Annotated in this window: 60 protein-coding genes, 1 tRNA gene and 2 pseudogenes; 22 read left to right on the forward strand and 41 right to left on the reverse strand. The window is 57.4% G+C overall.

The window, feature by feature from the left end:
* The 15 genes from Q0J85_RS15465 to Q0J85_RS08810 all read left to right on the forward strand — a co-directional run.
* Window positions 1-528: hypothetical protein (locus Q0J85_RS15465; protein WP_367274625.1), on the forward strand; the 528-nt coding region annotated here is incomplete at its 5' end.
* Window positions 529-722: 194 nt separating this feature from the next.
* Entirely contained in the window at window positions 723-1,133 is a 411-nt protein-coding gene (gene rpsL / locus Q0J85_RS08745) for a 30S ribosomal protein S12 (protein ID WP_294480447.1), read from the forward strand.
* A gap of 39 nt (window positions 1,134-1,172) precedes the next feature.
* The gene (rpsG, locus tag Q0J85_RS08750; RefSeq protein ID WP_294480448.1) at window positions 1,173-1,643 is read left to right on the forward strand and encodes a 30S ribosomal protein S7; all 471 of its coding nucleotides are present in this window, start codon (window positions 1,173-1,175) and stop codon (window positions 1,641-1,643) included.
* Window positions 1,644-1,661: 18 nt separating this feature from the next.
* A complete protein-coding gene (fusA, locus tag Q0J85_RS08755) occupies window positions 1,662-3,776 on the forward strand; it encodes an elongation factor G (RefSeq protein ID WP_294480452.1) in 2,115 nt (704 codons plus the stop codon).
* Window positions 3,777-3,779: 3 nt separating this feature from the next.
* A complete protein-coding gene (gene rpsJ / locus Q0J85_RS08760) occupies window positions 3,780-4,103 on the forward strand; it encodes a 30S ribosomal protein S10 (RefSeq protein WP_294480455.1) in 324 nt (107 codons plus the stop codon).
* Between the two features lie 80 nt (window positions 4,104-4,183).
* Complete coding sequence (gene rplC / locus Q0J85_RS08765) at window positions 4,184-4,840, forward strand: 50S ribosomal protein L3 (RefSeq protein WP_294480458.1); 657 nt, start codon at window positions 4,184-4,186, stop codon at window positions 4,838-4,840.
* Window positions 4,841-4,852: 12 nt separating this feature from the next.
* Window positions 4,853-5,503, forward strand: coding sequence for a 50S ribosomal protein L4 (rplD, locus tag Q0J85_RS08770; RefSeq protein WP_294480460.1), 651 nt, complete (start codon window positions 4,853-4,855; stop codon window positions 5,501-5,503).
* An 11-nt stretch (window positions 5,504-5,514) separates the two neighbouring features.
* The gene (rplW, locus tag Q0J85_RS08775) at window positions 5,515-5,796 is read left to right on the forward strand and encodes a 50S ribosomal protein L23 (protein WP_294480462.1); all 282 of its coding nucleotides are present in this window, start codon (window positions 5,515-5,517) and stop codon (window positions 5,794-5,796) included.
* Between the two features lie 18 nt (window positions 5,797-5,814).
* A complete protein-coding gene (rplB, locus tag Q0J85_RS08780; protein WP_294480464.1) occupies window positions 5,815-6,645 on the forward strand; it encodes a 50S ribosomal protein L2 in 831 nt (276 codons plus the stop codon).
* A complete protein-coding gene (gene rpsS / locus Q0J85_RS08785) occupies window positions 6,645-6,908 on the forward strand; it encodes a 30S ribosomal protein S19 (protein WP_294480466.1) in 264 nt (87 codons plus the stop codon). Before rplB ends, rpsS begins: the two co-directional genes overlap by 1 nt.
* A 150-nt stretch (window positions 6,909-7,058) precedes the next feature.
* Window positions 7,059-8,456 carry a dihydrolipoyl dehydrogenase gene (gene lpdA / locus Q0J85_RS08790; protein WP_294480469.1) on the forward strand — a complete coding sequence of 466 codons (1,398 nt, stop codon included), beginning with the start codon at window positions 7,059-7,061 and terminating at the stop codon, window positions 8,454-8,456.
* A gap of 14 nt (window positions 8,457-8,470) precedes the next feature.
* Entirely contained in the window at window positions 8,471-9,148 is a 678-nt protein-coding gene (ispD, locus tag Q0J85_RS08795) for a 2-C-methyl-D-erythritol 4-phosphate cytidylyltransferase (protein ID WP_294480471.1), read from the forward strand.
* Window positions 9,149-9,150: 2 nt separating this feature from the next.
* Window positions 9,151-9,555 carry a YraN family protein gene (locus tag Q0J85_RS08800; protein ID WP_294480473.1) on the forward strand — a complete coding sequence of 135 codons (405 nt, stop codon included), beginning with the start codon at window positions 9,151-9,153 and terminating at the stop codon, window positions 9,553-9,555.
* Window positions 9,548-10,261, forward strand: coding sequence for a ComF family protein (locus tag Q0J85_RS08805; protein WP_294480477.1), 714 nt, complete (start codon window positions 9,548-9,550; stop codon window positions 10,259-10,261). Before Q0J85_RS08800 ends, Q0J85_RS08805 begins: the two co-directional genes overlap by 8 nt.
* Window positions 10,262-10,329: 68 nt before the next feature.
* Window positions 10,330-10,406, forward strand: a tRNA-Val gene (locus Q0J85_RS08810).
* An 81-nt stretch (window positions 10,407-10,487) separates the two neighbouring features.
* On the opposite strand, the gene Q0J85_RS08815 is transcribed toward Q0J85_RS08810, so the two are convergent.
* From Q0J85_RS08815 to Q0J85_RS08920, 22 genes and pseudogenes are all read right to left on the reverse strand, one after another.
* Window positions 10,488-11,180 carry a hypothetical protein gene (locus tag Q0J85_RS08815; protein WP_294480484.1) on the reverse strand — a complete coding sequence of 231 codons (693 nt, stop codon included), beginning with the start codon at window positions 11,178-11,180 and terminating at the stop codon, window positions 10,488-10,490.
* 86 nt (window positions 11,181-11,266) lie between these two features.
* On the reverse strand, window positions 11,267-11,500 hold the full coding sequence (locus Q0J85_RS08820) for a hypothetical protein (RefSeq protein ID WP_294480486.1): 234 nt from the start codon (window positions 11,498-11,500) through the stop codon (window positions 11,267-11,269).
* A 3-nt stretch (window positions 11,501-11,503) separates the two neighbouring features.
* Window positions 11,504-12,022 carry a hypothetical protein gene (locus tag Q0J85_RS08825; RefSeq protein ID WP_294480489.1) on the reverse strand — a complete coding sequence of 173 codons (519 nt, stop codon included), beginning with the start codon at window positions 12,020-12,022 and terminating at the stop codon, window positions 11,504-11,506.
* Window positions 11,994-12,203: a hypothetical protein gene (locus tag Q0J85_RS08830; RefSeq protein ID WP_294480490.1), complete on the reverse strand. Its 210-nt coding sequence runs from the start codon at window positions 12,201-12,203 to the stop codon at window positions 11,994-11,996. The genes Q0J85_RS08825 and Q0J85_RS08830 overlap by 29 nt, the downstream gene beginning before the upstream one ends.
* A gap of 636 nt (window positions 12,204-12,839) precedes the next feature.
* A pseudogene (gene nrdD / locus Q0J85_RS15470) lies at window positions 12,840-12,950 on the reverse strand (anaerobic ribonucleoside-triphosphate reductase); the annotation flags it as partial.
* Between the two features lie 11 nt (window positions 12,951-12,961).
* Window positions 12,962-13,219 carry a hypothetical protein gene (locus Q0J85_RS08840; protein WP_294480495.1) on the reverse strand — a complete coding sequence of 86 codons (258 nt, stop codon included), beginning with the start codon at window positions 13,217-13,219 and terminating at the stop codon, window positions 12,962-12,964.
* A complete protein-coding gene (locus tag Q0J85_RS08845; protein ID WP_294480497.1) occupies window positions 13,212-13,616 on the reverse strand; it encodes a hypothetical protein in 405 nt (134 codons plus the stop codon). Before Q0J85_RS08845 ends, Q0J85_RS08840 begins: the two co-directional genes overlap by 8 nt.
* Complete coding sequence (locus tag Q0J85_RS08850; protein ID WP_294480499.1) at window positions 13,600-14,046, reverse strand: hypothetical protein; 447 nt, start codon at window positions 14,044-14,046, stop codon at window positions 13,600-13,602. The genes Q0J85_RS08845 and Q0J85_RS08850 overlap by 17 nt, the downstream gene beginning before the upstream one ends.
* A gap of 10 nt (window positions 14,047-14,056) precedes the next feature.
* Complete coding sequence (locus tag Q0J85_RS08855; protein WP_294480501.1) at window positions 14,057-15,832, reverse strand: hypothetical protein; 1,776 nt, start codon at window positions 15,830-15,832, stop codon at window positions 14,057-14,059.
* Window positions 15,829-16,923: a hypothetical protein gene (locus Q0J85_RS08860; RefSeq protein WP_294480502.1), complete on the reverse strand. Its 1,095-nt coding sequence runs from the start codon at window positions 16,921-16,923 to the stop codon at window positions 15,829-15,831. Before Q0J85_RS08860 ends, Q0J85_RS08855 begins: the two co-directional genes overlap by 4 nt.
* Window positions 16,920-17,459 carry a hypothetical protein gene (locus Q0J85_RS08865; RefSeq protein ID WP_294480503.1) on the reverse strand — a complete coding sequence of 180 codons (540 nt, stop codon included), beginning with the start codon at window positions 17,457-17,459 and terminating at the stop codon, window positions 16,920-16,922. Before Q0J85_RS08865 ends, Q0J85_RS08860 begins: the two co-directional genes overlap by 4 nt.
* Window positions 17,456-18,229 carry a hypothetical protein gene (locus Q0J85_RS08870; RefSeq protein ID WP_294480505.1) on the reverse strand — a complete coding sequence of 258 codons (774 nt, stop codon included), beginning with the start codon at window positions 18,227-18,229 and terminating at the stop codon, window positions 17,456-17,458. The genes Q0J85_RS08865 and Q0J85_RS08870 overlap by 4 nt, the downstream gene beginning before the upstream one ends.
* A gap of 11 nt (window positions 18,230-18,240) precedes the next feature.
* Window positions 18,241-19,755: a hypothetical protein gene (locus Q0J85_RS08875; protein ID WP_294480509.1), complete on the reverse strand. Its 1,515-nt coding sequence runs from the start codon at window positions 19,753-19,755 to the stop codon at window positions 18,241-18,243.
* Window positions 19,739-20,515 (reverse strand): hypothetical protein, encoded by a 777-nt coding sequence (locus Q0J85_RS08880; protein WP_294480511.1) that lies wholly within the window; start codon window positions 20,513-20,515, stop codon window positions 19,739-19,741. The genes Q0J85_RS08875 and Q0J85_RS08880 overlap by 17 nt, the downstream gene beginning before the upstream one ends.
* Before the next feature lie 5 nt (window positions 20,516-20,520).
* Window positions 20,521-20,844, reverse strand: a complete 324-nt coding sequence (locus Q0J85_RS08885) for a hypothetical protein (protein ID WP_294480513.1) — start codon at window positions 20,842-20,844, stop codon at window positions 20,521-20,523.
* Between the two features lie 4 nt (window positions 20,845-20,848).
* The gene (locus Q0J85_RS08890) at window positions 20,849-21,268 is read right to left on the reverse strand and encodes a hypothetical protein (protein ID WP_294480515.1); all 420 of its coding nucleotides are present in this window, start codon (window positions 21,266-21,268) and stop codon (window positions 20,849-20,851) included.
* Window positions 21,265-22,029: a hypothetical protein gene (locus Q0J85_RS08895; protein ID WP_294480517.1), complete on the reverse strand. Its 765-nt coding sequence runs from the start codon at window positions 22,027-22,029 to the stop codon at window positions 21,265-21,267. The genes Q0J85_RS08890 and Q0J85_RS08895 overlap by 4 nt, the downstream gene beginning before the upstream one ends.
* Window positions 22,026-22,343: a hypothetical protein gene (locus Q0J85_RS08900; protein WP_294480518.1), complete on the reverse strand. Its 318-nt coding sequence runs from the start codon at window positions 22,341-22,343 to the stop codon at window positions 22,026-22,028. Before Q0J85_RS08900 ends, Q0J85_RS08895 begins: the two co-directional genes overlap by 4 nt.
* Window positions 22,343-23,308, reverse strand: a complete 966-nt coding sequence (locus Q0J85_RS08905) for a major capsid protein (RefSeq protein ID WP_294480520.1) — start codon at window positions 23,306-23,308, stop codon at window positions 22,343-22,345. The genes Q0J85_RS08900 and Q0J85_RS08905 overlap by 1 nt, the downstream gene beginning before the upstream one ends.
* Before the next feature lie 25 nt (window positions 23,309-23,333).
* The gene (locus Q0J85_RS08910; protein ID WP_294480523.1) at window positions 23,334-24,539 is read right to left on the reverse strand and encodes a S49 family peptidase; all 1,206 of its coding nucleotides are present in this window, start codon (window positions 24,537-24,539) and stop codon (window positions 23,334-23,336) included.
* Window positions 24,523-26,016 carry a phage portal protein gene (locus Q0J85_RS08915; RefSeq protein WP_294480525.1) on the reverse strand — a complete coding sequence of 498 codons (1,494 nt, stop codon included), beginning with the start codon at window positions 26,014-26,016 and terminating at the stop codon, window positions 24,523-24,525. The genes Q0J85_RS08910 and Q0J85_RS08915 overlap by 17 nt, the downstream gene beginning before the upstream one ends.
* A gap of 4 nt (window positions 26,017-26,020) precedes the next feature.
* Window positions 26,021-26,233 (reverse strand): hypothetical protein, encoded by a 213-nt coding sequence (locus tag Q0J85_RS08920; protein WP_294480527.1) that lies wholly within the window; start codon window positions 26,231-26,233, stop codon window positions 26,021-26,023.
* Window positions 26,234-26,518: 285 nt separating this feature from the next.
* Between Q0J85_RS08920 and Q0J85_RS08925 the strand changes: the two genes are divergently transcribed.
* Both Q0J85_RS08925 and Q0J85_RS08930 read left to right on the forward strand, forming a co-directional pair.
* Window positions 26,519-26,710, forward strand: coding sequence for a type II toxin-antitoxin system HicA family toxin (locus tag Q0J85_RS08925; protein WP_294480530.1), 192 nt, complete (start codon window positions 26,519-26,521; stop codon window positions 26,708-26,710).
* A gap of 73 nt (window positions 26,711-26,783) precedes the next feature.
* The gene (locus Q0J85_RS08930; protein ID WP_294480532.1) at window positions 26,784-27,197 is read left to right on the forward strand and encodes a type II toxin-antitoxin system HicB family antitoxin; all 414 of its coding nucleotides are present in this window, start codon (window positions 26,784-26,786) and stop codon (window positions 27,195-27,197) included.
* On the opposite strand, the gene Q0J85_RS08935 is transcribed toward Q0J85_RS08930, so the two are convergent.
* From Q0J85_RS08935 to Q0J85_RS09025, 19 genes are all read right to left on the reverse strand, one after another.
* A complete protein-coding gene (locus Q0J85_RS08935) occupies window positions 27,194-28,195 on the reverse strand; it encodes a glycosyltransferase (protein ID WP_294480535.1) in 1,002 nt (333 codons plus the stop codon). The two genes, Q0J85_RS08930 and Q0J85_RS08935, sit on opposite strands and share 4 nt — an antisense overlap.
* 29 nt (window positions 28,196-28,224) lie before the next feature.
* Window positions 28,225-30,285, reverse strand: a complete 2,061-nt coding sequence (locus tag Q0J85_RS08940) for a terminase gpA endonuclease subunit (RefSeq protein ID WP_294480538.1) — start codon at window positions 30,283-30,285, stop codon at window positions 28,225-28,227.
* A gap of 107 nt (window positions 30,286-30,392) precedes the next feature.
* Window positions 30,393-30,863 carry a RusA family crossover junction endodeoxyribonuclease gene (locus Q0J85_RS08945; RefSeq protein WP_294480541.1) on the reverse strand — a complete coding sequence of 157 codons (471 nt, stop codon included), beginning with the start codon at window positions 30,861-30,863 and terminating at the stop codon, window positions 30,393-30,395.
* 167 nt (window positions 30,864-31,030) lie between these two features.
* Entirely contained in the window at window positions 31,031-33,259 is a 2,229-nt protein-coding gene (locus tag Q0J85_RS08950) for an AAA family ATPase (protein ID WP_294480545.1), read from the reverse strand.
* 340 nt (window positions 33,260-33,599) lie between these two features.
* Complete coding sequence (locus Q0J85_RS08955; RefSeq protein ID WP_294480547.1) at window positions 33,600-33,914, reverse strand: hypothetical protein; 315 nt, start codon at window positions 33,912-33,914, stop codon at window positions 33,600-33,602.
* A complete protein-coding gene (locus tag Q0J85_RS08960; protein WP_294480549.1) occupies window positions 33,911-34,060 on the reverse strand; it encodes a hypothetical protein in 150 nt (49 codons plus the stop codon). Before Q0J85_RS08960 ends, Q0J85_RS08955 begins: the two co-directional genes overlap by 4 nt.
* The gene (locus Q0J85_RS08965) at window positions 34,041-34,238 is read right to left on the reverse strand and encodes a hypothetical protein (protein WP_294480551.1); all 198 of its coding nucleotides are present in this window, start codon (window positions 34,236-34,238) and stop codon (window positions 34,041-34,043) included. The genes Q0J85_RS08960 and Q0J85_RS08965 overlap by 20 nt, the downstream gene beginning before the upstream one ends.
* The gene (locus Q0J85_RS08970; RefSeq protein WP_294480553.1) at window positions 34,238-34,426 is read right to left on the reverse strand and encodes a hypothetical protein; all 189 of its coding nucleotides are present in this window, start codon (window positions 34,424-34,426) and stop codon (window positions 34,238-34,240) included. Before Q0J85_RS08970 ends, Q0J85_RS08965 begins: the two co-directional genes overlap by 1 nt.
* 106 nt (window positions 34,427-34,532) lie before the next feature.
* Entirely contained in the window at window positions 34,533-35,195 is a 663-nt protein-coding gene (locus Q0J85_RS08975) for a hypothetical protein (protein WP_294480554.1), read from the reverse strand.
* A gap of 10 nt (window positions 35,196-35,205) precedes the next feature.
* On the reverse strand, window positions 35,206-36,546 hold the full coding sequence (locus tag Q0J85_RS08980) for a DNA cytosine methyltransferase (protein ID WP_294480556.1): 1,341 nt from the start codon (window positions 36,544-36,546) through the stop codon (window positions 35,206-35,208).
* Window positions 36,546-36,824, reverse strand: a complete 279-nt coding sequence (locus tag Q0J85_RS08985; protein WP_294480558.1) for a hypothetical protein — start codon at window positions 36,822-36,824, stop codon at window positions 36,546-36,548. Before Q0J85_RS08985 ends, Q0J85_RS08980 begins: the two co-directional genes overlap by 1 nt.
* An 11-nt stretch (window positions 36,825-36,835) precedes the next feature.
* Window positions 36,836-37,027 (reverse strand): hypothetical protein, encoded by a 192-nt coding sequence (locus tag Q0J85_RS08990; protein WP_294480559.1) that lies wholly within the window; start codon window positions 37,025-37,027, stop codon window positions 36,836-36,838.
* Between the two features lie 2 nt (window positions 37,028-37,029).
* Window positions 37,030-38,628: a DEAD/DEAH box helicase gene (locus Q0J85_RS08995; RefSeq protein WP_294480560.1), complete on the reverse strand. Its 1,599-nt coding sequence runs from the start codon at window positions 38,626-38,628 to the stop codon at window positions 37,030-37,032.
* Window positions 38,629-38,830: 202 nt separating this feature from the next.
* On the reverse strand, window positions 38,831-39,286 hold the full coding sequence (locus Q0J85_RS09000; RefSeq protein WP_294480562.1) for a hypothetical protein: 456 nt from the start codon (window positions 39,284-39,286) through the stop codon (window positions 38,831-38,833).
* A gap of 3 nt (window positions 39,287-39,289) precedes the next feature.
* Complete coding sequence (locus Q0J85_RS09005) at window positions 39,290-40,324, reverse strand: ATP-binding protein (RefSeq protein ID WP_294480564.1); 1,035 nt, start codon at window positions 40,322-40,324, stop codon at window positions 39,290-39,292.
* Complete coding sequence (locus tag Q0J85_RS09010) at window positions 40,325-41,644, reverse strand: AAA family ATPase (protein ID WP_294480567.1); 1,320 nt, start codon at window positions 41,642-41,644, stop codon at window positions 40,325-40,327.
* 86 nt (window positions 41,645-41,730) lie between these two features.
* A complete protein-coding gene (locus Q0J85_RS09015) occupies window positions 41,731-41,856 on the reverse strand; it encodes a hypothetical protein (RefSeq protein WP_294480569.1) in 126 nt (41 codons plus the stop codon).
* Window positions 41,849-42,007 (reverse strand): hypothetical protein, encoded by a 159-nt coding sequence (locus Q0J85_RS09020; protein ID WP_294480571.1) that lies wholly within the window; start codon window positions 42,005-42,007, stop codon window positions 41,849-41,851. Before Q0J85_RS09020 ends, Q0J85_RS09015 begins: the two co-directional genes overlap by 8 nt.
* A 24-nt stretch (window positions 42,008-42,031) precedes the next feature.
* Complete coding sequence (locus Q0J85_RS09025; RefSeq protein ID WP_294480574.1) at window positions 42,032-42,193, reverse strand: hypothetical protein; 162 nt, start codon at window positions 42,191-42,193, stop codon at window positions 42,032-42,034.
* 173 nt (window positions 42,194-42,366) lie between these two features.
* Between Q0J85_RS09025 and Q0J85_RS15475 the strand changes: the two are divergent.
* The 5 genes and pseudogenes from Q0J85_RS15475 to Q0J85_RS09045 form a co-directional block, all read left to right on the forward strand.
* Window positions 42,367-42,525 (forward strand): annotated as a pseudogene (locus Q0J85_RS15475) (helix-turn-helix transcriptional regulator); the annotation flags it as partial.
* 12 nt (window positions 42,526-42,537) lie between these two features.
* Window positions 42,538-43,491 carry a S24 family peptidase gene (locus Q0J85_RS09030; protein WP_294480576.1) on the forward strand — a complete coding sequence of 318 codons (954 nt, stop codon included), beginning with the start codon at window positions 42,538-42,540 and terminating at the stop codon, window positions 43,489-43,491.
* Between the two features lie 19 nt (window positions 43,492-43,510).
* On the forward strand, window positions 43,511-44,617 hold the full coding sequence (locus Q0J85_RS09035) for a hypothetical protein (protein WP_294480578.1): 1,107 nt from the start codon (window positions 43,511-43,513) through the stop codon (window positions 44,615-44,617).
* Between the two features lie 13 nt (window positions 44,618-44,630).
* The gene (locus Q0J85_RS09040; protein WP_294480581.1) at window positions 44,631-45,068 is read left to right on the forward strand and encodes a thermonuclease family protein; all 438 of its coding nucleotides are present in this window, start codon (window positions 44,631-44,633) and stop codon (window positions 45,066-45,068) included.
* Between the two features lie 47 nt (window positions 45,069-45,115).
* Window positions 45,116-46,165, forward strand: a complete 1,050-nt coding sequence (locus Q0J85_RS09045) for a tyrosine-type recombinase/integrase (protein WP_294480583.1) — start codon at window positions 45,116-45,118, stop codon at window positions 46,163-46,165.
* The last annotated feature ends 336 nt before the right edge of the window (window positions 46,166-46,501 follow it).

Below are 46,501 nucleotides of genomic sequence, written 5' to 3' on the forward strand. Positions count from 1 at the left end.
GACCGGGTCAACCGGGAGGTGATCGAGAAGGGCGGCAAGCCGGCGGAAGCCGAGCCGATCCTGCTGGGTATCACGAAAGCGGCGTTGGAGACGGAGAGCTTTATTTCCGCCGCATCGTTCCAGGATACGACGCGCATTCTGACGGAGGCCGCGACGCTTGGAAAGATCGACAATCTGAACGGCTTCAAGGAGAACGTGATCACCGGGCATCTGATTCCGGCCGGTACCGGTACGGAGCTTATGCAGTCGATTCGCCTGAAGTATCTCGGAACGGAGATCGAGCCGGAGCTGCCGGTGCAGGAGCCGGAGCGTTCCGTGGAGGAGATTGCCGCGGCGTGGCGTGATTCCGATGGGAAGAGCGATGCTGCGATTTTCGCGGATGACGACGAGGATGGTTTGCCGGAGGAGGCGCGTGAGATGGTTGCCGACTTTGACGGTGACGCATTCGCCGATCTGGATGATGCCGGCCTCGACGACGGGTTTGACGCCGGATATGGTGACGGCGCGGACGACGAAGAGAACGATTGAGCGTAATTTGAGAACGGCATGCTCCTGTGCTTGTGAGGTGCGGGGGCGTGCCGGAAGTGGAGTTTTGCAAGAAATTTATCAAAAAAAACGGTAAGTTATTTGCAAAAACCACTTTGCGGTATTATTTTATTAGTCTTTGATGCATGTTAAGTCATTTAAAATTCAAATAGAAATATAAGAAACAGGAATTTGTTATGCCGACAATCAACCAGTTGGTGCGTTTCGGACGCGAAGAAAAGGCGAAGAAAAGTAAATCCAAGGCGTTGAGCGCCTGCCCGCAGCGTCGGGGCGTCTGTCTGCAGGTTACGACCCGTACTCCGAAGAAGCCGAACTCGGCGTTGCGCAAGATTGCGCGTGTCCGGTTGACCAACGGTCAGGAGGTCACGGCGTACGTCGGTGGCGAGGGGCACAATCTGCAGGAGCACTCGGTGGTGCTTGTGAAAGGCGGTCGTGTGCGCGATCTGCCGGGTGTGCGTTATCACATCGTCCGCGGTGCGTTGGACAGCCTCGGCGTTGACAAGCGGCGTCAGGGGCGTTCCAAGTACGGCGCGAAGCGTCCGAAGCCGGGTCAGGAAGCGGCGGCCGCGAAGGGTAAGAAGAAGTAATTGATCACGAATTGAATTCAGAGATAAGGTGCGAAACAGATGAGAAGACGCAGTGCTGTGAAGCGGGAACTGATTCCCGACGTGAAGTACAACAGCGAGCTGGTGGCCCGGTTGATCAACACGATCATGACCCGCGGCAAGAAATCCACCGCTCAGCAGATTGTTTATGGTGCGTTCGATGTGATCCAGGCGAAGAAGCCGGAGATGCAGGCGATCGACGTGTTTCTCCAGGCGTTGGAGAATGTGAAGCCGAAGCTCGAAGTGAAGAGCCGTCGTGTCGGCGGTGCGACCTATCAGGTTCCGATCGAAGTTGATCCGGAGCGTCAGGTTGCGTTGGCGATGCGGTGGATCACGACCTATTCGCGTGGCCGCAAGGGCAAGTCGATGACCGAGTCTCTCGCCGGTGAGCTGCTGGATGCGTTCGAGAATACCGGATCCTCGATCAAGAAGAAAGAAGACACCTTTAAAATGGCGCAGGCGAACAAGGCGTTCGCTCATTATCGCTGGTAAGCGCCGGGAATGATGATTATGAGTACCGAGCAGGACAAAAGCCAATACCATGAGTCGCCGAACCGCAAGCATGCGTTGAAAGACTACCGCAATATCGGCATCATGGCCCACATTGACGCGGGCAAAACCACTTTGACCGAGCGCATTCTTTTTTATTGCGGTGTGAACTACAAGATTGGCGATACCCATGAGGGTACGGCCACCATGGACTGGATGGAGCAGGAACGCGAGCGCGGCATTACGATCACCAGCGCGGCCACGACCTGCTACTGGAAGAATCACCGGATCAACATCATCGACACTCCCGGACACGTGGACTTCACGGCTGAGGTGGAGCGTTCGCTCCGTGTGCTTGACGGAGCCGTTGCGGTGTTTTGCTCGGTCGGCAAGGTGCAGCCTCAGAGTGAGACGGTCTGGCGCCAGGCGCAGAAATATCATGTTCCGATTGTCGCGCTGGTCAACAAGATGGACCGTACCGGAGCGGATTTCGACGGGGTTGTGACGGAAATCCACACGAAACTTGGCGCGACGCCCGTTCCGCTCATGCTGCCGATCGGCCGCGAGGCTGAGTTCAAGGGTGTGGTCGACGTGCTCGAGAACAAGTGCGTTTATTTCAGCGACAAGGACAACGGTCTTACGATGACCGAGGAGGAGCCGACCGGCGATCTCAAGACGCGTCAGGAAGCCGCCTACAAGCATATGGTCGAATGTCTCGCGGAAGTCGATGATGAGATCATGGAGATCTATCTGGCCGATGAGATGCCGGATCATGATCAGATCAAGGCAGCGCTGCGTCGCGCGACCCTTGCCGCCAAGATCGTTCCGGTTGCCTGCTGCACCGCTTTCAAGAACAAAGGTGTGCAGAAACTGCTCGACGTTGTGGTTGACTATCTGCCGAGCCCCGTTGATATCTGGGATATCAAGGGAACCGATCCGACCACGGGCGAGGCGATTACGCGTCACGTCGGCGATCTTCAGCCGTTCGCGGCGCTGGTGTTCAAGATCATGACCGACCCGTTTGTCGGTAAACTTTACTACTTCCGTGTTTACTCCGGTGTGGCTTCGCAGGGGATGAGCGTTTACAATCCGCGCACGAACAAGCGTGAGCGTCTCGGGCGTCTGCTCCAGATGCACGCAAACCAGCGGGTTGAGCAGCAGGAGATCTTCTCCGGCGACATCGCGGCTGCGGTCGGGTTGAAGAACGTGACCACCGGTGATACGATCTGCCTCGAGGAGAAGCCGATTGTGCTCGAGTCGATGGCGTTCCCCGAGCCGGTGATTTCGATTGCGGTTGAGCCGAAATCGTCGGGCGATCGCGACAAGCTTTCCAAGGGTCTGATCGCGTTGGCGGAAGAGGATCCGACTTTCCAGGTTCGTTCTGACGAGGAGACGGGTCAGACGATCATCTCCGGTATGGGTGAGCTGCACCTCGAGATCATTCTGGATCGTCTGGTGCGCGAGTTCAAAGTCGAGGCGAACACGGGTGCTCCTCAGGTTGCGTACCGTGAAGCGCTGTGCGGTTCGGCTGAGTCGAACATGAAGTTCGTGCGTCAGTCCGGCGGTCGCGGTCAGTACGGCCACTGTATCATCAATCTGATTCCGGGCGAACGCGGTTCGGGTATTGTGATTGAGAACAAGGTTGTCGGCGGCAACATTCCGAAAGAGTATATCAAACCGATTGAGCAGGGCATTCGTGAAGCCGCGGCTTCCGGCGTGCTGGCCGGATATTCGCTGATTGATTTCAAGGTTGAGATCATCGACGGTTCGTATCACCCGGTTGACTCCTCGGAAATGGCGTTCAAAGTTGCCGGTTCGATGGCGCTCAAAGATGCGGCGAAGAAAGCCGGGATCATGTTGCTCGAGCCGATTATGAAGGTTGAGCTGACCACGCCGGATGAGAACATGGGTGACCTGATCGGCGATATCACGAGCCGTCGCGGCACGATTGTTGAGATCAACGCCGGTGAGAACAGTTTCACCCGGGTGCATGCGAATGTTCCGCTGTCGGAACTGTTCGGATATGCCACGGCAATTCGTTCGCTCTCCCGCGGCCGTGCGTCCTATTCGATGGAGCCGGCGCACTTTGAAAGAGTTCCGAAACAAGTCCAAGACAAAATTGTGGAGAAGAAATAAGTTATGGCTACGGGCAAAACCCAGCGTATCCGTATCCGGCTGCAGGCGTACGAGCATCGGATTCTGGATCAGTCGGTCAACGAAATTCTTGAAACTGCCAAGCGTACGGGGTCTCTGGTTGCGGGTCCGGTTCCGCTTCCGACCCGGATTGAGCGTTGGACGGTGAACCGTTCCCCCCATGTCGATAAGAAGTCGATGGAGCAGTTTGAGATTCGTACGCACAAGCGTATGATGGACATTATCAACCCGACGGCAAAGACGGTCGATGAGCTGAAAAAGCTCAATCTGCCTGCCGGCGTGGATATCGCGATCAAGATTGGAGTCTAGAACGGTTCTGACTCCATAGATACCAAGGCCCCCGACCGATTGGGGGCACGTATCGAATGTTTCTCACGAAAGGAGAAAGTATGAAAGGATTAATCGGTAAAAAGGTCGGAATGACGCAGGTCTACGACGAGAACGGTGTCCTGATCCCGGTGACGGTGGTTCAGGCCGGTCCTTGTGTTGTGACCGACGTCAAGACCCCGGAGCGCGACGGTTATTCGGCGATCCAGCTGGGTTTCGGTTCGCGCAAGGCGAAGAACGTCACAAAGGCTCGTGCCGGGCATCTCGCGAAAGCGGGTCTGACGGGAGACAAGCTCCCCTCGGTTCTGCGTGAGGTGCGCATCAGCGCGAATGATGCGGCTCCGGCTCTCGGGACGGAGCTGAAAGCTGACATCTTCGAGGCGAACGAGTATCTCGATGTGATCGGCACGACGAAAGGCCGCGGATTCCAGGGCGTCGTCAAGCGTTACCGCTTCGGTGGCGGCCGTGCGAGCCACGGCGGTGCCTGGACTCGTCGTACGGGTTCGATCGGCTGCTGTGAGTGGCCGGGCAACGTGATCAAGGGCAAGCGCATGCCGGGTCACATGGGCAATGTTCCGCGCACGGTTCAGAATCTGAAGATCGTGCGTGTGATGGCGGAAGACAATGTGCTGCTGCTCAAGGGCGCCGTTCCGGGCGCGAACGGCGGCATTCTGTTGATCCGGAGTGCAATCAAGAAGCAGCCGGCCGCGCAGAAGTAAGAGGTGTGTATCATGTCGAATACTTTAGATATCCTTGATTGCAAAGGGACCCGGGTTGGCGAATACGTCATTCCCGAGGGCGTGATGATCGAGTTGGACAAAGAGCCGGAGAAAGGTCTCCAGGCGGTTCACGATACGGTTGTGGCCTATCTTGCCGGGCTGCGCGCAGGTACGGCCTGCACGAAGACGCGCGGAGAGGTGTCTGGAGGCGGTGCGAAGCCGTTCCGCCAGAAGGGTACCGGTCGTGCGCGTTCCGGTTCGAGCCGGAGTCCGGTCTGGGTTGGCGGCGGTACGATTTTCGGGCCCCGTCCGCGTTCGTTTGCGAAGAAAGTGAACAAGAAGGTTCTGCGTCTGGCTCTGCGGCGTGCGTTCACGGAGCGGATCGCTGATGGTGACGTTGTGATCGTCGATCAGGTTCAGCTGCCGGATCACAAGACGAAGAACGTCGTTTCGATTCTGAAGAATCTGAATCTTGCCGACAGCACGGTGATGATGTCGCTCCCGGCTCTGGAGGATCAGGCCGCGGTGGTGTGCGCTACGGGCAATCTGCCGAATCTGGTGCTTCGCAAGTCTGATAATGTCAACGTGTATGAACTGCTTCGCTTCGGCAAGCTCCTTTTCACGAAGGACGGCCTTGATGCGTTCATCCAGCGTCTGGCGTAAGGAGATGGATCATGAGAAGTGCTTTTGATATCATCCTCGCACCGGTTGTCACCGAGAAGAGCAATGCGCAGGCGCAGGCCTCGAAGTATGTGTTCAAGGTGAAGACGGATGCCGAGAAGATCGAGATCGGCCGGGCAATCGAAGAGTTGTTCAAGGTCAAGGTCAAGTCGGTGAATGTTATGAACTGCATGGGCAAGACGCGCCGCGCGGGCCGGACCAACAAGATGGGTCGTCGCGCTGACTGGAAGAAAGCGGTCGTTACGTTGTCCGAAGGCAGCATCGAGATCATTTAACAGAGGGAGAAGATCAGAATGGCGGTTAAGAATTTTAATCCCGTGACTCCCTCCCGGCGTCATATGGCGACGATGGACTATGCGTCCACGATCACCAAGAGCGCGCCGGAGAAGAGTCTCGTCAAGGGGAAGAAATCCACTGGCGGTCGCAACAACATGGGACGGATCACGACCCGTTTCCGCGGAGGCGGCAACAAGCGTCGTTACCGTATGGTCGATTTTATCCGTACGAAAGAGAATGTTCCGGCGAAGGTTCTTTCGATCGAATACGATCCGAATCGTTCGGCTAACATCGCTCTCATCTGCTATGCGGATGGCGAGAAATCGTACATCCTCGCGCCGGTCGGCCTGAAAGTCGGTGATAAGGTTATGAACGGGCCGAAGGCTGAGCTCAAGCCGGGCAACTGGCTGGCTTTGAAAGACATTCCGGTCGGTGTCAACATCTGCTGCATTGAGATGCTGCCGGGTCGCGGAGCGAAAATCGCGCGTTCTGCCGGTCAGGTTGCGACGTTGCGCGGTAAGGAAGAGACCTACGCGCAGATCAAGCTGCCGTCGGGTGAAGTCCGCATGATCCATGTGAACTGCCACGCGATGATCGGTCAGGTCGGCAATCTCGACCGCATGAACGTGAAGATGGGCAAGGCCGGTAAGAAGCGTTATCTCGGCTTCCGGCCGCATGTCCGTGGTGTTGCGATGAACCCGGTTGACCATCCGATGGGTGGTGGCGAGGGTCGTACCTCCGGCGGCGGGCATCCGGTTTCGCCGTGGGGTCAGCTGGCCAAGGGCAAGCGCACCCGCAATCCGAAGAAGACTTCTAAGAACTTCATTGTTGAGCGGAGGAAGAAGTAATGGCCAGATCGATTAAGAAAGGCCCGTTTGTCGACCAGTATCTGATCGACAAAGTTGAGAAGATGGGCAATCAGAAAGCCGCGATCAAGACCTGGTCGCGCCGCTCGATGATTATTCCGGATTTTGTTGGACACACGTTCAACGTGCATAACGGCAAGAGCTTTGTCCCGGTGTTTGTGACCGAAAACATGGTCGGTCACAAACTTGGCGAGTTTGCGCCGACCCGTACCTTCAAGGATCACGGTGTGGTTTCCGGCAAATAATTTCCGGAGATCGTTTGAAGTTTCCCCGCAGTTGGTTGAACCGATTGCGGGGTTTCTTTTTTTATCTGCGTCTTCGGGCTTGAACACCGGAAAATCTGTGCTATTTTTCAATATGCTTCGTAAAGTCCATCATCAGAGGGGAGACGAACCGTGGAAAAATTTGATGTTTGTGTGATCGGAGCCGGTCCCGGGGGGTATGTTGCCGCGATCCGGGCCGGGCAGAGCGGATTCAAGACGGCGATTGTCGAGAAAGCGTTTCCCGGCGGAACCTGTTTGAACGTCGGCTGCATTCCGACCAAGACACTGATTGCGGGAGTCGAGGTTTACGCGACCGCGCGCCGTGCGGCGGAATTCGGAGTCGAAATCTCCGGCGAGATCCGTCCGGACTGGACGAGAATGCTTGCGCGCAAGGACGATGTGATCGGCAAGCTGCGCAATGGAATCTCCTCTCTGCTGAAATCTGCCGGAGTGACGGTTTTCAGCGGGCGCGGGGAGTTTCTCTCCCGGCGGCAGTTGATGGTTGCCGACGGGGAGTCGGCGGGGAGCGTGATTGAGGCCGATCACTTTATCGTTGCGACCGGGTCTGAGCCGCTCGTTCCGGGATTTATCCCGCAGGGGAACCGGATTTTGACCTCCACGGAGCTGCTGAGTCTCCCGAAGCTGCCGAAAAGCCTGCTGATTCTCGGCGGGGGGGTGATCGGTTGTGAGTTCGCCTGCCTTTTCGCGGAACTCGGCGTGAATGTGACGGTTGTTGAGATGCTTCCGCAGATTCTTCCGCAGACTGACGGTGAGTGTGCGAAACTGCTCGCCCGGGAAATGAGCCGCCGGGGAATCCGGATTCTGAACGGGACCCCGCTTTCGGAAATCAAATGCACGGCGCGCGGCGTTTCCGGAAAAGTCGGAGCGGAGACGGTCAAGGCGGATTATCTGCTCATCTCAATCGGGCGCAAGCCCGTGACGGCGGATCTGAATCTCCCGGCAGCGGGAGTGCGGGTCGATAACCGGGGATTTATCGAGATTGACGAGGCGTTTCGTACGAGCGCTCCGAACATCTTTGCGATCGGCGATGCGGTCGGCAAGATCATGCTCGCACACTGGGCGAGCGCTGCCGCAGAAAATGTGGTGAACACTTTGCGCGGCAAATCCGTTGCGTTTCCGGGTGCCGTCACGCCGGGATGTATCTTCACATCTCCCGAGATTGGTACGGTCGGGAAGAGCGAAGAGCAGCTTAAGAGCGAGGGGGTGGATTATGTCGTCGGCAAATTCCCGTTTGCCGCGCTCGGAAAAGCGATGGCGATGAATCAGACCGAGGGATTCGTAAAAATTCTCGCGGATGCGAAGAGCGATCAGGTGCTCGGTGTGCATATTATCGGCCCGCATGCGACCGATCTCATCGCCGAGGCGGTACCAGCGATGTTGATGGAGATCACGGCCCGGGAGCTCGGTCGAGCCATTCACGCGCACCCGACGCTCGGCGAGGCGATGATGGAGGCCGCGCACGCGGTGCATGGCGAGTGTGCTCATCTGCCGACGCGCCGGAAACGTTGAATGGTGGCGCGCGTATGATTCCCGATCTGGCTGTGGTCATTGTTGCGGGTGGATCCGCCCGCCGGTTCGGTGGCGACAAACTGATGGTCAATTTCGGCGGGCTTCCGCTCTTTCTGCACAGTGTGAAAGAGTTTCTGCCGGTGGCGGCGCCCGGTTCTCTTGTGGTGGTGCACCCTGCCGGACGGAAGGAGGAGTTTGCGCGGCAGGCGGAACTGTTTCTGCCGGGGAGCGGCATTGTCTGGGCGGCGGGAGGTGCCTGCCGTTCGGCTTCGGTGCGCTCGGGGCTGGCGCAGATTCCGCTTGAGAACGGGATTGTCGCGGTACATGATGCGGCGCGGCCGCTGGCTTCGGCATCGCTGCTTGAGGAGCTTGTTGCGGCGGCTCGACGTTGTGGCGGGGCGATCCCGGGGAAACCGGTCACCGATACGCTGAAACGATGCGACGAATCCGGGCGGATTGCGGAAACCGTGTCGCGCGCGGGGCTCTGGCGGGTCGAAACCCCGCAGGTGTTCGACTTGGCGAAGCTGCGTGCCGCCTACGCGCAGAATCCGGATGCGGATTTTACGGATGATGCGGCTGTCTATGCGGCGGCGGGTTTCCCCTGTTCGGTGATTCACAACCGGGCCGACAATCTGAAGATCACCTATCCGGCCGATGTCGCTCTGCTTGAGCGTTGCCCGCGCGAGGCGTGAGGATGAAGCGTTTTCGGGCGGCCCATTTGAAGCTCGGGCGTCGCGGGGAGGAGGCTGCGGCGCGGCTGCTGCTGGCCAAAGGATATACGCTTCTCGCGAGAAACTGGCGGGTGAGAGCCGGGGAACTCGACATTGTCGCCCGGGATGGCGCGACGCTGGTGTTCGTCGAGGTCAAGACGTTGCGGCGTATCGGGCTGTATCGTCCGGGAGACAATCTGTCTCCGCGCCAGATGCGTCGAAATTTTCGGGCTGCGCTGCGTTATTACCGGGCGATTGGAAAGCCGGCGCTGCCGGGCCGGTTTGACCTTGTGGAGGTCATTGCGGGGCGTTGGGGGATTCGCAGCATTCGGCATCGGCATGATTATCTGCCGCCGCTCGAGCCGGGCGGGGGGCGCGGTCATGCGTGAATGGTTTCGGGCTGTTGCCGCGGCGTTGAATCTGTTTCCGTGCCCGGTCTGCCGATCCGGGGATGGAGGCGGCATGAACCGGTTCTGCCCCGCATGTGAAGCAAGGATGCACCGGATCACCGGAATCTGCTGCCGGGGATGCGGGGGAGAGCTCGACACCGCGCTCGCGCTCTGCTCGGCATGCCTCGCTGCGGAGAAGCGGCCGTGGATCGGGGCCGCGGCGGTTTACGAGTACCGCGATCTGACCCGTCGGGTGATCCATCGTTTCAAGTTTTACAATCATCCGGAGCTGGCGCGTTCATTCGGCATCGCCGGAGCGGAGTGTATGCGGGGAGTGGAGAATTTCCGGGCGGAGGTGGTTGTCCCGGTTCCGTTGCATTTCACACGGCACTACTGGCGGTCATTCAATCAGGCGGAGCTGTTCGGGGAAGTCGTGGCCGGGGAACTGGGGATTCCGTTGCGCAATGCGCTGGTCCGCATCCGTCGGACGCGCCATCAGTCGCGGCTTTCGCGGGAGGCGAGACGGAAGAATCCTCGCGGGGTATTTGCCGTGCGCAATGTGGAGGCGGTGCGGGGGAAATGCGTCCTCCTGGTCGATGACGTTTTCACGACCGGCGCGACGCTCGCATCGGCGGCGAATGTGCTGCTCAAAGCCGGTTCCGGGCCGGTATTTGTGCTGACCGCCGCTCGAACGCCACGCAACTGACGGGGAATGCGGGATATTTTTCTTTCGCAGCTTGCGAACGGGCGGCAACGGTGATATATTTAGAAACCGGGCGATTAGCTCAGTTGGTTAGAGCGTTTGCTTTACACGCAAAATGTCGGGGGTTCGAGTCCCTCATCGCCCACCATTATTCCACCTCAAACTAACTAATATCGTAGCATGATATTAGATGTTTTTTGCGGGTCTAGTTGTAGCAGTTTTGTAGCAGTCAATCTTCCCACGTCCAGCCTCGCCACTGGTGGATTTTTTTGAGGGCCTTTTCTTGACGCCATGGCGCGAGTTTTTGAAGGTAGTTTGCCGCTGCAGGGGTGGAGTGAGACTCGACTAAATATTCAGGGGGGAAGAGCTCTTTGTGAGATCTGATAAAGTAGTTGAGGTTGCGAAACCGGTACACCGTTCCGTCCGGCGCGCGGAAGCTCCACTCGCGCGCTCGAGCGTTTTCAGGCGTCGAGGCGGTTCGCGGATTCGTCCTGTGACCCTCGCGCATCGCGCTCAAATCCTGCGTGCTTGCGATGCGCGAATGAAGAATCTTGTAGCATTCAGCAGAGCAGGTTTTCGCCTGTTGTGACGCTGGTTTGTAGAACGTTTTACCGCAAACGACACAAGTTTCTGCGTTGCGGCCCCGTGCCCGGTTCGTGCAGCTTCTCGAGCAGTACGTGTGCTCCTGGAATCGCTTGCAGGTGAACTCCCGTCCGCAGATCGGGCAGTTTTTGTGCAGCACATTTCCGTACCGGTCAAGCAAGGTTTTCTTGACCTTGCGCGCAATCTGCTCTTGCTTGCACTTTTGAGAGCAGGTCTTGCGCACGGAATAACCGGTCACGGTAAATTCACGACCGCAGTTTTCGCAGATGCGGACGTGTTTCTGTGCCGGGCGAACCGGCAAGACGGCGTTCCGGCGCATCAGCTCCCGCCAGCATTCCCGGGAGCAGGTCGTCGCCGTGCTCTTTTTTGCGGGCGTGAATTCGCGCCCGCAAACTGCGCATTTCCTCACCATGATGCCGGGCAGACGTCGTAGCTATATTTCCCGTTCATTGCGTGAAGCTCATCCGAGTTTTCCTCAAAGACTTCCTTCGCCTCCCTCGGGCAGTCACCGAGATCCCAGTGATCGAGAACATGCTGCAGCGCAGCGCGCGGATTTTCAGCGTCTACGGTGGCTTCAGTGACTACTTTGTCCTGATATCCCTGCTGATCCCACGTATAAATGTTGACCGCAAACTTCATTTTTCATTCCTCCTTTTTAATTATTTCAACAATCTGACGCAGCTTGCGGGCGGCGGCTCCGGAGCGGAGGCCGCGAACTGCCGCGCGCGCCTCCATTGCCAGCGCAAAGGCGTTTTCCCGGAGCTCTGCCGGGACTTCCTGCCGGTTCCGGTACTTGTACCATGTGACCTCGGCGATGCCGAGGCCCTCGGCCCATGCGGCGGTCGTGAGTCCGGAAAACTTGAACAGGTCAAGCACTGTGATTTCAGGAAGAGATTTCACCGCCTCAAAAGCCCCGCGTCCGTCCTTGATGTAATCCGTGCAGGCGGCGTTTAAAATAAACTCTGCCGGGCCGGAGAGTTTCACGCCGTTCGGCAAAATTGCAACCAGATCCCCCGGTTGCGGCTCGAGCGGGCGGTCATCCTGAAAATCGGATGCCACATCGATGTTTTTTTCTTCATTCATCTTGTCACCTCGAAAAGCCCCGGATTGCTCCGGGGCGGTGGTGGGTTGGTTACCGGGCCTCTTTCCAGTTTTCTGCAAAATTATTGCAGATCTGATGCCGGATCAGTTTGCCGTTCTGGTCGTAGACCTTGAAACCATCGGCGGCGAGGCCAGCCGCGCTGACCTCACGCTCGTGACGACGACCTGCTGCGACCGCAGCACGTTCCGTTTTCGCAACCGCGATGACGACCGAACCAGTGATGTTTTTGACAGTGTACATTTTTTTTGTCCTTTCGTTTGGTTTGTTACCAGGGAGGTTGCCGCCTCCCTTTCTTGTTACATCATTAATATATACGTATTCTTGATGTTTTCAAGTGTAAAATATAACTTTTTTTGATATTTTTTCGTTTTTTTATAAAAAATGCCGGAGAGCGGCAACCCTCCGGCGGCGTGCAGGTGGACAAAAAAAAGACCTGCACCCGATTAATGTAGCGCAGGTCTCGGAAAAATCAAATCACTCGGCGTCGGATTCCTCCGGCGGGCGGTCGAGTTTTGAGAACGCATCGAAGCGGGCGGCGGTCTCGGCGGCAGTCTCTCCCGGCGAACCGATGTAGCTGATCGATTCCGTGCTGGCATCGATCCCGAAGAGTTCTCCGAAGAAGCTGTTTCGTTTTGCCTTGACGAACACGACTTGCGTCTGCGTCCCCTCGGCGACGGCGGGGGCGGTGGCGATCGTGTTCACCGCGCCCCCTACGATCAAATTTGGGAGAATCGTTCCCGATGTCACTCCCCCGATCGTTTCGAGTTTGAATGCGTCCACGCCGCTGCTGATCGCGACGGCCTTGCTCTCCAATGCGGAACACCCGGAGAGCGCAAACAGCGTCAGCAGGGCCGCGAGAGCCGTCAGCGTGCCCGGAATGCGAAACGTCTTTCTCTCCTTGAATTCCTCTTTCTTGCCCTTGTTCCAGTTTGCCACCGGGCGGAAGTATCCGCACACCCGGCTGTAGACTTCACATTTTTCGTTGCACTTGCTCATTTTCAATCCTCCTCTTTTTTGATTCGTAATGGAGTGCCCGGGTTGAGCCGGTTATGACACTCCTCAATCGCAGCCAGCTGATTCCCGTGATTTCTCACCCTATGATCAAGGTCCGCCAGCTTTTCCCCGTGATCGTCCATTCTCCGGTTGCACTCGGAGAACGGAACCCTGTGCTCCACATCCTTGCGGAGCGCCCGCATTTCCCACGCAATCCAGCCGAGGATTGCTGTTCCTATCCAGCGTATCCACTCCTCACCCATTCGCGCACTCCCGGTAGTTCCACGCGAGGAAGCCGAATGCGCGCAGGATTTTGTAGAACTTCCGCATTTTCCACTTGACGTAGTACCGCAGCGGATTATACCAGCTGTATCGCGCATCCGCGAGCTTGTAGCCGTTTTCGAGCATCTCGTTGTCTGCTGCCTTGCGCTCTTCCGTCGTGCCTCCGATCTCGTAGCGGATATCGTGAATATCCGCAGCGAGCACGAGCGTTGGGTTTAACGAGCTGATGAGCTTCCGGGCTGAATCGGGCATCCACTCCGCGCCGATCCCGTTGCAGACTTTGACTGCCCGTTCCCGATCTTCGAGCAGCGCTGCGCCGGAAAGATTGAGTTCGTTCGCGAGCTGGATCTTCTCTTCGATCTCATTCAGACTGTACATCGGTTTCCCCTCCCTGTTCATTCATTTTCGCGCGCACCTGATCGAGCGTCAGGCCGAACACTTCGAGCCAGGCGGGTACGCGGGAATCGAGCAGATCGATCATCCCGCCCGGCGCGGCGTTCGTGGTCAGCAACGCAAGCCCCATGATCCCGGCTTTGAACGATTCCGGGTCTTGCAGCTTTGCCGCCAGTTGTTCCGCCGGAACGAGCGCATAAAGTGCGTCAAGGAACTGCTCCTTGTTCACCCATTCCGAAGTCGTTTCCGGCCGCGGCGCCATCCCGGCGAGATACCAGCCGCCGGACGCAGCCTGTTCCACGTCCATCAGCTCCATGCCCTGCGACTCGTAGTATTCTGCCGCGCTTTCACTCTCCCCGAGGCCGACGATGCAGGCCCCGGTTTCCTCATTCACGATCTTCGCGTATTTTTGCATGTTCACCTCCTCAATACGGATAGAAAATCAGCGTTCCGGCTGCGCTTCCCGTGACCGTGTCGCCCTTGTTGACAGGGACGCAGCAGCTTGCTGTCGCCCCGCTCGCGGCAGATACGACCGTCCCGCCGTTGATCGCGTATGACCCCCCTGCGCTGGTGACTGCGTACAGCCAGCCGCCGCCGGTGAATGTGTGACTGTTCCCCCCTGACGTGTATGCAGAAGTGAGATCTGTTTTTGCGTTGTACCGGGGAGCAATCCCGCCGGATACCGACAGTTTCCCAACAACAGTCAACGTTCCGGAGGCGGTCTCGTAAATCCGGCTTGTGTAGTCCCCGGAATCATTGTTGAAATGGAAATCGATATAGGGCGAAGCCCCGGAAATCTCGATCCCGCTGTTAAATGTCGGATGATTTTTGACTACATAGGTTTCCGCGATGTTCTTCCCGGTGCCGTCGTATACGGCTTTCCCGTTGATGTCGCATTGCCCGGTCGAAAGGTTGATCGTCAACGGACGGAAATCATTGTACGATCCATTCTGATCCCCGGCGTTTGTCAAAAGGATGTACAGATTTCTCCCGTCGTTGCGGAAGAAAGTCCCGTACTCCCCCTGAATCATTCGGAACGTATTAAATGCCGTGCTTTTGAGTTCCCCGGTCAGCGTGCCGCCGGAGAGCGGGAGTTTATCCGGGTGCGCGGAGGAGTTCTGATTGTGCGCGGAGATTTTTGAGTCGACCATTTCCGCGGCGACGTTCGGATCGCCGGGATCGCCCTGCGGGCCCTGTTCTCCCTGCGGTCCTGGGTCTCCCTTATCGCCCTTTTCACCTTGCGACCCCTGGGCTCCGGTTGCGCCGGTGTCGCCGCGCGGGATCGTAATGTTCAAAACCTGATTCGGAGATTCCCCGGTAATCGATGCAGCGGCTTGCGTCCCCGGTTCCCCGGTCGTAACCGTGCCGATCGTGAGCACGTTTGCCGGGCCGGGCGCTCCATCGGCTCCGGCAGGCCCCTGCGGACCCTGTTCGCCTTGAGGTCCCTGCGCACCGGGGTCGCCAGTGTCGCCCTTTTCCCCTTGCGGACCCTGCGCACCGGTTGCTCCGGGCTCTCCCTGCTCTCCCTGAATTCCCTGATCGCCCTTATCGCCTTTTTCGCCCTGCGGACCTTTGATGTCGACCGGATCAGGGTTTTCAAGCCCCTGATCGTTCGTCCACGAGATCACGCCCTCCGCGCTTACCGCCGGAATGAACGTCGCCCCGTTTTTCCCCGGCGTTCCGCCGCCTCCGCTCGATGCCGGAACGGTGATCTGTTTTCCCTTCACCGGCAGCGGATCCCCGTCCTCGGTGATGAACTCGACCGCGCCCGTGACGCCGTTCACGCTCGTGACACCGGCGCCCGGATTCGGCGCAGGATGATCGTCCGTCCCGGCGATTCGAGGATCGCAGTAGAAAAAATCATGCAGCAGGGATTCCCCCGGGCCGCCGTCTGCGTCCTCGCGGATCAGTTCGACGAACAGTTTCTCGCCCGGCTGCCGCGGCTTCGTCCAAAATCCCTGCGTGTCCGTCGAAACAACAAACGCGAGTTCGCCCGGCTCGTCGAGTGTCGTTTCAGCTTGCATCATGACGTTCGTTCTCCGGAACGTGATGTCGCCGGAGAGCGTGTATTTGCCCGGTGAAAACTCCCCGGCGAACTCGATCCGGTACTCCACGCCAGCGGTCAAAGTCGGCCGCAGCCGGGCCGGGAGGATTCCCCCCGCCTCGCCAGTAAGATTCCCGTTGTTAATGAAAAATTTCATGCGTTTCCTCCCTCCTGGATCGGGTTAAAATAAACGTATGGCGGTGTCGGCAATGACGGTATTTTGACCTCGACTCTTCCGCTGCGCACATATTGAGTTGCGCAATAAAACAGGTCTGAATCTTCTTGCGCTTCAGTCATCGTGTTTGAAAAGTGATAATCCGGATCATCATATATATGAAGATCAAATGAATCAGAAACCCCGTTTGTCACAGTTCCGTAAAAATATGTTCCTCGTTCTGGATAATCGGTAATCATATATGTATCGTCTTTTTTTCGCCTTGTCCACTTTGCGTAATTAACCCATTGCGCCCGGCAGTCAAAATTTACGTACGAATTTTCACTGTAAAAGCGTACGATTTTAGCTCGCATAACAGTTTTTTGATATATTGCAGACGACGAAGGTCCCAATGATCCAAAAATTCCGTTTACAAAATTGTAAGTGTTCAGTGAATTTGCTGAAACCCATCCGAGAGCAAGTGATTCCGCTTTTTCATAATATTCGTCAACCGTTTCAGCGTTAGGACGAGTCCCTGATGAGGCATAATTATCCACAATTTTACCATTTGAAAGTTTAACCGATGAGCCGTTTTTTGTATAAACAAGAGTATACCCGCGCGGGTATTCCATGAGATTCTCATAAGTAGCTTCGCGAAAACTTTCAACAAAAATTTGCGCATCAACATCAAAAACGGGGTAAATGAGTTCATTCAACCAGTTATATACGCAAAACAGCCACTCCGCAGAAAAAAACTGGGTTAATCGAATTTTGTACAATTCTCGCGGATCACCGTATTTTTCAATGAGTGAATTGTATCCAATCCCAGCAGGACGAATAAACCCTGTTTCTGAAATATTCGGAAAAAAATAACCCGTCATGCTAACCAGTTTATTCGAAATGGTTGATTTTATACTCGTGAAATTTGTTTCATCTCGCAATAAAAATCGACCGAACGAAACGGGAGTAATAACCGTTTTGCCCTGAACCTCATTCAACCACGCAATCCGTTCATTGATTGCGTCAATAAAGATATGAATATAGTCAGGACTCAATAACCTGCATCCGGCTGTAATTTCAACTGGCCAGCTCATGTGTAATACCTTTCAGCAAAATAAATAACCCCATCCTTCCATAGCTGCCTGACCTCTCCCTTTGTATTGATATCAGCCAGTACGCAGAATCCGGTGGGTGATTTTGGTACATCGCCGCCTATTTGAAACGAAAAAACATACTTATTAACCTGCCAGTTGACCAGTAGATATACGACAGATGTACCAGACGCCGGTAGCGTAAAATCTGTTTCTGCTTTTTCCACCTTCCCTAGATCGGTGACTCCGCAATAACCGGAATCAGGATTCCCGCCATCAATTATTTTTATCTTTCTCGATATTACCTCTCCTGATTCACCTTTTTCGCTCGCATCATGAACGATAAAATATCCATTGTAAACATCTGCTTTTGCCTCTCCTGCCGGAGAGGGAATTGCCGACACGGTTGTCCCGTTCGGAGTGCGGTTCACGCGGACGCCTGGACCGCCGGACAGCTCGCAGGCGTGGACGTCGTCCCAGAAATCGCCGAACCATCCTGCCGGGATCTGTTCCCCGCTGACTGGACGTTGTGTTTTCATTCCGTTTCCTCCTCGCTGCCGTCCGAATAGAGATCCTCGTTCCAACCCATATCCGCATAGGTGTATGAGGTTGTGCAAATCCAGTAGTTGCCTGATTTGTTTACTGTTGAATTCGTCACCAGCCAGTATTTTGCCGCGGACTGGTACGGCCCGGACCACGGCGGCGATTGCAGCATTCCGACTGCCTGCAGCTGTTCCGCCGCCTGATTCCGGCTGCGATAATATTTGGTCACAGATAACACCGGAGCCGGATACAGCCAGCTTTCGACGCCCCTAAAGTTGTTTTTCTGTCCAGCCAGGACAACCATCCCGTCCGGGACAGGATCCTCCGGCCGCGCCCACTGGTATTTAAATTCACTAGACGGAATAACCAGATTGGTTGCCGTGTAGTAAAAGTCCGGAATCGGGCGGGATGCGTCGTCCGAGAGCAGCACATGATTCCAGTATGTGAGGTAATCCGGATGCGCCTCGAGCGGTTTTTCCATCGTCGCGGTGTTGAAATTGTACTCCGTGTCCCCGTCCTCGTGCGAAGAACCTCCGGATGATCCGGTTGTCGGGGATTCCGTAAACACCATCGAGGCGGTCGCAAAACATGCGCCCAACGTCAACGATGAACGGTCGCGGTTGAAATAACCGTCGTCGTACTGCTGGTTATGGACAAACTCCCCCCACAGCGCCGGACCGTCATCCAGCGCGCACATCCAGATCCGGGTGATCGAATTCCCGGACCGGGCGCCGCTGCCGACGGTTTCGATTTTTTCTACTGCCATTCTGCCACCTCCTACGGGAAAACCGCTCCGCTATCTGTTGATTCGTCGAGCGTCTGTTTGATCTGTTCCGCTGTTTTTTTGAGGGAGTCGAGCGAATCCGCCGACCTGCGCAGATAGTTCAGACTCGGATTCGAGCTGTTGAACGATCCGGAGTAACCGCCGATCCGGCGCAGGGAATCGGTCGGAAACGCGATTCCGGCCGTGACGGCGGCTGCCGCCGCCGATTTCGCCGCCCCCGCAGCTTTCTCCGGATGCGCGAGATCGTACTGCGCTCCGATGATGCGACGGATCTCCGCCTCCTGTTCGGCGGAAACCGGTCCAGCTTTCCGCATTTCGTCGAGCTTTTTCTGGATCTCCGCCTCGCGCCCCATTCCCTGCGCGATCATCTGACGATACTTCAGTTCCTCGCGCAATTTCGCGATCTTGTCGTCGGTCTTCTTCTTCGCGGCTGCGGCTGCCGCCGCCTCTGCTTCCGCAGCTGCTCTCGCTGCCTCCGCTTGTTTTCGCGCTGCTTCCTCCTGTTGTTTTCTGGAGGCATCCCGCTGATTTTGTACCTCTGACGCTGTCAGCTTCGGTGTTGAATACGTTTCATTCAATCCGAACAGTTTTGCTGATGCTTCTTTCCCAAGATCAAAATTACTGCCGAAGAGTTGCTTCCCCGCCTGATTAAATAAAAAACCGGTAGGCATCATATTCGCTAGACCGCCCATAGCTTTCTGCCACCAGGACCGGGTGTCTTTTACCTCGATTCCATTCGTTTCGAGCAGATAATTTCCCCGCTTCCAAAAACCAAGATCGCTTCCATATTGAGCAATCTTATTCAACAGCTGAATACCTCCACTCTCTGCAAAAGCCGCAGCAAACGCGGTTCCGGCGTTGGTCATCGCGTCTTTGAGCTCCTCCGCAGCCTTGATCGCGTCGTCGTTGATAATGAGTCCACTTTGTTCCGCCTCCTCTCCGAGCGAAATGTAGTCGCGCAGAAAGTTGTTCAGCTTCTGGAACGTCTCACCGTAAAGCTGCGACGCGACCGCGTTTCTGGTCTGCTCGTCCGCGATCCCGCGCAATGCCGCGTTGACCTTGTTGAACGTCTCTTCCGCGTTCAGCCCGGCGAGGTCCTCCCGGGTAAATCCGAGCTTCGCCATGAGACTTCCGGCGGCGGCATCTCCGGTCATGAATCTTCCGACCTGCATCTGAACTTTCGAGAACGCCTCGCGCACCTGGTCGACGCTCGTCCCGGTTCGCTCCGCCGCGAAACGGATCTGCTGAAAATATTTTGCAGAAACGCCCATATTCGCCGCGGCCTTGCCGATTTCGTCGAACCGGTTCACCATCGTCGTTAAAATCGTCGATACTCCGAGTCCTCCGAGTCCGAACCCGAGCGGGGAAAAAATACTGGAAAAAATCCCGCCGAGCTTGCTGAATGCCCCTTTGACCTGCGAACTCGTTTCCTTGACTTTCCGCTGGACTGTGTTCAGCGCGTTGAGAGCTCCTTTCGGGTCTCCAAAAATTTTAAGATTTGCCGCCATCTGCCGCAGCCTCCCTCTCTTCCGCCTCCCGGCGCTTCCGCTCCCGTGCGCGGATCTGATTCCACGAAAGCGGATAAATGTCCGGCTCCCGCTCCTGCCAGGGGTGGAGCTCGCCGTTTCTCTCCCGTTCGATCGCCTCCGCCGCCTTTCGTTTGAAATCCTCCGGGTCCTTAGGTCTCGCCGGGGCGAGTTTGCCGCAGTCGTTCACCGCCGCGAGGTGTCCCGCGAGCGCGAGCGGCAGTTCCCAGATCGATTCGCGCGGCGTCAACGAAGCGTATTTCGAGCCCAGATCAACCAGCGCCGCGATTGCCGGGCCCGCGAACAGAAACGGCTCCGGCTTGCGCGAGCGTGTCCGGTTCCGCAGCATCTCGTAGCCGTACCAGGGAACTACGAGCAGCCACTCGACCAACTGCTCGAATTTTTCTACGATCGCCGCGCCCGATTTCTCCCCGATTTCCCGGGCCTCCTCTTCGAGTTCCTCCCGGTTGAATGCGTAAAAATCCCGCCCGCGGTTTGCGCAGGCGACTGCCCGGCAGACGTCGTCGAACGACGCCCCGCCGGGATTCCGGAAAAACGGCGAATCGATCCACTCGAGCATCAGGAAAAAGCCGAGCGTCGCGGGACGAACCACGAGCGTATCCCCGTTCCCGGCGGTGAGTTTGAGCGGAGTTCCGCTGCAGCTCAACGCCTCGAATGCGAAGTTGACGGCCTTGTCCTTCACGTACCAGCAGGGCACGTAGACCTGAATCGATCCGCTCATTTCTTTTACGCCTCCGGCGTCGTGGTCGTGGTCGTGATCTTCCGGATCGTCCGCTGAACAGTCGAAAAACCGGTGTTCGATTCGGTGAGGTTGTGAGCCGTCACCACCTCCTCGCCGGACTGCGCGCGAACCGCCTGATTCACGAACGATTCACCGACCAGAAACGAGTCCTCGGTGATCTCCGTCACCGGCTGATACGTCGCCTGCTCGACGATGTCGCCGACGTTGTTCGTTTTGTCCGCCACCTGGACGCTGTTGTTCGTCGTCCGCCCCGTGACCGAGGTGTCCTCCCCGGAAACGCCGAATCCCTGCGGAAATTCATCTGCCATTTTTTTACCCCTCCTTGTTGATGATGAACAGTGTGTACTGCAAAACCCGCACCGCGTGCGTGTCGCTCTCGTTGCGCTCCGGATCGCCCGCGACCATCCCGACGATGAACCAGCCGTCGCGGATTTTGTACTGCCGTCTCGGCTGCGCGTAGTTCGCCCGGATGCGTTCGTATGCCTCATCGAGGTCGAGTTCGTCCGGGTCAGCGCGGTCCCCGACCCGACGCGTCCCGACGTGAATCGCGAACTGCAGCTGATACAACGGGATTCCCGGCCCCTCCGGCTTCAGCAACGCCGTTTCGACCAGCGCGAACCGATCCGCCCGCTCGACCGACGCGCTTTTCAGCCGGTAGACCGGAAACCCCGGCAGCAGCTCGCCGAGCTGTTTCTCGAACAGCTGCTCGACCTCCGTCTCAATGCCCGTCATTGTGATACCCTCCGCGCCGCCTTGTCCGCGGCAGCTTGAATGATCTTCTCCATCCGGTTCGCCGTTTTCCGCATCGCCTCCGGAGCCGCGTTCGGGCTGATGATCGTCACGTATTTGACGACGTTTTCAACGATGAGCCCGTAGCTGTCCTTCTGCTTCACCTCCGAAACGCGCGGGGTCGGGACGTAGCGGTTTTCCGCCGCGTCGGACGCTGCTTTCAGCGCCGATTCCGCAAGCTCGAAGAGCGACATCTTGAACGCGCTTTTCGCCTTCGGAAGCCGCCCGAGCGCTTTCAGCCATCCGGCCTTTGCCGCGCCGTAATGCGGAATCCGTCCGATCCGGCTCGTTTTGTCGTATTTCCCCGTCGCCGTACCGAAGTACGGAACCATCCGCGTGCAGTAAAGCCGCCGGTCCCAGATCTCGATGTTCCGTTTCAGCAGCCGGAGCCCGCGTTTCTCGACCTGTTTCCGGGGAATCCGTTTTGCGGTCGTGAACATCCCCTCTTTCCCGTTCCGTTTCCGGTAGGCGTAGCGGAAATCGCTGCCCGGATATTTGATGATCCGGCGAAATTTGTACCGATCCGGAAGTTTCGACGGGCTTGATGCCGTTCCCGGCCCAGTCGCTTTCGCGGCGGACTGGATCGCAAAGATCATCGCCTGCCGCGTCAGATCCCGAATGTCCTTCTTCAGCTCCGTTTGCGCGCGCTCGAACGCCCGGGAAAGCCGGGCGATGTCCGCTGGATCAATCTCCGCCGTAATCAATCCGATTCCCCTCCCAGATGCAGCAGAACCGAAACCCCGAGCGCGTCGATTTCGACGGGATTCAGGATCCGGAACTCCTCCGCCCCGATCGTGACAAGCTCCCCCTCGCGCGGCATCCGGGGCAGGGCGGAGCGCGGAACCCGGAGACTGAATTTGTAACCGCTCTGAACACCGTAGTCCCCGAGCGTAAATTCGCTCGAGAGCTTCGACCGGCGTCCGGTGAGCGTCGATCCAGCGTATCCGAATTCCGTCGGGCTCGCCTCAATCATCCGATTCAGGTCTGCCGCAAACTGCTCCGCCAGCCCCATTCTCATCACTCTCCAGTCGTCGTGGTCGCGGCCTGGTTGACGACCGAATCGTCGACGATGATCTGCATCGGATAACCGGCGTTGTCCCAGGTCGTCGGAACCGGCGCGGTTGCTCCGGTCGGAGTCGTCGCCGTCCGCGATTTCGCGAGGTTCACGACGTCGGCACGGCTCATCAGGATGAAGTCCGGACGGTAATCCGACGGGAAGAGCCCGAGCAGATCCATCAGCATTTCATCGGTCAGCGTGCCTTCTCCCGTCTGCGGCACGTTCGCGAGCCGCGCGAGGTTGTAGTGACCGGCGACCTGCAGCCCGAGCCAGCTGATGAGCGGGAACGAGTAGGTCGAAAGCTGTTTCCCGGCCGTCGTGTTGATCACAGTCGGGAAAATAACGCCATCCGAAATCAGGCCGGATTCGCGCGAAATGACGGATACCGCGTCCTCACCGAACCGGCCCATGTAAACCGAGCTGCCGGCCGCGGTGGTTTTCAGAATCTGCATATCCTGCGCGAACTGGTCGATGTAGTCCGCAAGGCCATAGAACCCGGTCGCAACCTCACCGGTTCCGCGCACAAGCTGCCGGTTCGCGAGCGCAAACGCGGCGCGCAGCGCTTTCACGCCCTCGCGCTCCATGTACATCACCGCTCCCTCCACATAACCGTCCGCGACTGCCTGATCTCGCTCGAACGAGGCGTCGACGATCTTCAGATCGACGGTGACGATTTTCGACTTTCCAGCGGCATTCTCGCGCCCCTCGTTCACATTGCGGAACGCGACGCCCGGCTCGTCCGTCTCAACCTCGAACTTGTGCTGCGTTCCGTTGCTCGCGTTCTGCGCATACGCGGCGCGCAGGAACGGCGCCCGCTGCAGCAGGTCGCTCGCGATGAACGTCGCGAGATTCCGGTCGTTCGACTGAATCAGGTATTCCAGAGTATTCGACGCCACCGGCGTCCCGTGAATCACTGCATTTGCCATTTCCTATCTCCTCTCCGTTTTTCGGTTAGTTGCTGCTTTTTCCCTGCATTCTCGCGTGTCGCGGCTGTTTCGTCTCGTCCGGCCGCTCCTGGAACCCGGCCGCTTTCGCGCCCCGGGCGGTCGCGGATTTCGATTCGGCAAGCTCCTTTTCGAGCTCCGAGATCCGCGCGTTCGCCTTTTCGAGTTCCTCGCTCTTGACCGCGAGTTCCGACAGCGTTGCCGCCTTTTCCTCCTCGAGCTTCGCGATCTTCACGTCGCGCCGCGCAAGCTCAATTTCCCCCTCCGGTTTCCCGAAGTTCTCTTTCGCGAATTCGTAGCCGTCCCGTTCGACGAGCGCTTTGAATTCGTCCAGCACCTTGTTTTCCTCCGCCATTTTCCGTTCCTTTCCCTCGTTGATTGTTTGAGTGAAACTGTTCATCGCGTCCTCGAAATTCCCGACCGCGTCGATCAGCCCGCGTTCGAGCGCCTCCGCGCCGCTCCAGCATCTGCCGTCCGCGAGCGCTTCGACCGCCGCAAGTTCGAGTCCGCGCCCCTCCGAAACCGCCCGGGTGAACTCCGCGTTCACCGTTTTCACCCGGCGCGTCATCTCCTCGACGAGCTCGTCCGGAACAGATCCGTCCGCGCCGAGGCCTTTGTACTGCCCGCTTGAAACCGTGACGATCCGGACGCCCATCCGGTCGAGCCTCCCCGTCTCGTCGTAGGCGACCGTGTAGCAGCCGATGTTCGCCACCTCCGCAAGCCGGTTCGCCGTGATCTGCCCGGTCGAAGCCGCGAGCCAGTACGCCGCCGAGCACGCCATTTCGTCCACGAACGACCGCACCGGCTTTACCGCCGAGAGCCGCGCGAGTTCGTCGACCAGTTCCGTCTGCCCCGCGACCGTTCCGCCCGGCGAATCGATGTGCAGCATCACGCCCGCGACGTCCGGACGGGCCGCCGCCTCCCGGAACAGTTTCCGCAGTTTCAGCGTGTTCGTCACGTCGTTGAATTTCGAGTCGCCGCGCTGCATCACGCCGTGAACCGGGATGACCGCGATTCCCTCCGGCGTCACCTCGAGAGCCGGTTTTTCGTTCCTCCGCTCCTCCATCTCCTCCGCCGAACAGGCCGGGAGCTCGTGCGCGAGAAGCATCGCGTGCAGTTTCCCGAGCGTCTGCGGTTCGCACGCGTAGATCCCGAGATGATTCCGGACGCACTCCGGAGAATCGGGGATTCCCGTGTCAATTTTCGTTTGCATTGCTGTTTTCTCCGTTTGTTTCCTGATTTGCCGCCGGCTGCGTCGAGGCGTTCAGCGTGTCCGAGTTGAACAGATTTCCGCCCGGGTTGCCGATCGAGTAGACGATTTTCGCTTTCCGGATGTAGTCCTGATAACGCGCCGTTTTCCGCGCAACGTCGTAGCAGTCGCCGCCGCGACGTTTCACCTCGTCCTCGACGCTCGAAAGGCCGCCCGCGATCCGCTCGATCGTCGCGCCGACCTCGCGGTCCTCCTCGAGCCACGGTTCCGCCTGCGGCAGCCACTCGTACCGGATTTTCCCCGCCCCGCTCCAGTTCAATCCGTAGTCGCGGACGATTTGAGGAAGAACCCAGTCCGTCACCTCGTAGCGGACGCGCATGTTCATCCGCATGAAACGCTGAATGAAAAATTTGAACTCCGCCCGGTCCTGCTTCATCGCCGAGTAGGAGCTCGAGCGCGAATCGTAGAAACTGAACGCAAGCCCGAAGATGAGCAGCCCCCGCCGGATCAGCGAGTCGTTGAACGACTGATATTCCGTCGAGGGAGTGTGCGACTCGAGCAGATTCACCGCGTCGCCCTCCTCGAGCTCGAGTTTCGTCGCCGCTTCGAGGTCGTAGACCGGGTAAACCCCGAGCGCCGCCGCGTCCCCGTCTCCGCCGTTCCCGGATTCTCCGCCCACGCCGAGCGGCGCAAACGTGTCATTCAACCCGGAACCGGCGCTGCTGGTGACGGCAATGCCGAGAAGCGCGTGGTTTTTCGCCTTGATCCGCTGATATTCGTCCGTCTCGCGCACGTCCTGAAACGTGTTGACCGAGGGCGCCAGCATCGGGATTCCGCGCACCTGGTCGAACCGGATGAAATTCCCGCGAAAAATCAGATCCTCCGGAGAGAGCACCCGGTTGAACGTGTAGTTGCGCCCGCCCGGGCCCCGGTTGAACAGCAGATACCCGGTCGCCGCGCCCGTGTCCGGGTCGATGAGAACGCCGTTCACGCTGCCCGCCGGGATGTTTTCCCCGGAGCCGGTCGCGCGGATCCGGTCCGTCTCGATCCCCTGCAGTTTGCCGCCCTCGATCTTCAGCAGCGCCGCGTCTCCGTCGAGCGCGATCGAGCCGCCGAAAATCCGGATCAGATTGTCGAAATCGTTTCGCTTCGCCACGTCGCAGTTATGCGCGTCCGACCAGTCACGGAACGCCTCCTCGAGCGCGTCGTCGAACCCGGCGTCTCCCGTTTTCGCGGCGAAATATTGAACGGTCGTGTAGTCGAGAAATTTCCCGAACGCCCAGTTGACGACCGTGTCGTTCCGCAGCAGGTCGTAGATCGTCGCCGTCCCGCGGTCGCGGTCGCGCTGCGTTAAAATCGCCTCCTCGGCCGCCTTGCGCAGGCGCGGAGCCCGGCGTCGCCCCTTGTCCTCCGACATCTCGTAAACGCCCGAGGAACGGGCAGAAGTGAACCCCGCGCAGTTGATCGTAAAATCCGGCATCGCGTCAACCCTCCGACGGGAAACGGCAGCGCGAAACTTTGCTCACGCGCGACTTTTCCCGCGCAACTTTCCCCTCGAGATACGTTTCGTAGGTCTGCAGTTTCGAGAGGTCCGTCCGTTTGTAGCTCACGCCATCGACCGTGTACGATTCCGCCCCGGTCAGGAGCGCTTCAATCGCCTGTTCGACCTGCGTAAGCCGTGTTTCGTATTTCGTCATTCCCCGTCCTCCGGTGAATCGGGATAAAAAAAGAGCGAGACACAGCAGTGTAGCGGCACCGCTATGCCTCGCTCCTTCGGATTCCCCCCGGATGGCCGTCCGGTTCATCCCGAAAAATTTCAGTTTTCAACGCTATTATACCAGATCAAACCGAAAAAAACAAGGGATGTTTCCAACGTTATGGCGTATAGCGCCTTAATGTTGATTTTTTCGTTTTTTTTTCAAATCAAGACTTGATTTTTACACAAAAATGTGTATATTAAGTATTGTAACAAGGAGGTGAATATGGGTCCACCAAGTTCCCGAGAGGTTATCAAGCTGCTTGAAAATGATGGTTGGGAGCTGGTCGCAATAAGAGGCGATCATCACCAGTTCAAGCATCCCGAGAAGCCCGGAAAAGTGACCGTAAGGCACCCGGTGAAACAACTCGGATGGGCGGACTGGTCAAGCATCAGAAAGCAGGCCGGTTGGAAGTGACCGGGCGGCCGGGGGAAACCCCGGCCGTATCCCCCTCCGGGAATGCGGAGGAAAACTTGTGGAGGAAAGGGACATGAAACAGTTTTACAATGCAATCTTGTCAGGGAAAGACGGCGGATATATCACCGTCGCATTCCCGGATTTCCCCGGATGCGTGTCCGGGGGAGAAAACGTATCGGAGGCACTGGAAGCGGGACGGGAAGCGCTGAACTTTCACATCGAATCCATGGCGGAGGACAAGGAACCGATCCCGGCGGAATCCAGTGACGCGGCTCTCTCCGAGCTGCTGGAAGAGGCGGAAAGCCACGGCGATTTCTGCCGGGTTGCCGTCATTGAGGCGAGCATCCCGGATGAGGAACCAGCGAGAATCAACATCTCGCTCCCCCGGTACGTTCTCGACAAAATCGACCGCTACGCGGAACAGCACAATCGCACCCGTTCCGCGTTTCTGGCAGAAAGCGCAATGAGCTACATCCGCAGTCATTAACGACCGAAGCGGGTGACGAACGGGCGGCCGCAGTTCGCGCAGAGGCGGCGGCGGTTCCCGTTCGCGTAGGTGTTCGTAACCGGGTGGCGGTCCGAAATTCCGCCGCAGTGCGGGCAGCGGATCCCCGGATCCGCAACCGACGGCAGCCGGTCGCGTTTCGCCGGAACTGGAACTTCCGGGGATTCCCCGGAGGTCAGCCAGCGCGCCGCGTACTCCTCCCACGAGAGCACCCGCACCCGGTCGAGCTGCTCCGCCGCACGCTTCACCGCCGCGTCAAGGCGCGGACAGTTCGCTGATTTCCGCATCCGTCTGCGCAAGGCCTCCCGGTTCGCCGGCCGCACATATTCGAGCAGAGCGAAACGCGTGTACCAGATCGCCGCGATCTCCGCGTCCGTCTGCCGGTATTTCACATCGACCGGCGTTTTCAATCTGTGCGCGCATTCGTCCGGCAGAACGTGCACGCTCCCACCGGCCAGACGCGCCGGAATCGAGAGCAGTGTCTCGTCGCACCCCCAGCCGCGCCCGAGGCTCCATGGACTCCCGAGCGACTCGTAGAATTCGCGCGAAAACCCGTAGCAAGCCCCCATCAGGCACGCGACTTCCCCCGGTTCCCCGCGCCGCCACTTCGGTTCAAGCGCGTACTCCCCGCCCCACTCGCGCAGGTTCGCCCCGCGGTAAACCGGCCCCGTGAAATCGCATTCCGGATTCGTCCGGCACGACAGACAGCAGACCCGTTTCCGATCCTCCGCCAGAAACTCCGCCATCAGATCCAGACTGCCGGGCTTGAAGCGCATGTGCGCGTCGATCGTGATGATCGTTTCCGTCTGCGCCCGCAGCGTCCCGGCGTGGCGCGTCGCGGCAGTGCCCGCCCCCGCCGTGTCCCGCTCAACGAGAATCGCAGCGCACTGCGTCTGCGTCTCCGCAATGTTCGCAATCGTCTGATCCAGATCTGAACCCTCATCCCGAACCGGGATTACCACCGTGTATTTTTCGCTCATCTCAATTTCTCCTTGTTTGAGTTGTTTCATCACATCTTCCGGCGGCGGCGTTTCATCACCGCAACCGGGCCGTTCTGCTGCATCGTCACGCCCGGAGTCACCGGGTCAATTCCCGCGAGGTTCGCAAGCACCGTCGCCATCGTCATCGCGTCCGACATCTCGTTCTGCCCGATCGTCGACCAGTCGTAAACGAGTTCGCCGTTCCGCTCGTAGAAGTCGCGCAGTTTGTCCGCCGTCAGCTGTTCCGCGAATCGGCGGTGGTTGATCCCCGCATCCGTGAACAAACTCGCCGACCCCGGCGCTCCCGGCGACAGCAGCCACATCCGCTGCTGAAACATGTGCCAGTAGTGCGAGTCGAAGGGCGCGTACAAAATCCGCTCCGCGTTCACCCGCATGCAGCAGCGCAGCCGCGGCGCGCCGTAAAGTCCCGGCGTCTGCCGCGTCGGCTCCCGGTAGTGTTTCGCCGCAACCCCGCGCAGAGGCACCACCCGGAACGGCTGCCGGTTCGCGCTGAATGCCGCGAATTTATTCACCGGAGAGGTGAAGCGGTTGCCGTCGATCCCGAGAATCTGAAGCCGCGGGTGCGTCGTTTTGATGAGTTCGCAGAACTGCGAGAGCGCCTCGTAAATCGCCGTCCCCTCCGGCACGTCCGAGCGTTTCGCGTCGTAGACTCCGCCCTCCGGAAACCACCCGTAATCGACGACGAACGCCGTGAAATCACTGCGGAACGCCACCACCACGAAACTGATCGCGTAGTAGTTCACGTCCGCCGCGCAGACCAGCAGCGGAGCGTCGTCCGGCGTCGCGCGGTGCGCAAGGCCGTTCGTCCGCGAGAGAACCGTTTTCGCCGTCAGCGTGTAGAGGCTCGTGTTGAGCTTGAGCGGCTGGTTCTGGAACTCCGCGTAGAACGCCGCGTCGCCGCGGTCGCAGCGCAGGTTGTAAGCACCCTGTAGCGCCGACAGGTCGCCGTCCATCACACGCTCCGGCCAGCTCATCACCGCGCCCGCGTCCATCGCCTTCCGGTTCGCCCGGTAAAATGCGTTAAGCTCCCGGCGGCGAACCAGTTCCGGCTCGCCTTTCAGCTCCTCGAAGAGCGCCATGTAGCGATCCCAGAGCTGCGCGTTTTCCGGCCAGCGCTCCACCATCACCGCCCGCGTCGACGTCCACGACTCGAGGAAGTGTTCCGACAAATCCCCCTCGCAGATCACCGTGCACGCCATCACCGCCGCGATCTTCACAGTAGGGCCAGCGCAGCCCAGAATGTCGCCGTTGATGAGCTCGACCCGCGCCGCCGTCTGCTCCTCCGAGTGCGCAGATTCGCGCGTCTGCGGATCGTCCAGAATGATGAAGTCCGGGCGCAGCGTCTCACCCTCGAGCGTCGTGTACTGCAAGCCGCGGATCGAGCCGGTCATCCCGCGCGCCTCGATCACCGCTTGACTCGCGCTCTCGAGAAAACGGTCGTTCCGCTCAAAATGCGCCGTAACAAGCATGTCCGTCGTCCACGAGATCCCCGTCTGCTCCCCGTCCGCAAGCTGCCCCGTCGCCCGCTGCGACTGCCCGCCCAGCGCACGCACGTAATGACAGACCTCCGGGAAAACCTCGTTCAGAAGATCCGTCCGCTCCAGCCGCGTTTTGAACGTCCGGATGATCTTCCGCGCGTCCCCCTGCGTCGCCGCGATCACCGTCACATAACGCCGGTGACCGTACAGAATCGCCCACAGCGTCGCCAGCACGATCAACGTCGTTTTCCCGTAGCCGCGCGGCAGCGCCACCGCAACCCGACCGCCGTGCAGAATCGCGTCCGACAGCTGTTCCAGAAACTCGCGGTGTTTCCCGCTCATCCGCAGCGGAACCGCCCGCGGGAAGAAACGCACCACAAAACCCGCCAGATCCTCCCGGTAACGCCGTTTCAGCCGGATCCGCGACGTCGGCTCATGTCGCCCCACGTCGCGCGAACTCTCGCGCCGCTCACGCATCCGCTCCTGCTGCGTGAGACCGCCACGCGGGCCGCCGCCACGACCGCCGCCAGGCGCCCCCCCGGCGCGCGACGATTGCGCCCGGACTGGTGCCCGTGTAGGTAAGTTATTCATAACGCACTATTTTTCCTCGATTTCGTCGTTGTAACCTGGTTTCGACCCGGGATCGAAAGGACCCGACCGGGGGGGGCCGCCCCCCCTTGGACCCCGTCACTCCCCCGTCACTTCCCCGTCACTTCCCCGTCACCTGAACCCCCTGCCGTCTGGCGCGCCAGACGTGGTTCTCCGGCCTGCCTGACCTCCTCGGCCTCGATCCTCACGAACACGCCCGGAATTTCGCCGTGGAAGCGCTCGATGGTTTCGGAATAGACCTGCGCATCGTCGTTCCAGTATCCGAGTTTCGTCATGATGTCCTTGATCATTTTGATCAGGTTGTCACCGTCCGGCCGGGTGATTTTCGGAACGGCGGCGGCGATCCTGCGAGTTCTGACGGTATGCGGCCACGTCAGCGCGATGGTGATGCGGATCGGCCCTTGTATTGTGTACGGCGGCTTATGCTGTTCAAGGACGGCTTTCCATGTGGCGGCGGCGACACGTCCGGAACTGTGGAGATAACCTCCCTGCGTATTTTGCCTGCGCTGTTGTACGGTTGTTTTCGGTGGAACGAACTCTTTAAAAAACTCGATTTTCATTTTGATTTTCCTTTTCGGTTGTGGCTTGGATTTCGTCTGTCTTGTTGGTAGGGAATGTGGGGCGCAGTCAAGCCCCACTTCCTACTACCGACGACGGAGGATTGAAACGGAAGTGATCATATATATATCTTTAGATATATAACCTCTTCTTCCGTTTGCGGAAGCACCTAGTCACTTCCGCAACTTCCGTTTGGTTTCATGATCATTCCTCTTTTCGGCTTAATTCCGATCGCTTTCAACCGATCGCGGGTGGCTCTTTCGGTAATCCCGAGTTCATTTGCAACGTCAATAACTTCGACAATGCTTTTTGATTCAAACAGCTCCTCCACGATCATGCGGGTTTCCGCGTTTTTGATTTCGAGATTCTCCGCGTTGGCTTCTTTCTGGCTCTTTCGTTGCGGCATCTCCCCGTCTGCGCGCGCGTCAGCGAGCAGATCCCAACGGTCGACGGGGTGGACGGGATAGCAGAAAAAGACGTTGCGCGGCTTGAATGCGGGAAATTCGCGGAGGATGCCTCCGATTCTCCACCCGGTTGCCTGTTCCGCTCTGGTTTCCGACTCGGACGAAATCCGCAGCGACTCGGACTGCCCGAGCGTTTCGACGGCGACCGGGGCGAGCTTCTCGGCCACGAGTGCATCGTCCTGCGAAATTCGATCCCTCCACCCCGGAGAACGCTGATCCATCGCGCTGGAAATCGCGTCGCAGCTCCATCGATTCAAAATCTGTTCTCGCCGTTTGTCGTCGATTTCGAGCTCGATCATGTCGATGAGGGCGTCGGGATCCCGCGCGAAAACTCCTGATCCGGATGCGCGATCCTGCGCGCGCTTCTGCCCCTGATCGCCCTTGCTGTGGTGGTGGCAGTAGATGACGGCGCACCCGAGTTCGGATGCAACGCGGTCGAACTGGTTGCAGAATTTCGCCATCTGATCGGCCGCGTTTTCGTCGCCGGTGATGACTTTGTAAATCGGGTCGATTACGACGGCGGAATATTTGCGTTTCACGGCTCTGCGGATGAGCCGTGGCGCGAGATTGTCCATCCCCATCGCCTTGCCCCGGAGATGCCACATGTCGAGGTTTCCGGCGTTGCGCGGCGGGATTCCGATCGCGCGGTAAACATCCTTGACGCGGTGATAGCAGCTTGCGCGGTCGAGCTCGAGATTGACGTAGAGGACGCGGCCTTGCGCACACTGCCATCCTAACCACTCGCGCCCCTCGGCGATGGCGACGCAGAGTTCGAGAAGCAGGAACGACTTCCCGGCTTTCGACGGTCCGGAGACGAGCATTTTGTGCCCTTTCCGGAGAACGCCTTCGATCAGACAGTCGGAGAGCGGAGGGGGGTCGTTGATGAATTCGGCGAGCGATTCTACATCCGGGAGATCGTCGTTGAGCGCGGCGATCCAGTCGGCCCATTCCGCCCAGGATGCCTTGCCGGTGTTCGTTTCGATGAGACGCTGCGGAACGCCGCTTCGGGTCGCTCCCGGTAGCCGTGAGAGGCGCGACGGGTTGCGGTTTTTCCGGTCGATAACGAGCCCGTTTTTTTTGCAGACCTCGTAGAGAAAATCAACTCGCTTTTGATACTCCCTGAAATCTGGCGCGTCGATTTTGACGATCGCATGAAGCGATTTCCCGCCGGAGTGAACCATCGCCGCGATGGGGAGTTCGAGTTCGTGATAGATCGTGAACTGCCGTTCGATGGAAATCTCGTCCGACTCGACGAGCGCATAACGATAGGCGGTGACGTTTGAATCGGCGACGCCCTTGCCGTCGAGCGGATTGAACCGGATCCACGCGCCGCACTCCTCCGGCCAGTCGCCGATGACCGCGCCGAGATCGGGAGCCTTTGCCACCTCCTCGAGCAACTCTCCGGCTGACCGGTTGAACTCGCCTTTTTTCGGCATCCACCGGCCGTCTGCGGAATAGGCGTCCGCGACGATTCCGACGAATTCGTCTGCGCTGAACAGGGCGGAGATGTAGTTTTGAAAATCCGCGAGCCCAGACCAGTTTTCGGGAACGGGGGGGATCTGCGATTCCTGCAGCCACTCCTGGCGGACGATTTTCAGGTCGTCGGCTGGGATGACGAAATCCCAGTCGAGGGCGCGTCCCTGACCTGCGGCCGGATCGCTTCCGAACGAGACTTCGCCGCCCTGATCCCGGCACAATTTGACGATGGAGCCGACGCCGACGGGATTTGCGGAGCCGCGGAACCCCTCCCATTTTTTCCGGCACTCGTTCGGGTGATAACGCCCGGAATCCCGTTGACTCCATGTGTCCCACATTTCGACGCTGCCGCCGGCCTGTTTAACCGCCATGCCGACGGCGAGCCATTCGTCATATTCGAGCGCTGCCGGATTGATCTGCGGCAGACACTCCGCGATAACCTCAAGATCATTCATCATAAACTCTTTCTTACGCTTTCTTGCGATTCAAACTTGCGGCGGTGGCGCCGATTAACACCCGGGCCGCCGCTCCCGTGTTCGTATACCGAGGCCGTTTACGCCCGGCCTCCCGGATCGACGCCGCGCCGGAATAATGGGCGGGATCATTTTATATAACCATTGTAAATAAGCTCGCATACGAGCGTTCCGTTGCTTCCGCGACTTGTCTTGCTTGTGCGATGTGAAGTATCCGAATAGCAGAACCATTTCCCGCAATTTGGACATTTTGCTTCATATGCCCGATGGTTGAAGACCGACGGCTTCACGACCTCTTCGCACTCGGGACATTTCGCCGTAATTGTCATTCCTTCACCTCGATTCCTTTCACCTTGAACCAGCGTTTCAGCGCGGTATCGACAATCCGCGTGTTTGCTCCAATCGGCCTTGTTATCGTCGCCGTATCCCAACTCTCCACTTTTCCTATCTCCTCCAGTACCTCCTCCAGCGTCGGGGTAGGAACCGGGCTCATTCCGAAAACCCCAACCCAGTGCTCGCGCTGGCACACCACGTTCTTACCCCGAACGCGACACCACACCAGCGCGGAATCTTCAAACTCTCCCGCCGGGATCTTCTCGCAGAGATCAAGCGGCGGGACGATGCTTTTAAGGTTGCTCACTTCTCCACCTCCTTGCCCTCAACCGCGCAATTTTCTGCGTTGAACTCCTCAAGCCTGTTGCGGAGAGTCTCAACCAAGTCGACTGTCTTAACCGGGTCATTTTCATCAGGAACTGCAATCGTGATTTTAAACGTCTGAATTTTCATTTTTCACCTCCTTACCAAGCAATTCAAGCGTCTCTGCTACAGCCTCTCCCATCTCTTCAATCTCCTCTGCTAAGTCACAGTAGTCGTCGTAATTGCGATCAACCTTTATTCCCTTTACAGTGCAATAATTAGGGAAAACAAAATGTCGGCATTCAGTGCATCTCCAAGTTCGTTCCATCACTCCGCCTCCTTCAGCTGTTGCATTTTTTGCAACAACTCAACTTTCCGCCCCGTCTGCTCATCGATCCACGCCGCGCACGTCTCGCAGACGTGAAACACCTCCGGATCTCCGCTGTCGTGCAGCGCGCCCTCGACTGTTTCGAGCTCCGATTCCGGGAACTCTTTCTCGCAAAAATCGCATTTCATTTTCTCGACGCCCTTTCCAGAAAATCCGCCACCACTGCCGCTCCGGCGACCGGAGCGAGCAAAACTGCCGTAATAACCAACATTTCAAACATCGTTTACCCTCCTGTTACTGAACCCACGCGATATTCGGCAGGCGCTCGAGCAACGCTTCGTAATGCCTTGCCGCGTCCCGGTCGAACTGATTTTCCTGCAGCTTCTCCCACGCCTCCGAAATTGACTTCACGCTCTTCATCACCTCCGCGCGCTCATCACGCAGGATGTCGAGCGTTGACTTGAGACTGTCGTATTCATGACGCACATCGAGAAACGAAACGAACGTTCCGACGCACTGCCCGGCGGTTGCGATGATCTGCTCTTTCGTCATGCTCATCAGACGCTTTTTGCAGGTCTCGTTCGCAAACTGATTTTCATACATCGTGAGGTGAAAATAATCCTCCTCGAAACTGTCAAATCCTACGACCTCATAAGCTCGCCCCAGCAGACCGACGAAAAAATCATCAAAGTGCTCGTTCACCTCGTTCTCCCAGAGCGCCTCCCGCAGCCGGTCGCAGCGATACGTCAAATCAGAGAATCTCATTTTGAACTCGTGAATCTCGTCGCTGTCACCGTCGAACGCCTCTTCGAGCTTTTCGTCGTCCTCGATTGCATATTCGAGAGATTCACACTCTTCCGCGATTTCCGCAAGCTCATCGACGATGGAATCGCGTCTTATCATCGCCAGCGCCGGCCGCCGATACCGCAAATTGCGCGCTTTTTCTGCCTTGTTCATTCATCCCTCCTTACGCCGCCAGCACGGCGCGATACAGTGCCTCCGCCAGAAGCGGCGGGACGGCATTCCCGATCTGTTTTTTCGCAGCGGTGTCCCCTCCGCAGAACACGTAATCACCCGGAAAACTCATCGCAGCCGCCAGCTCTCCGGCGGTCAGCATTCTGTGAGTAATGTCCAGCTGATACATTCGACCGTCCGGAGCGGTAAAAATTCTACCGCGAACGATTCCGAACCGGTCACGGGTTGTCACCGTATGCAGCGGGATGTCTGCCGAAACCGCGCCGCCCTGGCCGTAATATTCAATCAGAAACGGCCGGACGATCCCGATTGATCCCGCAGTAGCTATTGTCGAAACAGGTTCGGAAATAGGCTTAACTGTCCCTGCGCTCTGTTGCGGGATGAAAAGCGGCCGGATCAACGCCACATGTTCGCCGCCCGCCGTCAGCATCGGCAATGGCGCGGAAAGCGGAATCGCAGTCGAATTGATTGCATGTTCCGACGTTCCACGCAGCACGATCAGAAACGGCTCGGCCCATGCGCCCCAATATTTGCGGATTCCCGCTTCGATCCGCCGGAGCGTGTTTGTACAAAGTGGCTTTTTGCGGTTGAAAATACTTTCGCCGGGAATACTCCAGTCAATCACCTCCGCGGCAGACCGCCACGGCAGGTAACTAGCGGAAAGCAGGCCAGGTTCTTTCGTGTGCGTCGGCTCCGGCCAGACGATCCGTTCTCCGGAGCTTTTCCGCACTGCCTGGACAATCAGCCGTTCCCGGCTCGTGGCCGCGCCGTAATCTGCGGCATTCATGATCTGCATGTCAACCGCATATCCGCTCGCGCGGATTTCCCGCAGCCAGAGATTGAAAAACGTCCCTTTTTTGCGTGGATCAGGGCTGCCAGCGTGATATTTTTTCCCCTGAAAAACAGTGTCTTTGTCGAGCAGCGGTCCCCAGTCGAGCAATTCCCGGACGTTCTCGACGAACATCCTGCGGCATTTGGTCAACCGGAGAAACGGCAGCAAATATTCAGGCTGACTGCGCAGTTGATTCGACCTCGGCTTTCCGCCGGCGGCGTTGCTGTGATGTGTGCAGCTCGGTGACGCCCATAGCACGTTGATCCGCTCCGGATCAACATCGAACACCTCGTCCGGAAGAACCGACTGAATCGGCGCACAGGCCCGCGCGAAATCCGGCACGATCTCCGGATGATTCGCCTGAATCGTCCGGATTGCGGTTTCCCAGTGATTGAAACCGCGTCCCTCGTATTTCTCCCCGGCGGCGCGCAGCGCATTGACCGCACCGGTAATCGATCCGCCCCCGCCGCAGAACAGGTCTACAAAGCGAAAGTTTTTCACTATTTCTCCTCCAGCAGCTCTTTGAGCTTCGTAATGATTTGCCCGCACTTCTCGACCCGATCAGGGGACAGCTCGTCGAGATAAAAACATTGCAGATAATCGCAGTCTGTATCCGCTTTCCAGCCGCTGTAATAAATCCGAATTCCGGCCGAATTGACGTGCCCTTGAAACTCTACAAACACGGTATGTTTCGTCTCCCGGTTGACCTTGAGCGCGAGGCGCATGATTTCGACGATCAGATCGTCAATGTTTTTTCGATTGTTCTTTTTGCTTTTCATGATTTTCCTTTCTATGCGTAGCGGCGGCGGTGGCGGTAAACGCGGCTGCGGCGGTGCGCGAGCTCCTCCGGATCGTATTGCAATGCCAGCGCCAGAGCCCTGATCGCAACGACGCTGTACCGGAGTCCGTGACGTTCGATGAATCCGTGCAGCTGAACGTCTGCGCGGACATCGTTGAATCTGTTGTCTCCGCGAGTTGCCATGTTTACCCCCTTGCTCCCTGCGGCTGATAGGTTTGCGGATTGATTCCGAACGGAACCGTCCAGCGGTTTGCGGCGATCCGGTCGATCATGTGCCGCGCATCGTCGAAACGCCAGCACCCCACCTCGCGGAATCCGACCCGTTCGAGGAACCGGATTTGCTTCGGAGTGGTCAGCCCCTCCGCGCGGCGCTTGGCGATCGTGTCGAGCAGTTTCGACGCCTGGCCGGCGCACGTCACTTCATCCGGGAAAATTCCCGCCTTTTCGAGAAGCGCGAGCTGTGCCGCCGATGGCGGGGCCTGCTGCCGGAGATCCATCGGATCCGGCTCGTATGCCGTCGCGTTTCCGATCGACATCTCGTATTGCAGCGGATCGACCAGCTGCCGCTTCCGCTTGCGCTGCTCTTCGAGCAGTTTCCGCAGTGCCTCCTCGCGTTCCTGCTGCGCGTTTGATTCCGCCTCGATCTCCGCGTCGAGCAGATCGATCGCATTTCCCTGCGACTCCTCCGCGAGGATCTCCGCAACCCGGGATGACAGATCCGAGTTGTTGCAGATCAGATGCGCGGGGCGGCAGAGATCGTGTTTCTCCGTGTGCCACAGAAAATCGAGCAGCAGCAAATCATTTTTCCCCTGGAACAGCCGCGTTCCTCGGCCTACGATCTGCGCGTAGAGCGCGCGGACTTTGGTCGGACGCAGACAGACGATGCAATCGACCGCCGGTTCGTCCCAGCCCTCGGTCAGCAGCATCGAGTTGCAGAGGACGGAGAACTCACCGGCGTGAAACCGCGCGAGAATCTCCGCCCGGTCGTCCGACTCTCCGTTCACTTCCGCGGCGGAGATGCCGCGCTCGTTCAGGATGCGGCACATTTTCTGCGACGTCGCGATGAGCGGCAGGAAAACGACGGTTTTCCGCCCGGCGCAATGTTCGCGCATGAGTTCCGCGATCTGTTCGAGATACGGGTCGAGCGCCGACCCGAGCGCGGCCGCCTGAAAATCTCCCGCTGAAACTTTCACCCCGGCAAGATCGATGTTGAGCGGCAGCGTCAGCGCCTTGATCGGGCAGAGATACCCGTCCCGGATCGCAGCCGGCAGCGTGTATTCATACGCGATCGTCTCGAAGAGCTCGCCGAGGTTCCGCTTGTCGCCGCGGTCGGCGGTGGCGGTGACTCCGAGCAGCCGAGCCCGGTCGAAATGATCGATCACCCGGCGATAACTCGCACTGATCGCGTGATGCGCCTCGTCGACGATGATCGTGTCAAAATAGTCGCGCGGAAACCGGTCGAGCCGCTTCTGGCTTTGCAGCGTCTGGACGCTCCCGACAACGACGTTAAACCAGCTGTCGAGACAGCTGGAGGAAGCCTTTTCGAGTGCGCATTTCAGGCCGGTTGACCGTTCGAGTTTGTCCGCTGCCTGATTCAACAGCTCCTCGCGATGAGCGAGAACGAGAACGCGGTCTCCCTGCCGGACGCGCTCGGCGATCACGTTTGAAAACACGATCGTTTTCCCGGTTCCGGTCGGGAGGACGAGCAGTGTTTTACCAATCCCCGAACTCCACGTCTCGAGAATCGCGTTTTGCGCCTGGAGCTGATAGGGTCTCAATTCCATTTTGATAAATCTCCGGTACAGCCCTCCCCAGCCGGTACCAGCAGACGCGGCAGAATCCGGGAGGGCAATTTTCGATTGAACCCGGGGCTGGATATTTCACCCGTTCCCCGGAAGATGCGCCGCAGATGGGGCAGGGATCGTCCCCGCCGTGCGGTTCGGATCCCCTGACCTGTCGAATCAAATCGGACAGGTGCGGCATGATTTACCACCGATCGGGGTTGAAATCGTCGGCGTTCGCGGCCGGAGGATCGAGGAACTGAACGTCGTTCGATTCTCCTTCCGTACCGTCGTTTTTCTGAAATTTGCGGATCTTGACCTTGCAAATTCCAGTCGTGCCGGTGATCTGCCCCCACTTCGGAGTGTACGATTCTCCGTGTTTTTTCAAGCCGATCGACCGGAAAAACGCCGAGAGAAGCCCGAAACATTTGTCATTCAAATAGAGATTCGTGGTGATCGTTCCGAGCGAGCCGTCCGGTCCGTCGATCCGGATATGAACCGCCGCATAATTGCAGGCGCACATTTTTTTCCCGCCGGGATAGCGTTTCCGCTCGTATCCGAGAACGGTGAAGGGATAATTCCCCTCCGGGATGATTGAAAATTCGCCGTCGCTGGTGATTTCATCATCCCAGCCGAGTGCGCGTCCGAGATCTTCCGCCATGATTTACTGCTCCTGTTTTTTGATGTTGTTTTTGATGACTTCCCACCCCGCGGCGATCCGTTTCAGCGTGGGGAGGTTGTACTGTTCAATCGGAGTACCGGCCGGGCAGACGCCGCACCGGGCGACCTCCGCGCTCAACTGTTCGGGGGAAACTCCGCTCATCTCCATGAGCGTCTTGACCTGCCGCAGAGCCTCGGCTTTCTCCGGATTTTCCACGGCTGCCGCTGCTGGAGCCGGTTTCTCAACCGGAACCGGGGGAGGGGGCGGAGTCTGAACCTGAACGACAGCCGGTTTCGTCGTTTCCGCTTTTTCCTGCGAGTTTTCGCGGATGACGGTTACGAGTTCCGGCGCGAGCGCCGCGGGGTCGAATGCAAGTTCGTCCGGGAATCCGAACCGGTTTTTCGCGTCCCAGCACGGGTGATGCGTCGTGTAGATGACCCGTTTCCCGCCGGAAACTTTGGATTTCCCGTTGTCGTTGACGACGATCGTTTTGTAGTTCGCGAAGAGCAGCATGTCCGCCCACTCCTTGAGCAGCGGGCAGACCGGCTTGGCGCATTTGAGTTCCCATCGGTCGTATGCGCCGGATTCGTCCGGCTGCTCGAATTTCCGCAGCGTGGCGTGAGCGAGAAAAACGAGGTGAAGCCCGGTCGATTCCCCGAACCGGTTCAGCCGGTCAAGAAACGCCGCCCACTTTTCCGCGAGAAACGTGAATCCCTTGCCGTAGCCGAACTCCTCGATCCCCTTTTTCCCCGCGGCGTCGCAGACTGCGCGGGTGATCTGCCGGTCGAGCCAGTCGGCGGTGTCGAACACGAGCGTCCGGTAATCCGCGTGATCCTGCGCGATGTGCGCCATGACCTGCTCGAGTTCCGGATAGCTCGCGACCGGAACCCGGTCGACGTTCAGCCGTCCCGTGCCGCCCTCGAAATCGAGGAAGAGCGGCCGCGGCCACCGACTCGCGAACGTGGTTTTGCCGATTCCCTCCGGCCCGTACATCACGCATTTCAGCGGTTTGATCTGCTTTCCCTTGACGATGTTCATTTACCATTCCCCCAGATTGTTGTTGTCGGTTTGAGTTTCGGTTTCCAGCGCGGCGTCGGCGTCCTCCTGAATGGCAACTCCATCCTCGATGATGATGCTGCATTCGTCGCCGCGGGAGACGCGCGTCGCGATCGCCTGAAGCTGCTGTTCCTCGATGTACTGACCGAATGCGCGCAGCTGTTCGAGATCGAACGCCTCGAGCCCGTCGATCAGGACGAAGCCGCAGGCCGGTTTGAGTTTCCGGATCACGGAAACGGCGGTTTTGATCCGTTCCATCCCGGACATGCAGTCCCACGGCTGATGGTTGTAGAGCAGGATCGGGCGGCCCTTGTCGTTTTTCCCGATCGAGAGTTCGCCGAGCGGCATTTCCGCGTGATCGAGCAGATTTCTGCGCTCCTCCCGGACGGCTTCGAGCTGTTTCGTGAGTTCGTCGAGTTGACGCTTGAAATCGTCCGCGTCCGCCTGCGCTTTTTCCTTGTCGGAGTTCGCGCGGATCTTCGCGTTGATCGTGTCGATCTGCGTGATCTGCTCCTCGAGTTCCGCCGTGGATTCGTTTTCCGGAATCGGATTTGCGAGAGCGTCTGCGATCTGTTTCTCGAGCTTCTCCGCCTCCGCCTCCGCGCGTTTGAGCTCCTCGCAGAGCTGGACGATCCGCCTGTCCGCTTCGCCCTTTTCGCTTTGCAGCGCGGCGAGCTGATTGCGCAGCCGGTCGCGCTCCGCGTTCCGGGAAAGGATTTCCTGCGACTTCTGAATCAGTTCCGCCGCCGACACCGGAACGTCCGGAACGTCGTGATATTCCGGCATCTCCCGGGCGTATTTAATCTTCTGATCGACGATCACGCCGAATGCGTGACGCTTGTCGTATGCCGCCTGTTCGCGCCGGTCGAGCGCCTGGAGCTGCTCCCCGATCCCGAGCGTCTGGAGCAGGACTTCTGCCTTTTCGTCGTCCCGCATCGCGAGGAATTTCGGCAGATTGAGCGCGAGTTCCTCGACGAATTCGTCGAGCAGCTTCTGGCCGGAACGCCTGCCGGACGGATCGGAGACGTGGAGAGCGGCATTTTTTCCGCGCCGTTCGACGATCATGCCGTTCGAGAGTTCGATCCGGATTCTGGCGTCGGCGAGCGCTCCTTCGCGTTTGAGGTTGCCGGGGCGGTACTTTTCGCCGCCGAGCGCATAGACGATGCCGTCGAGGACGGAGGTTTTCCCCTCCGCGTTATCGCCGCCGATGACGGTGAGACCGTTCGCCGCCGGGGCCATGCGCACGAGCGCGACCCGTTTGACGTTCTCGAGCTCGAGTCCGATGATTTTGACATTTTCCATTTGCAAAACCTGTTGTTTGGTGGTACATTTGTACCGGTTGATGTTGTTTTGCCTGATTGTGATTGCTGCTCACGATCAGGCGCTTTTCATTTCAGAATCAGGATCGCCGCGCCGAGGGCGATCGCGATGATCCAGATGATCACGTCCGACGAGTGTTCGGTTTTCTCGCACCGCCGCGGCGTCCGGCTTCCCCACGTCTGCAATTCACGCATTTACGGCCTCCTTTTTCTGTTTCCTGCGGGTGATGTCCGGGAACTCAAACGATACCGAGTTCCGCGTGACTCTGGTTTTGATCCGGAGCTGACGGGCGACGCGCTCGCACTCCATGATCCAGTCCCGGCGCTGTTTGTCGCATGTGTGCATGTTTGTTCTCTTGTTACTTTTATGTTACTTGTCGAGCAAAAAATTTTTGATTGCAATCCTGACCAGATGTGACACCGGCAGGTCTTTTTTGAGCGAGATCTTTTGTAATTCGTCGAATTGAGCGGCTGTAACCCGCGCATTGATTCTCTTGTCCTTGTTTCTCGGACTATCCACCTGTTTTCTCATTTTGCCTCCGCTGTATGTTACTTTAGGTTTGCAAAAATAACATACAACGTATTATCAAAAAAACAAGACGTACTTTTACTTTTTTTGAAAAAAGTTTTATTTTGAGGTTGTTTTATGTATGACAATGTATTATATTTATAATAAGCAAAGAAAGGTAATAAAAAAGGTGTCCCATGAACGCTTTGGAATTTTATCGCCTTCGCAATGATCTCACACAAGAAGAGCTGGGGAAACGAATCGGGGTTTCCAAGCAGACGATTTACAAGTGGGAAAAGCAAATCGCTCCGGTAAGCAGCAAGCATTATCAGACGCTGAAGGATATTTTAAACCTTTCGGAAAGCGAGATGGTAAATGTCATATCCGGCGGAGAAATATCGCGCGATGCCAGCGTGGCGGAAAACATCGATCCGGATTCTCTCGCCAGACATTACCGGGTATTGCAGCAGCGTTTGAAACAGGTCGATTCTGAAGAGGATCGAAAAATCATCGAAGATAAACTTGCGAAGCTCGACCGGATCAGCAGACACGTTGCCGACGCAATCAATGATCCCGGCGATCCTCTGCCGCCGTTCCCGTCCACGCCGGACACGATCCGCAACACGCCGGAGCTGCGCGAGTGCATCAAGGACGCGATGCTGCGGGAGGGCGTCCGCAATGCGTCGGAACTGAATCGCCGGATTGGCTACGACTCGGCAAACTCGATCGAGCGTCTGCTGGCGGGGAAACTGAACTGGTTTCCGGACGTGCTTTCGGCGGTTCTGGACGGGCTGAACATCAAACACGATGACGCGCCGCTCTCTCCGGCCGAACGCGGCTTGCTGGCCCCGGACGGCATTTACAACACGTGGGGAGTGCTGACCCGTCCGATCCCGGTGGTGGACTGGGCGAACGCGGCGACGCACATCGCATCCCTGATCGGCCGTAACGGCGAGCCGGTCATGAAGAAATGGGATCCGGAAAATACAGACGTTGCGCTCGCCCCGGTCGGAGTCCGGAGAAACACGCAGGCATTCCGTGTCCACGGCGTATCGATGGAGCCGACAATTTCAGACGGCGACATTCTGTTCTGCGAGGAGCAATACGATTTGAACAGCATTCCGTCCGGTAAAATCGTGATCGTCCGTTTTTCGGATGATTCCGAGTATGCGGGAACGGTGGTTTGCAAACGCCTGCGCAGGGCAGGGTCAATCCTGATGCTGACCAGCGACAATGAAAAGACCGGCAAAGACATCACCGTGAACAGCCCCGGCGAAATCGCCTGGATTGGTATCGTCGTTAGAAAAAGCTGCGAACTGTAAAGAGGAGGGGAGGGTAATCATGAACTGTCGTTTTTGCGGAGAACCTGCTGGATTCATGAAACGTCAACATCAGGAATGTTACGATTCATTTATGCACGGGAAAAATTATATTCGGCAGTGTATCGATCAAATTTATCAAAGCCGGGATTGCATGAATATCAAAGAGGTGATTGCGCATACAGCAAAAAATCGCATGATCCCCGATAAGGTATTAAAATCTCTCCTTGAAGAATGCTGGGAAGAAAAAGCGACTGAAGCGTTATCCGATGGCGTTGTTTCTAAAGATGAAATTTCAATACTAGTACAAATGATTTCAGCAATGGGACTTGATCCGATCACGGTGTGGAGCAGCAGTCCAGGTAAAAAAATAAAAAAATACGGTCACTCAGCGATCGTTAATGAAATTGTATCGGCATCATCAAAATTAGATGATTTATTCGGGATACAACAAAAGGTTCGGAATATATCGCAGCTGTATGGTATGAGCGGAGGAGATACCAGAAACAGTATTATAGAGGCGTGGCGAAAGATAATCGATAAATCATTGGAAGATGGAGTTATTTCTAAGGAAGAAGAAAAAGTTCTCGACTTTTTGTCAGACACATTTGAAATAACACAAGATGATGATTGTATTTACATGACAAAAGTCGTTAAAAGCCTCGTGTTGCGAGATGTACTTAATGGGGTGATTAGCAAGCGTGCGAGCATAACAATAAATTTCCCTGTCATTATGCAGCGTGGAGAAGAGCCGATATGGCTTTTCAATGATGTCAATTACTATGAATATCGTACAAGACGACATTATGTCGGCGGAAGTTCCGGAATGAGCTTTAGAGTGGCAAAGGGAGTGTATTTTCGTACAAGTGCGTTTAAGGGGCACCCCGTTGATACAACTGAAGCGGTCAATGTCGGATGCGGCGCGTTATTGATTACAAACAAGCATCTCTTCTGGATTTCCTCACTGAAAGTTGTGAAAATACCTGTAAAAAAATTGATCAGTGTAAATCCTTTTTCAGACGGTATTATGGTTCAAAAAGACGGCGTAACTGCGAAACCGCAATGTTTCAAGATAGATGATCCATGGTTTGCCTGTAATTTGATCAGCAATCTTCACTTGCTGTCATAGTATGAAATCTATATTGATTTCGACAATTATCATCCTTTGCTTGGTTTCGTTCGCTGAAACGATCACGGCAACGAGCGTTCATGACGGAGACACGTTTCGATCCGGGAAACAGTCGTACCGGCTCTGGGGGATCGACACCCCGGAGCTCGATCAACGCTGGGGGGTCGCGGCGCGAGAGGCGCTGCGTCAGCTTCTGTACGGCAGGGAAATCGAAATCGAGCAACACGGGACTTCTTACCGGCGGATCGTGGTTCGCTGCGAAGTAGGGAAACAGGATGTTTCTCTGGAGCTCCTGAAAATGGGTCTCGCGTGGTACTGGCCCTACTTCGCGCCGGATCGCGACGATTACCGGGAAGCGGAGGCAGACGCAAGGAAAGCGCGACGCGGCTTATGGAGTGACACAAAACCGGTTCCCCCGTGGGAATGGCGTGAAATGAAGGTAAAAAAATGAAACTGATTCACCTGCAATCTGATTTTATCGGTCGTCCTCCGCGCCCGATGCTGCGCGGGAATGTCTACTACATCCGGCAGCGGATCGCCGGCCGCGACGTCTGGCGCAGCCTCCACACCCGCGACAAACGCGAGGCGGAGTTTCTGGCGCTGGAGATCTGGCGGATGCGTCAGACGGACCAGGTAAAATCGATCATCCCGGCGCCGCCGCGGAAGCTGGAACTGATCTGGGAAAATTATCGTTCATCTGACCGGTTTGCAGATCTCGCAGATTCAACGCGTGACACGAAGAGCCGAACATGGGCTGCGTTTGCCGCCTGGTGCAAGGCTCACCGGATCGAATATCCGGAGCAGCTGACGGCTGATCTGGCTGTTTCCTATCTGTCTGCCGGCGGCAGGAAAAACAAAACGTTCAATAACATTTTGAACGATCTGCGTCAGGTGTTCCAGTTCGGCGGCGCGAATTGTAATGTGTTTGAGACGATCGATCAACTCCCGATTCATCGCGGCAAACAGGAAAAGCGCAGTGAATCGTTCCGAGCGTTTACAGACGATGAAATGGAACGTATTTTCGATGCGATTCAGACGAGCAAATTGAAACATCGTGACGAGTGGTATGTCGCAGCAAAAATCGCATCTATGACCGGGTTGCGATACAAGGACGTTGCGCTTTTGCGCTGGGATTCAATTCGATCAGATGAACTTGGTAAATATCTTGAACTCGCTCCGGCAAAAACGGATTCGCGGACGGGCGGACGGGTTGTATTTATCCGGATTGTCCCGGAACTTGCCAGACTTTTAACTATTCGTGCGGCCAGCATCAAAGGGGAATACGTTCTGCCTAATCTGGCAGCAGAGTATCCAAAAAAATGGGTTACAGCTACGCATCCATTTGCGCGGCTGTGCGAACGAATCGGGATAAGGGGGACGTTTCATTGTTTCCGTGTCACGGTCATCACCAAGGCCGCGACGGCTGGGATTGATCTGGAAGAGTTCGGCGGAGTTGTTGGTCACTCAAGCGAAAAACAGACGCAGGCCTATAACCGAGCGGCTCTTTCGATCGACATGGAAAAGGTACTTTCCGCCCGATTAGGTTAAAGAAAATTGTAACAAAAATGTAGCATATCAACTCGTAAAGTGTTGATAGTAAATGATGTGAATGGGGGTTCGAGTCCCTCATCGCCCACCATTCTCCACGCTGAGAGCTATGCCGTCGGCAAGGTTTCTGAATTTTTGTCGAAGCGGAACTCCTCTCTTTTTATCCGGTGGCGCGAAATTGTTTTTCATTCTGCTTCCGGGGATGGGCTTTTACTCCCCGGGCGCTCGAATCGGCCGATCTTCAAACGCGGAATCGGCAGGTGTCGAGCAGTTTGTTCAGGCTTGCGATCTCTCTTTCTGTTGCCGCGGCGAGATCATGAGTAGAAGCCGGGAATC

It is taken from the genome of uncultured Victivallis sp. (assembly GCA_944389935.1).
Classification (GTDB): domain Bacteria; phylum Verrucomicrobiota; class Lentisphaeria; order Victivallales; family Victivallaceae; genus Victivallis.

Excerpts from the sequence above, each read along its gene's own strand:
- rpsL (WP_294480447.1), top strand. The coding sequence starts at position 723 with ATGCCGACAATCAACCAGTTGGTGCGTTTCGGACGCGAAGAAAAGGCG.
- rpsG (WP_294480448.1), top strand. The coding sequence starts at position 1,173 with ATGAGAAGACGCAGTGCTGTGAAGCGGGAACTGATTCCCGACGTGAAG.
- fusA (WP_294480452.1), top strand. The coding sequence starts at position 1,662 with ATGAGTACCGAGCAGGACAAAAGCCAATACCATGAGTCGCCGAACCGC.
- rpsJ (WP_294480455.1), top strand. The coding sequence starts at position 3,780 with ATGGCTACGGGCAAAACCCAGCGTATCCGTATCCGGCTGCAGGCGTAC.
- rplC (WP_294480458.1), top strand. The coding sequence starts at position 4,184 with ATGAAAGGATTAATCGGTAAAAAGGTCGGAATGACGCAGGTCTACGAC.
- rplD (WP_294480460.1), top strand. The coding sequence starts at position 4,853 with ATGTCGAATACTTTAGATATCCTTGATTGCAAAGGGACCCGGGTTGGC.
- rplW (WP_294480462.1), top strand. The coding sequence starts at position 5,515 with ATGAGAAGTGCTTTTGATATCATCCTCGCACCGGTTGTCACCGAGAAG.
- rplB (WP_294480464.1), top strand. The coding sequence starts at position 5,815 with ATGGCGGTTAAGAATTTTAATCCCGTGACTCCCTCCCGGCGTCATATG.
- rpsS (WP_294480466.1), top strand. The coding sequence starts at position 6,645 with ATGGCCAGATCGATTAAGAAAGGCCCGTTTGTCGACCAGTATCTGATC.
- ispD (WP_294480471.1), top strand. The coding sequence starts at position 8,471 with ATGATTCCCGATCTGGCTGTGGTCATTGTTGCGGGTGGATCCGCCCGC.
- Q0J85_RS08800 (WP_294480473.1), top strand. The coding sequence starts at position 9,151 with ATGAAGCGTTTTCGGGCGGCCCATTTGAAGCTCGGGCGTCGCGGGGAG.
- Q0J85_RS08805 (WP_294480477.1), top strand. The coding sequence starts at position 9,548 with ATGCGTGAATGGTTTCGGGCTGTTGCCGCGGCGTTGAATCTGTTTCCG.
- Q0J85_RS08815 (WP_294480484.1), bottom strand. The coding sequence starts at position 11,180 with ATGCGCCGGAACGCCGTCTTGCCGGTTCGCCCGGCACAGAAACACGTC.
- Q0J85_RS08820 (WP_294480486.1), bottom strand. The coding sequence starts at position 11,500 with ATGAAGTTTGCGGTCAACATTTATACGTGGGATCAGCAGGGATATCAG.
- Q0J85_RS08830 (WP_294480490.1), bottom strand. The coding sequence starts at position 12,203 with ATGTACACTGTCAAAAACATCACTGGTTCGGTCGTCATCGCGGTTGCG.
- Q0J85_RS08840 (WP_294480495.1), bottom strand. The coding sequence starts at position 13,219 with ATGGGTGAGGAGTGGATACGCTGGATAGGAACAGCAATCCTCGGCTGG.
- Q0J85_RS08845 (WP_294480497.1), bottom strand. The coding sequence starts at position 13,616 with ATGTACAGTCTGAATGAGATCGAAGAGAAGATCCAGCTCGCGAACGAA.
- Q0J85_RS08850 (WP_294480499.1), bottom strand. The coding sequence starts at position 14,046 with ATGCAAAAATACGCGAAGATCGTGAATGAGGAAACCGGGGCCTGCATC.
- Q0J85_RS08855 (WP_294480501.1), bottom strand. The coding sequence starts at position 15,832 with ATGAAATTTTTCATTAACAACGGGAATCTTACTGGCGAGGCGGGGGGA.
- Q0J85_RS08860 (WP_294480502.1), bottom strand. The coding sequence starts at position 16,923 with ATGAGCTGGCCAGTTGAAATTACAGCCGGATGCAGGTTATTGAGTCCT.
- Q0J85_RS08865 (WP_294480503.1), bottom strand. The coding sequence starts at position 17,459 with ATGAAAACACAACGTCCAGTCAGCGGGGAACAGATCCCGGCAGGATGG.
- Q0J85_RS08870 (WP_294480505.1), bottom strand. The coding sequence starts at position 18,229 with ATGGCAGTAGAAAAAATCGAAACCGTCGGCAGCGGCGCCCGGTCCGGG.
- Q0J85_RS08875 (WP_294480509.1), bottom strand. The coding sequence starts at position 19,755 with ATGGCGGCAAATCTTAAAATTTTTGGAGACCCGAAAGGAGCTCTCAAC.
- Q0J85_RS08880 (WP_294480511.1), bottom strand. The coding sequence starts at position 20,515 with ATGAGCGGATCGATTCAGGTCTACGTGCCCTGCTGGTACGTGAAGGAC.
- Q0J85_RS08885 (WP_294480513.1), bottom strand. The coding sequence starts at position 20,844 with ATGGCAGATGAATTTCCGCAGGGATTCGGCGTTTCCGGGGAGGACACC.
- Q0J85_RS08890 (WP_294480515.1), bottom strand. The coding sequence starts at position 21,268 with ATGACGGGCATTGAGACGGAGGTCGAGCAGCTGTTCGAGAAACAGCTC.
- Q0J85_RS08900 (WP_294480518.1), bottom strand. The coding sequence starts at position 22,343 with ATGAGAATGGGGCTGGCGGAGCAGTTTGCGGCAGACCTGAATCGGATG.
- Q0J85_RS08905 (WP_294480520.1), bottom strand. The coding sequence starts at position 23,308 with ATGGCAAATGCAGTGATTCACGGGACGCCGGTGGCGTCGAATACTCTG.
- Q0J85_RS08910 (WP_294480523.1), bottom strand. The coding sequence starts at position 24,539 with ATGCAAACGAAAATTGACACGGGAATCCCCGATTCTCCGGAGTGCGTC.
- Q0J85_RS08915 (WP_294480525.1), bottom strand. The coding sequence starts at position 26,016 with ATGCCGGATTTTACGATCAACTGCGCGGGGTTCACTTCTGCCCGTTCC.
- Q0J85_RS08920 (WP_294480527.1), bottom strand. The coding sequence starts at position 26,233 with ATGACGAAATACGAAACACGGCTTACGCAGGTCGAACAGGCGATTGAA.
- Q0J85_RS08925 (WP_294480530.1), top strand. The coding sequence starts at position 26,519 with ATGGGTCCACCAAGTTCCCGAGAGGTTATCAAGCTGCTTGAAAATGAT.
- Q0J85_RS08930 (WP_294480532.1), top strand. The coding sequence starts at position 26,784 with ATGAAACAGTTTTACAATGCAATCTTGTCAGGGAAAGACGGCGGATAT.
- Q0J85_RS08935 (WP_294480535.1), bottom strand. The coding sequence starts at position 28,195 with ATGAGCGAAAAATACACGGTGGTAATCCCGGTTCGGGATGAGGGTTCA.
- Q0J85_RS08940 (WP_294480538.1), bottom strand. The coding sequence starts at position 30,285 with ATGAATAACTTACCTACACGGGCACCAGTCCGGGCGCAATCGTCGCGC.
- Q0J85_RS08945 (WP_294480541.1), bottom strand. The coding sequence starts at position 30,863 with ATGAAAATCGAGTTTTTTAAAGAGTTCGTTCCACCGAAAACAACCGTA.
- Q0J85_RS08950 (WP_294480545.1), bottom strand. The coding sequence starts at position 33,259 with ATGATGAATGATCTTGAGGTTATCGCGGAGTGTCTGCCGCAGATCAAT.
- Q0J85_RS08960 (WP_294480549.1), bottom strand. The coding sequence starts at position 34,060 with ATGAAAATTCAGACGTTTAAAATCACGATTGCAGTTCCTGATGAAAAT.
- Q0J85_RS08965 (WP_294480551.1), bottom strand. The coding sequence starts at position 34,238 with ATGGAACGAACTTGGAGATGCACTGAATGCCGACATTTTGTTTTCCCT.
- Q0J85_RS08970 (WP_294480553.1), bottom strand. The coding sequence starts at position 34,426 with ATGAAATGCGATTTTTGCGAGAAAGAGTTCCCGGAATCGGAGCTCGAA.
- Q0J85_RS08975 (WP_294480554.1), bottom strand. The coding sequence starts at position 35,195 with ATGAACAAGGCAGAAAAAGCGCGCAATTTGCGGTATCGGCGGCCGGCG.
- Q0J85_RS08985 (WP_294480558.1), bottom strand. The coding sequence starts at position 36,824 with ATGAAAAGCAAAAAGAACAATCGAAAAAACATTGACGATCTGATCGTC.
- Q0J85_RS08990 (WP_294480559.1), bottom strand. The coding sequence starts at position 37,027 with ATGGCAACTCGCGGAGACAACAGATTCAACGATGTCCGCGCAGACGTT.
- Q0J85_RS08995 (WP_294480560.1), bottom strand. The coding sequence starts at position 38,628 with ATGGAATTGAGACCCTATCAGCTCCAGGCGCAAAACGCGATTCTCGAG.
- Q0J85_RS09000 (WP_294480562.1), bottom strand. The coding sequence starts at position 39,286 with ATGGCGGAAGATCTCGGACGCGCACTCGGCTGGGATGATGAAATCACC.
- Q0J85_RS09005 (WP_294480564.1), bottom strand. The coding sequence starts at position 40,324 with ATGAACATCGTCAAGGGAAAGCAGATCAAACCGCTGAAATGCGTGATG.
- Q0J85_RS09010 (WP_294480567.1), bottom strand. The coding sequence starts at position 41,644 with ATGGAAAATGTCAAAATCATCGGACTCGAGCTCGAGAACGTCAAACGG.
- Q0J85_RS09015 (WP_294480569.1), bottom strand. The coding sequence starts at position 41,856 with ATGCGTGAATTGCAGACGTGGGGAAGCCGGACGCCGCGGCGGTGCGAG.
- Q0J85_RS09020 (WP_294480571.1), bottom strand. The coding sequence starts at position 42,007 with ATGCACACATGCGACAAACAGCGCCGGGACTGGATCATGGAGTGCGAG.
- Q0J85_RS09025 (WP_294480574.1), bottom strand. The coding sequence starts at position 42,193 with ATGAGAAAACAGGTGGATAGTCCGAGAAACAAGGACAAGAGAATCAAT.
- Q0J85_RS09030 (WP_294480576.1), top strand. The coding sequence starts at position 42,538 with ATGGTAAATGTCATATCCGGCGGAGAAATATCGCGCGATGCCAGCGTG.
- Q0J85_RS09035 (WP_294480578.1), top strand. The coding sequence starts at position 43,511 with ATGAACTGTCGTTTTTGCGGAGAACCTGCTGGATTCATGAAACGTCAA.
- Q0J85_RS09045 (WP_294480583.1), top strand. The coding sequence starts at position 45,116 with ATGCTGCGCGGGAATGTCTACTACATCCGGCAGCGGATCGCCGGCCGC.